This is a genomic window from Streptomyces sp. NWU339 (assembly GCF_003143855.1).
Taxonomy (GTDB): Bacteria; Actinomycetota; Actinomycetes; order Streptomycetales; family Streptomycetaceae; genus Streptomyces.
The window spans coordinates 57,082-106,660 of sequence record NZ_QFRK01000030.1; the positions used below are offsets into that span (position 1 = coordinate 57,082).

The 49,579-nt window shown below is 71.3% G+C and carries 43 protein-coding genes and 2 pseudogenes (1 of these 45 cut by a window edge); 26 read left to right on the forward strand and 19 right to left on the reverse strand.

Annotated features, from left to right (window positions below; genetic code table 11):
• The 4 genes from DIZ27_RS28845 to DIZ27_RS28865 all read right to left on the reverse strand — a co-directional run.
• Positions 1–1,673, reverse strand: partial view of a hypothetical protein gene (locus tag DIZ27_RS28845; RefSeq protein ID WP_109381388.1) — the 5' portion only. 1,282 nt of this gene lie to the left of the window's left edge; only the first 1,673 of its 2,955 coding nucleotides appear in the window; the start codon lies at positions 1,671–1,673; the stop codon falls past the left edge of the window.
• 2 nt (positions 1,674–1,675) lie between these two features.
• The gene (locus DIZ27_RS28850) at positions 1,676–3,523 is read right to left on the reverse strand and encodes an HSP90 family protein (RefSeq protein ID WP_109381389.1); all 1,848 of its coding nucleotides are present in this window, start codon (positions 3,521–3,523) and stop codon (positions 1,676–1,678) included.
• 43 nt (positions 3,524–3,566) lie between these two features.
• Entirely contained in the window at positions 3,567–4,550 is a 984-nt protein-coding gene (locus DIZ27_RS28855; RefSeq protein ID WP_109381390.1) for a hypothetical protein, read from the reverse strand.
• A 433-nt stretch (positions 4,551–4,983) separates the two neighbouring features.
• Positions 4,984–5,463: a MerR family transcriptional regulator gene (locus tag DIZ27_RS28865; protein ID WP_109381431.1), complete on the reverse strand. Its 480-nt coding sequence runs from the start codon at positions 5,461–5,463 to the stop codon at positions 4,984–4,986.
• A 96-nt stretch (positions 5,464–5,559) separates the two neighbouring features.
• Between DIZ27_RS28865 and DIZ27_RS28870 the strand changes: the two genes are divergently transcribed.
• Together DIZ27_RS28870 and DIZ27_RS28875 are read left to right on the forward strand one after the other, a co-directional pair.
• Positions 5,560–6,027, forward strand: a complete 468-nt coding sequence (locus DIZ27_RS28870; RefSeq protein ID WP_109381430.1) for a GNAT family N-acetyltransferase — start codon at positions 5,560–5,562, stop codon at positions 6,025–6,027.
• A gap of 18 nt (positions 6,028–6,045) precedes the next feature.
• The gene (locus DIZ27_RS28875) at positions 6,046–6,867 is read left to right on the forward strand and encodes a serine hydrolase (protein ID WP_109381392.1); all 822 of its coding nucleotides are present in this window, start codon (positions 6,046–6,048) and stop codon (positions 6,865–6,867) included.
• 18 nt (positions 6,868–6,885) lie between these two features.
• Here the strand turns inward: DIZ27_RS28875 and DIZ27_RS28880 are convergent, their stop codons facing one another.
• The 3 genes and pseudogenes from DIZ27_RS28880 to DIZ27_RS47485 all read right to left on the reverse strand — a co-directional run.
• Positions 6,886–7,275, reverse strand: a complete 390-nt coding sequence (locus tag DIZ27_RS28880; RefSeq protein ID WP_109381393.1) for a hypothetical protein — start codon at positions 7,273–7,275, stop codon at positions 6,886–6,888.
• Positions 7,276–7,376: 101 nt separating this feature from the next.
• Complete coding sequence (locus tag DIZ27_RS47480) at positions 7,377–7,880, reverse strand: hypothetical protein (protein WP_258308586.1); 504 nt, start codon at positions 7,878–7,880, stop codon at positions 7,377–7,379.
• Positions 7,881–8,278: 398 nt separating this feature from the next.
• Positions 8,279–8,561 (reverse strand): annotated as a pseudogene (locus DIZ27_RS47485) (monooxygenase); the annotation flags it as partial.
• 800 nt (positions 8,562–9,361) lie between these two features.
• On the opposite strand from DIZ27_RS47485, the gene DIZ27_RS28895 reads away from it, so the two are divergent.
• The gene (locus DIZ27_RS28895; RefSeq protein ID WP_109381394.1) at positions 9,362–10,933 is read left to right on the forward strand and encodes a S8 family peptidase; all 1,572 of its coding nucleotides are present in this window, start codon (positions 9,362–9,364) and stop codon (positions 10,931–10,933) included.
• Positions 10,934–11,018: 85 nt separating this feature from the next.
• On the opposite strand, the gene DIZ27_RS28900 is transcribed toward DIZ27_RS28895, so the two are convergent.
• Positions 11,019–11,372 carry an ATP-binding protein gene (locus DIZ27_RS28900; protein ID WP_109381395.1) on the reverse strand — a complete coding sequence of 118 codons (354 nt, stop codon included), beginning with the start codon at positions 11,370–11,372 and terminating at the stop codon, positions 11,019–11,021.
• Here DIZ27_RS28900 and DIZ27_RS28905 point away from each other — a divergent pair.
• Both DIZ27_RS28905 and DIZ27_RS28910 read left to right on the forward strand, forming a co-directional pair.
• Positions 11,335–11,628, forward strand: a pseudogene (locus DIZ27_RS28905) (Scr1 family TA system antitoxin-like transcriptional regulator); the annotation flags it as partial. The gene DIZ27_RS28900 and the pseudogene DIZ27_RS28905 overlap by 38 nt on opposite strands.
• Positions 11,629–11,644: 16 nt before the next feature.
• Complete coding sequence (locus tag DIZ27_RS28910; protein ID WP_109381396.1) at positions 11,645–11,896, forward strand: DUF397 domain-containing protein; 252 nt, start codon at positions 11,645–11,647, stop codon at positions 11,894–11,896.
• Between the two features lie 154 nt (positions 11,897–12,050).
• On the opposite strand, the gene DIZ27_RS28915 is transcribed toward DIZ27_RS28910, so the two are convergent.
• The gene (locus DIZ27_RS28915; RefSeq protein WP_109381397.1) at positions 12,051–12,707 is read right to left on the reverse strand and encodes a pirin family protein; all 657 of its coding nucleotides are present in this window, start codon (positions 12,705–12,707) and stop codon (positions 12,051–12,053) included.
• 74 nt (positions 12,708–12,781) lie between these two features.
• On the opposite strand from DIZ27_RS28915, the gene fasR reads away from it, so the two are divergent.
• The 5 genes from fasR to DIZ27_RS28940 all read left to right on the forward strand — a co-directional run bounded on the left by fasR (position 12,782) and on the right by DIZ27_RS28940 (position 17,757).
• Entirely contained in the window at positions 12,782–13,987 is a 1,206-nt protein-coding gene (gene fasR, locus DIZ27_RS28920; protein WP_109381398.1) for a fatty acid biosynthesis transcriptional regulator FasR, read from the forward strand.
• An 89-nt stretch (positions 13,988–14,076) separates the two neighbouring features.
• The gene (locus tag DIZ27_RS28925; protein ID WP_109381399.1) at positions 14,077–14,997 is read left to right on the forward strand and encodes an ACP S-malonyltransferase; all 921 of its coding nucleotides are present in this window, start codon (positions 14,077–14,079) and stop codon (positions 14,995–14,997) included.
• Between the two features lie 22 nt (positions 14,998–15,019).
• Positions 15,020–16,021 carry a ketoacyl-ACP synthase III gene (locus DIZ27_RS28930; protein ID WP_109381400.1) on the forward strand — a complete coding sequence of 334 codons (1,002 nt, stop codon included), beginning with the start codon at positions 15,020–15,022 and terminating at the stop codon, positions 16,019–16,021.
• Positions 16,022–16,123: 102 nt separating this feature from the next.
• Entirely contained in the window at positions 16,124–16,372 is a 249-nt protein-coding gene (locus DIZ27_RS28935; RefSeq protein WP_004988657.1) for an acyl carrier protein, read from the forward strand.
• Between the two features lie 113 nt (positions 16,373–16,485).
• Positions 16,486–17,757 (forward strand): beta-ketoacyl synthase, encoded by a 1,272-nt coding sequence (locus DIZ27_RS28940; RefSeq protein ID WP_109381401.1) that lies wholly within the window; start codon positions 16,486–16,488, stop codon positions 17,755–17,757.
• 95 nt (positions 17,758–17,852) lie between these two features.
• Here DIZ27_RS28940 and DIZ27_RS28945 read toward each other — a convergent pair whose 3' ends face one another.
• The gene (locus tag DIZ27_RS28945) at positions 17,853–18,347 is read right to left on the reverse strand and encodes a DUF3145 domain-containing protein (protein WP_109381402.1); all 495 of its coding nucleotides are present in this window, start codon (positions 18,345–18,347) and stop codon (positions 17,853–17,855) included.
• A gap of 293 nt (positions 18,348–18,640) precedes the next feature.
• Between DIZ27_RS28945 and DIZ27_RS28950 the strand changes: the two genes are divergently transcribed.
• Positions 18,641–19,573 carry an SGNH/GDSL hydrolase family protein gene (locus DIZ27_RS28950; RefSeq protein ID WP_109381403.1) on the forward strand — a complete coding sequence of 311 codons (933 nt, stop codon included), beginning with the start codon at positions 18,641–18,643 and terminating at the stop codon, positions 19,571–19,573.
• A 15-nt stretch (positions 19,574–19,588) separates the two neighbouring features.
• Complete coding sequence (locus tag DIZ27_RS28955; protein WP_109381404.1) at positions 19,589–20,572, forward strand: aldose epimerase family protein; 984 nt, start codon at positions 19,589–19,591, stop codon at positions 20,570–20,572.
• Between the two features lie 262 nt (positions 20,573–20,834).
• Here the strand turns inward: DIZ27_RS28955 and DIZ27_RS28960 are convergent, their stop codons facing one another.
• Together DIZ27_RS28960 and DIZ27_RS28965 are read right to left on the reverse strand one after the other, a co-directional pair.
• A complete protein-coding gene (locus tag DIZ27_RS28960) occupies positions 20,835–21,623 on the reverse strand; it encodes an EI24 domain-containing protein (protein ID WP_109381405.1) in 789 nt (262 codons plus the stop codon).
• A gap of 48 nt (positions 21,624–21,671) precedes the next feature.
• Positions 21,672–22,694: an NADP-dependent oxidoreductase gene (locus DIZ27_RS28965; RefSeq protein WP_109381406.1), complete on the reverse strand. Its 1,023-nt coding sequence runs from the start codon at positions 22,692–22,694 to the stop codon at positions 21,672–21,674.
• Positions 22,695–22,784: 90 nt separating this feature from the next.
• On the opposite strand from DIZ27_RS28965, the gene DIZ27_RS28970 reads away from it, so the two are divergent.
• Positions 22,785–23,252, forward strand: coding sequence for a MarR family winged helix-turn-helix transcriptional regulator (locus DIZ27_RS28970; RefSeq protein ID WP_109381407.1), 468 nt, complete (start codon positions 22,785–22,787; stop codon positions 23,250–23,252).
• Positions 23,253–23,552: 300 nt separating this feature from the next.
• On the opposite strand, the gene DIZ27_RS28975 is transcribed toward DIZ27_RS28970, so the two are convergent.
• Complete coding sequence (locus DIZ27_RS28975) at positions 23,553–24,353, reverse strand: hypothetical protein (protein ID WP_181383734.1); 801 nt, start codon at positions 24,351–24,353, stop codon at positions 23,553–23,555.
• A 248-nt stretch (positions 24,354–24,601) separates the two neighbouring features.
• Between DIZ27_RS28975 and DIZ27_RS28985 the strand changes: the two genes are divergently transcribed.
• The 8 genes from DIZ27_RS28985 to DIZ27_RS29020 all read left to right on the forward strand — a co-directional run bounded on the left by DIZ27_RS28985 (position 24,602) and on the right by DIZ27_RS29020 (position 35,274).
• Positions 24,602–25,765 carry a mandelate racemase/muconate lactonizing enzyme family protein gene (locus DIZ27_RS28985; RefSeq protein WP_109381410.1) on the forward strand — a complete coding sequence of 388 codons (1,164 nt, stop codon included), beginning with the start codon at positions 24,602–24,604 and terminating at the stop codon, positions 25,763–25,765.
• A complete protein-coding gene (locus DIZ27_RS28990) occupies positions 25,762–26,814 on the forward strand; it encodes a zinc-binding dehydrogenase (protein WP_109381411.1) in 1,053 nt (350 codons plus the stop codon). The genes DIZ27_RS28985 and DIZ27_RS28990 overlap by 4 nt, the downstream gene beginning before the upstream one ends.
• Before the next feature lie 208 nt (positions 26,815–27,022).
• Positions 27,023–27,991 (forward strand): hypothetical protein, encoded by a 969-nt coding sequence (locus DIZ27_RS28995; protein WP_109381412.1) that lies wholly within the window; start codon positions 27,023–27,025, stop codon positions 27,989–27,991.
• 159 nt (positions 27,992–28,150) lie between these two features.
• Positions 28,151–29,263 carry a multiple monosaccharide ABC transporter substrate-binding protein gene (gene chvE / locus DIZ27_RS29000; protein WP_181383735.1) on the forward strand — a complete coding sequence of 371 codons (1,113 nt, stop codon included), beginning with the start codon at positions 28,151–28,153 and terminating at the stop codon, positions 29,261–29,263.
• Positions 29,264–29,306: 43 nt separating this feature from the next.
• Positions 29,307–30,875: a multiple monosaccharide ABC transporter ATP-binding protein gene (gene mmsA, locus DIZ27_RS29005; RefSeq protein WP_109381414.1), complete on the forward strand. Its 1,569-nt coding sequence runs from the start codon at positions 29,307–29,309 to the stop codon at positions 30,873–30,875.
• Entirely contained in the window at positions 30,872–32,116 is a 1,245-nt protein-coding gene (gene mmsB, locus DIZ27_RS29010) for a multiple monosaccharide ABC transporter permease (RefSeq protein ID WP_109381415.1), read from the forward strand. Before mmsA ends, mmsB begins: the two co-directional genes overlap by 4 nt.
• A 55-nt stretch (positions 32,117–32,171) precedes the next feature.
• Complete coding sequence (locus DIZ27_RS29015; protein ID WP_109381416.1) at positions 32,172–33,359, forward strand: aldose epimerase family protein; 1,188 nt, start codon at positions 32,172–32,174, stop codon at positions 33,357–33,359.
• A gap of 184 nt (positions 33,360–33,543) precedes the next feature.
• Positions 33,544–35,274, forward strand: a complete 1,731-nt coding sequence (locus tag DIZ27_RS29020) for a histidinol-phosphate transaminase (protein ID WP_109381417.1) — start codon at positions 33,544–33,546, stop codon at positions 35,272–35,274.
• Between the two features lie 251 nt (positions 35,275–35,525).
• Here DIZ27_RS29020 and DIZ27_RS29025 read toward each other — a convergent pair whose 3' ends face one another.
• Positions 35,526–36,107: a hypothetical protein gene (locus tag DIZ27_RS29025; RefSeq protein WP_146229008.1), complete on the reverse strand. Its 582-nt coding sequence runs from the start codon at positions 36,105–36,107 to the stop codon at positions 35,526–35,528.
• 661 nt (positions 36,108–36,768) lie between these two features.
• Here DIZ27_RS29025 and DIZ27_RS29030 point away from each other — a divergent pair.
• The gene (locus tag DIZ27_RS29030) at positions 36,769–39,612 is read left to right on the forward strand and encodes a beta-galactosidase (RefSeq protein ID WP_109381419.1); all 2,844 of its coding nucleotides are present in this window, start codon (positions 36,769–36,771) and stop codon (positions 39,610–39,612) included.
• 53 nt (positions 39,613–39,665) lie between these two features.
• On the opposite strand, the gene DIZ27_RS29035 is transcribed toward DIZ27_RS29030, so the two are convergent.
• On the reverse strand, positions 39,666–41,180 hold the full coding sequence (locus DIZ27_RS29035; RefSeq protein ID WP_109381420.1) for an alpha-N-arabinofuranosidase: 1,515 nt from the start codon (positions 41,178–41,180) through the stop codon (positions 39,666–39,668).
• Positions 41,181–41,792: 612 nt separating this feature from the next.
• On the opposite strand from DIZ27_RS29035, the gene DIZ27_RS29040 reads away from it, so the two are divergent.
• Genes DIZ27_RS29040 through DIZ27_RS29050 form a run of 3 tightly spaced genes read left to right on the forward strand, consistent with a single transcriptional unit; the run spans position 41,793 to position 44,938 of the window.
• The gene (locus DIZ27_RS29040) at positions 41,793–42,311 is read left to right on the forward strand and encodes a toxin-antitoxin system, toxin component (protein WP_109381433.1); all 519 of its coding nucleotides are present in this window, start codon (positions 41,793–41,795) and stop codon (positions 42,309–42,311) included.
• Between the two features lie 3 nt (positions 42,312–42,314).
• Positions 42,315–43,508, forward strand: a complete 1,194-nt coding sequence (locus tag DIZ27_RS29045) for an MAB_1171c family putative transporter (protein WP_109381421.1) — start codon at positions 42,315–42,317, stop codon at positions 43,506–43,508.
• Entirely contained in the window at positions 43,505–44,938 is a 1,434-nt protein-coding gene (locus DIZ27_RS29050; protein ID WP_109381422.1) for an FAD-dependent monooxygenase, read from the forward strand. The genes DIZ27_RS29045 and DIZ27_RS29050 overlap by 4 nt, the downstream gene beginning before the upstream one ends.
• Before the next feature lie 91 nt (positions 44,939–45,029).
• Here DIZ27_RS29050 and DIZ27_RS29055 read toward each other — a convergent pair whose 3' ends face one another.
• The 4 genes from DIZ27_RS29055 to DIZ27_RS45945 form a co-directional block, all read right to left on the reverse strand.
• Positions 45,030–45,890: an SMP-30/gluconolactonase/LRE family protein gene (locus DIZ27_RS29055; RefSeq protein ID WP_109381423.1), complete on the reverse strand. Its 861-nt coding sequence runs from the start codon at positions 45,888–45,890 to the stop codon at positions 45,030–45,032.
• Positions 45,887–46,660 (reverse strand): IclR family transcriptional regulator, encoded by a 774-nt coding sequence (locus tag DIZ27_RS29060; RefSeq protein WP_109381424.1) that lies wholly within the window; start codon positions 46,658–46,660, stop codon positions 45,887–45,889. Before DIZ27_RS29060 ends, DIZ27_RS29055 begins: the two co-directional genes overlap by 4 nt.
• 163 nt (positions 46,661–46,823) lie before the next feature.
• Positions 46,824–48,071 (reverse strand): helix-turn-helix domain-containing protein, encoded by a 1,248-nt coding sequence (locus DIZ27_RS29065; protein ID WP_109381425.1) that lies wholly within the window; start codon positions 48,069–48,071, stop codon positions 46,824–46,826.
• A gap of 3 nt (positions 48,072–48,074) precedes the next feature.
• The gene (locus tag DIZ27_RS45945) at positions 48,075–48,227 is read right to left on the reverse strand and encodes a hypothetical protein (protein ID WP_181383736.1); all 153 of its coding nucleotides are present in this window, start codon (positions 48,225–48,227) and stop codon (positions 48,075–48,077) included.
• A gap of 253 nt (positions 48,228–48,480) precedes the next feature.
• Here DIZ27_RS45945 and DIZ27_RS29070 point away from each other — a divergent pair, with 253 nt between their 5' ends.
• Positions 48,481–49,452: a DUF3068 domain-containing protein gene (locus DIZ27_RS29070; RefSeq protein WP_109381426.1), complete on the forward strand. Its 972-nt coding sequence runs from the start codon at positions 48,481–48,483 to the stop codon at positions 49,450–49,452.
• The last annotated feature ends 127 nt before the right edge of the window (positions 49,453–49,579 follow it).

The following is a 49,579-nucleotide window of genomic DNA, read 5'->3' on the forward strand; positions in this document are numbered from 1 at the left end:
AGGCGCAGGCCGAGCGCGGTTGCCCGCAGACGCAGCAGGCGGGCCTCCTGGTGCGGGGCGAGACCGGAGGTCTCCTCGTGCAGGCGGACCAGGGACGTGTGGGCGGTGGTCAGCGCTGCGGCCTTCGCCTCGGGGCCGTCGGCGTCCTCCGTGGGGATCTCGGCGGCGGCGAGCAGGGCGCAGGCGCGGGCGAGTGCCGCGTGACCCGGCAGTCCGGCGTCGTCGTACAGACCCGCGGCCTCCTCATAGAGGGCGGTGGCGTCGGCGAACTCGTCCTTGTCGCCCGCCCAGTTCGCCTCGTCGGCCAGCAGGTCCGCGCGCAGCCGCAGGAGCGGACCCACGGCCGGGTCGTCGGGGTGGGTGTAGTCGCGGGCGGCGACGAGCGTGCGCAGCCGCGCCCAGCAGGCTTGTGCGTCCGGGTGCGCCTCCTCTTCCAACGACCTCGCCTGACGAATGAGTTCGGTCAGCGATTCGGGCACGGCGGCGGTCGTACGGGCGGTGGACGCCTTCGCGACGACCGGGGCGGCCGGTGCGACCGGGGCCACGTCGTCGAGGCTGCGGGTACGCAGGGTCAGTTCCAGCGCGTCGAGGAGCGGGGCCCGGTCGAGGCGGGCGCCCCGGCGGTCGGTGTGGGCGGTGGTTCCGTTGCGGTCGTCGAAGCGGGCGGCGAGGTCGGCGGCGCGGCCGCGCACCTCGGCGCGCAGGCCGGTCACGGTCCAGGTGCGGCCCGGGAACCCGGCGGCGGGCAGCTCGCCGTGGCCGAGGGTCTCGACGCGCTGGAGGAGGACCTCCACGCCGGTGAGGAAGTCGAGCTGGTCCTGCGGCGAGTCCACCTCGTCGAACAGGTTCCGGTTCTCGGCGAGCAGTTCCAGGCCGCGTGCCTCGTTGCCGGTCAGCGCGCAGAACTCCAGGTGCCGGCCGACCTCCCCGGACATCGAGGGGTTGCGGCGGCAGCCGCGGTAGCCGGCGAGGTGCAGTTCGCGTGCCTGGTCGGTGCGGCCGGTGCGCAGCAGGGGCAGCAGTGCGTAGGAGGCGGAGCGGGCCGGCTCCTCCTGGCAGGACTCCTTGCCCGCCAGGACAGGCTCCCAGGCGCGCAGCGCCCGCTCGTCGTCGCCCGCCGCCAGGTGGTACAGGGCACGGTCGCAGGTCTCGCAGGCCTCGCAGTCGCTGAGCCGGGAGCGGGAGCGGCCCGCCCACAACTCGTAGGCGAGGGCGGTGTCCTCACCGAGGTGGGCGGCCAGCCGGTAGGCCTGCCCGTAGTAGGGCTGGAGGTCCAGGCCGGCCTTCTCGTACCGGTCGCGCATCTCCGTCAGCCACTGGCGCAGGCTGGCCAGCGGTATCTCGGGCAGCGCGCGCAGGGCGCCCGCGACCCACTTGAACCGCCAGAACAGCTGGTGGCGCAGGCGTTCGTCGAAGACGTCCGGCTGCTCGTCGAAGAGGGTGAGCAGGCGGGCGAAGACGACGGGCGACTTGCGGGGTTCGGAGCCGTAGGTGTACGCCTCCTGGAGTTCGAGCAGCGCGTCGATCAGCGGGACGGGCTCCGCGAACTGCTCGGCGGCGTCGACGAGTTCCTCGGCGGTGACGGTGCGGGTGCGACCGTAGGGGCGCCGGTCGTTCTCCCGGAGCGCCTGGTACAGCTCGTCTGTGTTCTGGGGACGGGGTGCGGTCGGCATCGTCAGCTGTCCTTGCGGAGGGCGTGGGCGAGAAGGTCGAGGAAGGAGCGGTTGATGAGGCTCGATTCGGCGGGCCTGAGCGGACGCCGGGACAGCAGCGCGGCTTGCCCGTAGAGGGCTTCGGCGCTGGTGCGGGCCAGTTCGGGCTCGTCGATGGCGACGGCGGTGCGCACCAGCGGGTTGAGCTGGTTGAGGATCAGCTGGGCCCGCGGTGCCTCCTGGCGCAGGGCGCCGAGGATGTCGCCCCACAGGCCGCCCTCCTGCTCACGGGCGAGCTGGGAGCGGGTGCGCTCGTGCCGGGCCTCGCGGCTGTCGACGAGGAGGGCGGGGGCGGAGGCGGGCTGGAAGGTGCGCAGCGCGACGTCGCAGTCGAAGACGGCGAGGGCGTCGCGGGCCAGGGCGAGGTAGGCCGCGGCGGCCAGTTCCGTCTCCCGGTCGACGGGGTCGAGGTGCGCGGTGAGGGTCGCCGGGTCGAGGTCGGCGACGGTGACCTCGGCCCTGATCTCGGGCAGCCGGTGCACCAGTTCACGGTCGTAGGTGTAGCCGCCGTTGACGACGCCGAGCCCGGCCGCCGAGGCGATCGCCGCGACCTGCCGGAACTCCTCCACGCTCGACGTCACCAGCACGGTGCGGTGGGTGCGCGCGAACTCGTCGAGGGTGGTGTGCCCGTCGGTGGTCTCGAACGGCAGCCAGGGCAGCAGCATCCGCAGGATCTCGTCGTCGTGCACCGCGAGCGACTTCACGGCCAGGTGATGGGTCTGGAGGAACCGGCCGAGCAGGTCCGGGTCGCTGGCGGCGGCCCGGGCGATCCACGCGCGCAGCCGCTCGGCGAGGGCGTCGCGGACCGCGGTGAGGGTGTCGTCCTCGTACAGGGACTCGCGGGAAGCGGTCGGGCGCAGGCTCTCGGCGTCGACGACGCAGCGGACGAAGAACGCCCACTCGGGCAGGATCTCCTCGGCCTGCTCGGACAGCAGCATGCCCTTGACGTGCACGCGGTGGCCGTGGCGGCGCCCGGCCGGCACCGCCTCGGGCAGCACGCACGCGATGCCCTTCAGGCCCACGGCCGGCAGGTCCAGCTCGATGGTGTCCAGCGGGGTGAACCCGAAGACCTCCTCGCCGTACGCGGCCAGCGCGCGGGAACGGGCGCCCGGCGTCGGGTACGTACGCGCCCAGGGCGCCGCCTCGGAGTTGACCGGCGCGCCCGGACCGTCCGTGCCGTCGGAGAAGGTCACCGGGTGACGCAGCAGGGAGCCGAAGTGCCGGGCGAGGGCCTGCACTTGGGCCGGACGGGTCCACTCGCCCGCGTCGGCGCGCGGAGTGAGGGTGACGGTGGTGCCCGGCCGGGGCCGGGCGGAGGCGGGCAGGGCACGGACGGTGTAGCTGCCGTCGCCGCGCCCCCGCCACTCCACGGCGGGCGCGTCGGGGGTGCGGGCGGACCGGCTCAGCACGTGGATCTCGTCCGCGACCAGGAAGCAGGAGAGCAGGCCGATGCCGAACTGGCCGATGAAGTCGCCGCGTTGCTCGACGAGCTGCTCGGCGCGCTTGCTGCTGCGGCCGATCGTGGCGAGGAAGGTGTGCACGTCGGCTTCGGTGAGGCCGACGCCGTCGTCCTCGACGCGTACCACCGAACCGTCGGCGTGCAGGCGGATGCCGAAGGCGTCGGCGGGGGCGGCCGGTTCGAGGCCGTGCCGGGCGGTCAGCGCGTCCACCGCGTTCTGCATCAGTTCGCGCAGGTAGACGCGGGGGCTGGAGTAGAGGTGGTGGGAGAGGAGATCGACGAGGCCGCGCAGATCCACCTGGAAGGTGCGGTCGGCGCCGGACGGGTTCGGGGCGGTTTCGGGCAGAGTCATCGGGCAGTCCGGGGTGAGGAGTTCGAGAGGGGCGGGTGCGGGCTCAGGCGTGGCGCTGACGGCGGGCGAACTGCTTCTCGGGCTCCGCGAAGTAGGTCCAGGGCCAGGTGGTGTGGGCGCCGTCCAGCTCGTGGAACACGCGCCGGCAGACGATGCTCTCGGAGGCGAGCGACAGGGCCATGGCGAACATGTTGAAGTCGTGCTGCCAGCCCGGGCGCCGCTCGTAGTCGGGGTGCAGGATGCTGCGCCGGGCGGCCTCCGCCAACTCCTCATGGATCTCGGGCGTGTCGAGGCACTCGGACTCGTCCGACTCCACCCAGTCCTCGATGTGGGCCATGGCGACCGCACAGCCGAGAGGATGGCCGTCGGGCGCGCCGGCGAACGCCTCACGGGCGAACGCCAGGGCCTGCCCCTGCTCGCCGCCCCAGCGGGGCTGCAACTGCGACACCCACTCGAGGTGGCTCGACAGGTCCAGCGGGTCGCGGCGCAGGGCGGCGTCCAGCCGGGTCTCGTTGACGGCGCGGCCCAGAGACATGCCACGCCCGGAGGTGAGGAGATGGCGCCACGGCGTGACCCACTCCGGCCTCAGCTCGGCGGCCTCGAGCAGGTGCTCCTCGGCGGTGCGCAGCCGCTCGTGGAAGATCCGCCACTGCTCCTGCGTGACGTTCACGGCCCGCGCGCTGGTGCGTGCCTCCCAGCCCCAACTGACGTGGCGCGCCCCGGATATCAGCAGGGCCGTCGCCCGGTGCTCCTTGTCCTCCTCGACGGCGCGGCCGATCCACTCCTCCACACCGTCCAGCACGGCCAGTTCACCGAGGACGTGGTGGTCGCGGCCGAGGTCGAAGGGGGCCAGCGCCTCCTTCACCGCCTCCCACTCACCCGCGTCGGCCGCCTCCACCAGCGCGAGCACCCGCACGTCCCCGAGCGCGCGCAGCGTGTACATCCCGTTCTTCTTGCGCGGGACGGGAAGGGCGTACGGATCCGCCCCCGGTCTCTCCCCGCCCCTGCCGAACAGCTTGCCGAACATGCCGCGCCCTCCCTGGCCCCGCGTGATCAATCGGTGCAGCATAAGCGGCCCCACCGACATCGCTTCCACAGGGTTTTCACACCGGTGCTTCACCGTGCCGGCAGAGCGCGGCGGTGCAACAGGCTTTTTCCTTGCACCGGTTCAGCCGCGGACCGGACTGCCGGGCCGCAGAAGCACCGCGTCCGTACCGGGCGGCGGCCCGCGTACGACGGACCGGGGGGCCGCCGCCCGGGAGAGTTGCTCCTGTCCGGCGGACGTCTGCGCCCTGTGCGCGCAGCGGGTACCCGCCGCTTCGGCCGCGACCGGGTCCAGTCGGGCCGGTTCCGCGTCTGCGGGGCCGCAGGCGAAACTCATGCCCATGCAGTCCAGGCCCGGTACGCCCCCCTCGGCCCGCCGGCGCCCGGTGCCGCCGTCGCGATCCTGCTGCCGGTCGTCACGGCCCGGACCTCTCGGACGCCGGGGCGCGCCCGGCGTCCGCGTAGAAGCTGATCTTCCGGTCGAGTACGGCGAGGGTGCCCTGGAGTTCCGCGATCCGGGCGAGCACGTCCTCGCGGGTCGCCGTCAGCAGTTCGAGGCGGTCACCGTAGGTGTGGTCGCCCTCCCGCACCAGTTCCGCGTACCGCACCATGTCCGCGACCGGCATACCCGTGAGGCGGAGCTTGCCGACGAGGGCCAGCCAGTCGAGGTCGCGGTTGCTGTAGCGGCGCTGACCGGTGTGCGACCGGTCGATGTGCGGCATCAGGCCGATGCGCTCGTACCAGCGCAGGGTGTGGGCCGACAGCCCGGTCAGGGCGACGACCTCGCTGATCGTGTACGTGTCCCGGCCGTCCGGCCGCCGCTCGCCCTGCGGCGGGCCGACGCAGATGTCGGCCCTGGCCCCCGTACTCTCACCCATGGTCTCCGTCACCGTCATGCACTCCACGCTAGATCCCTGGAGTGCACTCCAGGCAACCGTCACCGGTGGGAAACGGCGGGACGGCGGGCGCACCGGCTGAATAGCATGGCGGGCATGACTCTCGTACGCCGCGCGGCGCCCGGGGACGCGGAGGAAGTACTGCGGCTGCGCCAGGTGATGATCGACTCGATGCCCCGCTCCTCCCCCTCCACGGACTGGCACGCCGACTCCCTGCCCGTACTGCGCGCCAGGCTGGCCGAGACGGACGGCACCTTCGCGGCGTTCGTGGTGGACCACCCGGACCGGCGCGGGCTGGCGGCGCTGGTGGCCGGCACGATCGACTACCGCATCGGCGGCGCGCACAACCCGCACGGCATCGACGGCTACGTGTTCAGCGTCGCCACCGACCCGGACGCCCGCCGTCAGGGGCACGCGCGCGCCTGCATGGAGGCGCTGCTGGAGTGGTTCCGCGAGCGGGGCGCCCGCCGCGTCCGTCTCATCGCGTCCGCGCAGGCCGAGCCGCTGTACGCCTCGCTGGGCTTCACGCGGAGGCCGGACCCCTTGCTGGAGCTGCGGCTGTGAGCGCTTAGGCTCGACGGCATGTCGTTGAAGAGCCTCGCGTTGATCGAGAACTGGCCGGTTCCCACCGCCGCGGCGGGTGTCGTCCGGGCGGACGGCACCGTCCTGGGCACCCACGGACCGGCCGGACACCGCTTCCCGCTCGCCTCGGTCACCAAGCCGCTCGCCGCCTACGCGGTGCTCGTGGCGTACGAGGAGGGCGCGATCGAGCTGGACGAGCCGGCCGGCCCCTCCGGCGCCACCGTCCGCCACCTCCTCGCCCACACCTCGGGCCTCGCCTTCGACGAGCACCGGGTGACCTCCGCGCCCGGCGAGCGCCGCCTGTACTCGAACGCCGGGTTCGAGCAGCTGGGCGACCATGTCACGAAGGCGACGGAGATCCCGTTCGCCGAGTACCTGCGGCAGGCGGTGCTGGAGCCGCTGGGGATGATGTCGACGTCACTGGAGGGCTCTCCGGCGAAGGACGGCGTCTCCACGGTGGACGACCTCCTGCGCTTCGCCGCCGAGATCCAGACCCCGCGCCTCCTCGACCCGCGCACCGTCGCCGAGGCGATGACGGTCCAGTACCCGGGCACCAAGGGCGTCCTGCCGGGCTACGGCCACCAGAACCCCAACGACTGGGGCCTCGGCTTCGAGATCCGCGACTCCAAGTCCCCCCACTGGACGGGGTCTTCGTCCTCACCGGGCACCTTCGGCCACTTCGGCCAGTCGGGCACGTTCCTGTGGATCGACCCGACCGCGGGGGTGGCCTGCGCCACCCTCACCGACCGCGCCTTCGGCCCCTGGGCGGTCGAGGCCTGGCCGCCGTTCACGGACGCGGTGCTGTCGGAGCTGCGCGGGTGACGGAGCGGCGCGGCTGAACTATCCGTCGTGGTCCGCCGCGAGCTCCGCGATCAGGTCCGCGTCGCGCATCCCGGGCAGGGAGTATCCCTCGGCCTCGTCCCACGGGACGTCGAGGTCGTCCATGTGCACGCGCCACTCGGCGTCCGGCACTGCCCGGCGCAACTCCGTCACGGAGTCCAGCACATGGGCGATCACCGGCATCAGACGACCGGGGTTGAGCGGCATCTTGGTGGACCCGGCGACAATCTCCTCCGGCCCGTCCCCACACCGGTCGTACAGGTACAGGCATTCCTCGTCGCCGTAGGGGAAGGACGCCATGTGCGCGGCGACCACACGCGCGACGGAGGCCGACTCGGTCTCGCTCAGCGGTGTCGTGCGGTGCGCGCTGTAGTAAAGGGAGACGCTCATGGCGGAAGCGTAGGACGAGGGTCCGACAACACGGACCGAACGCCGGAAGCGACCACGACCCACAGCCTGCCACAGGCACCGCTCTGGGCCGCCACCAGGTTTCACCCGGCGGGTTCAGGTATGTAGGACGTGACGGAGTCGATGTGGATTTTCGGGTCGTCCGGCAGGACACCCTCGAAGGACGCACCCATGACGGTTGTTTCCGAGGCTGTCTGGCCTGTGGCCACGTCCTGGAACTCGAAGTTGTTGGTCGTCACCCAGTCCGTCCCGTTGCCGACACTGACAGTGACATTTATGTTGCGGGTCCTGTCAATGGTGTTGGTGGTGCTACAGGTGACCTTGACACCGGTCTCATCGACGGTGGCGCGGACCTCCGTGTTGCCGAGCGTGACGATCTTCGTCTTCCCCTGATAGCTGATGACCGGTGACGGTTCCGGGCTGGCTCTGGGGGGCGCCGGAGCATTTGAGGCGCTGCTCTGCACGGCAGGAGAATCAGGCCTTGCATCAGGAGGGGAACTCTCACTGTTCGAGCATCCGGTGAGCAGTATCGCAACAAGGAGCACCGCGCCCCATGACGCGGGGCGCAGCGTGTTGAGGGAGAACATTGCAGGAGCCTACGGTGAGGTAGTCGTCGAAGACGACCTTGCTTTCGGCCTTCTCGGCATCATGGTGCGCCGACTGGCCCGCCCGTGCCCGAGTGGGAGCGCAAACAGGAGGAGCCCTGGGGAGGTGCCGTCCCCGGAGGTGACACACCCATGTGAAAGCGTGAGCACTTCGGCCATCATTGTCCACACGTCGACCATTTGAGCGCCTATGTGACATTTACCTGCTGACTGCTCACGCTTTCCCGCAAGGCATTCAGCCCGGACCGGCAGTGGGGCGGGACCGTGAGCTCCAGGACGATGCTGCGCACAGAACTAAAAATTTCTTTGAGTCGCGCGACCCTCAGGAGCCCGGCTGCCGGCGCGGGAATCCGCGCCGGGCGCCTCTCACCGGAGTCGGCCTACCGGTCCCGAGCCGGTGTCCTCGGCTGGAGGACCTCGCTCATCGAGTCTTCGCGCCAGCGCTTCAGAAGTTGGTGGAAGGCAAAGGCGCCGTGGGGGTAGGCGGTGGGGCCGTTGGGGCGGCCGCGGCCTTCGCGGTTGAGTAGCCGGGGGTGCACTCGGCGTGGAACCACTCGTGGCCGGGGCGTCCTTCGCCAGGGCGGCGAGCCAGGCATCCTCGGCCTCGCGCGACGGTTCGCCGAGGGCGCCCTCGGCCTCGGCGGCCGCGACAAGGGCGGCGGCCAGGCTTCACGTCGCACTCGAACCACACGGTCTTGCCACCACCGGTGGGAGACGGCGTCACGCCCCATCGATCGGTCACCGCCTCGACGAGCAGCAGCCCGCGCCCGCCCTCGACGGGGCTCTCGGCGGACGAGGTCGGGACGGCCCGAGAGGCCGACGTGAGCTCGGAAGCGGTAGCCGCAGCAGGGGAGACGAGCCGTCCGGTCGGCGCATGGCCGAAAATCGCCGGTCCGGACCGTAACGCGTGGAGGCCGGACGCGAACGTGCCCCGCGGGTCGTATCACCGGCCTGGGCAGATGGGCCCCGGGGGTCACGGTCCATGTGAACACCCTGTGCAACGAGACGGCGCCAGTTCCACGCACGGGCTCCAGGTGAACCGGAATGGCTCAAATGCAGCTTGGCCCTCCCCCACATGGCGCCGAACAGCAGGTCTCCAGGGTGTGAGGGTGAACGGCGGGCACTCTCGGAGAGGCCGCCGGAAGACACCGGCACGATTCCGCGAGGCCCGCTGTGACAGTGATCTCGTTTACCCAACGTGTCTGGGGCGTTTGGTGGCCTTGTGTCACTTCTCGTTTGTGGCACGGAAGTTAAGGGACGACGGAACCTCTTGTGCAATCCGCGTAGACCGTTCAATCTTTCGGCTGGCGACAGGGAAAAGCAGACACGGCCACAGCGTCCATGTTTGGCATGCACCTGACTCGTTCCTGTCCGGAGGAAGAGCCGGTACAGGTGTTCGCTTCGTGCGCCCCCTGGCGCACCTCCCCCCACCCCACTCCCCACCTGTCGAGAAGGAACCCCAGATGGCAGTGATGCGAAACACCAAGCGGAGAACGCTCGTAGGAATCTGCTCCGTCGCCGCGGCCGCTCTCACCGGCGGTCTCTTCACCGCTCTCCCCGCGAACGCCGCCGAGCCCGTCGGGACGATCGCCTACGCGGACGCGCCGAACGCGGTCGAGGACAGCTACATCGTCACCCTCAAGCCCGCCACCAAGGCCGGTTCCGCCAAGGGCAAGGGCGTCGCGAAGAAGTACGGCGCCGAGGTCGAGCACACCTTCCGCGAGGCCGTCAACGGCTACACCGTCGAGGCCACCGAGGCCGAGGCCGCCAAGCTGGCCGCCGACCCGTCGGTCGCACTGGTCGAGCAGAACCGCACCGTCACCACCCAGGCGACGCAGACCAACCCGCCGTCCTGGGGCCTGGACCGCATCGACCAGACCGCGCTGCCGCTGAACAGCTCGTACACGTACGACGACACGGCCGGCCAGGGCGTCACCGCGTACATCATCGACACCGGTGTGCGCATCTCCCACAGCGACTTCGGCGGCCGGGCCCGCAACGGCTACGACGCCGTCGACAACGACAACGTCGCCCAGGACGGCAACGGCCACGGCACCCACGTCGCCGGCACCGTCGCGGGCAGCGCCTACGGCGTCGCCAAGAAGGCCTCCATCGTCGGCGTCCGGGTCCTCGACAACAACGGCTCCGGCACCACCGCCGGTGTGATCAAGGGCGTCGACTGGGTCGCCGCCAACGCGGTCCTCCCGGCCGTCGCCAACATGTCGCTCGGCGGCGGCGCCAGCACCACGCTGGACAACGCGGTGCGCAACGCCATCTCCGCCGGCGTCACCTTCGCCGTCGCCGCGGGCAACGAGTCCACCACCGCGACCGGCTCGCCGGCCCGGGTGGCCGAGGCGATCACCGTCGGCGCCACCACCAACACGGACGCCCGCGCCAGCTACTCGAACTACGGCTCGAACCTGGACATCTTCGCCCCGGGCTCGTCCATCACCTCCGCCTGGCACACCGGCGACAGCGCCACCAACTCCATCTCCGGCACCTCGATGGCCACCCCGCACGTCGCGGGCGCCGCGGCGCTGTACCTCGCGGACAACCGGTCCGCCACCCCCGCGCAGGTCGCCTCAGCGCTGGTCGCCAACTCCGTCTCCGGCGCCGTCGGCAACCCGGGCACCGGCTCCCCGAACCGCCTGCTGTACGTCGGCAGCGGCGGCACCACCCCTCCGCCGTCCGGCACGGCCTTCACCAACTCCTCGAACTACACGATCAGCGACAGGACGACCGTCGAGTCCCCGATCACCGTCTCCGGTGTCTCCGGCAACGCCCCGTCGGCCCTGCAGGTGCCGGTGAACATCGTCCACACCTACATAGGTGACCTGACGGTCCAGCTGGTCGCGCCCGACGGCTCGGTCTACACCCTCAAGTCGTTGGGCACCGGCGGCTCCGCGGACAACATCAACACCACCTACACCGTGAACGCCTCCTCGGAGACGGCCAACGGCACGTGGAAGCTGCGGGTCACGGACAGCTACTACGGCGACACCGGCTACATCGACAGCTGGGGCCTGACGTTCTGACCTCCCAGCCCTCCCGCCCCGTCCCCGGCACGGTCCACCGTGCCGGGGACGGGGTCTCTGTTCGCCCGGGATGACGCCGTACGCCTCAGCCATCGACCAGGCACTCGAACCACACCGTCTTGCCCCGCCCGTCGGGGCGAGGGGCGACACCCCACCGGTCGGTGACGGCCGCCACGATCACCAGCCCGCGCCCGCCCTCGGCAAGCGTGTCCCCCGCCGTCGGAACGGGCAGTCGTGGACACCTGTCGGAGACCTCCACCCGCACACCGCCGGGCAGCAGGAAGCAGATGCCGCAACGGCGGCCGGGTACGTGCCGGATGACGTTGGCGAGGAGTTCCGACACCGCGAGTTCGGCTGCGTCGGCCACCTCCAGCAGGCCCGAACCCTTGAGGTGGAGCCGCAGGATGCGGCGCCAACTGGCCCATCTGTTGGAGTTCACAGGTCACCGGTGGGTGCATGTGCAGGTGCTGCCGAACAAGGTTGGTGAACACGCCGGCCTCGCTGGTTCGTTCAATTTCCTTCGTTTCGAAGACGACCCTGATGTGGTCTACACGGAAGACCTCATCTCCGGCCACATGACGGCCAATCCCGACACCGTCAGGGAAGCAGCCCTCCGATACGCTCGCGTGCAGGCCGCCGCCCTCTCCCTGGAGGATTCGGCGGAACTGATCGCCCGCCTGATGGAGGAACGCTAGGGACACCGCTCCCAGCCTGAGGAACAGCCAGTGGCGTAAGTCCAGTTACAGCGGCAACACCGGTGGCGACTGTGTCGAGTGCATTGTCGCCGACGGCGCCGCCTGGCGTACGTCTTCGTACAGCGGAAGCACCGGCGGCGAATGCATCGAGGTCGCCGACGGCTGCCCGGCTGGCGCCGTTCCGGTGCGCGACAGCAAGAACCCGGCCGGCCCGGTCGTCACGGTCGGTGCCCCTGCCTGGCAGAGGTTCGTCGACGGCCTGCGCTAGCCACACGCACCCCAAAAAGCGTGAGCCCTTCGGCCGCAGCTACCCCCATTCCGCTCATTTGAGCGCTCAAGTGACAGTTGCCCACTGACTGCTCACGCTTTTCAGCTGCACCACCCCGCGCCCGGACCGGCTCCGGGCCGGTCGGTATCCCGCGTCAGGCGCCCCGCATCTCCCACAGCAGAAGCTCCGACGCCGTCTCCGCGACCGCTTCGATGTCCTCGGCGTCCGTGATGCGGGCCGCGTCGCCCGGGCCCAGTTCCTCGCCGTCCAAGCGGATGTCGCCGCGTACCACGTGGGCGTACACGTACGCGGCGTCCGGGATCGCCGTCCGCTCCCCCGCCGCGAGCCGGCGGACGTGGAGCATGGCGCCGGCCTCCGGGAGGGCGTACGGGGTGGAGTCGGCGATGCCGTGGACGATCTCGTAGAAGGGGTCGCCGCCCGGCTGCAGCGGGGCCAGCCACATCTGGAGGAAGGTCAGGGGCTCGGGGCCGGCGTTGCGTTCCATGTGGCGGACGCCGGAGGCGGCGCTCAGGCGTTGCAGGTCGCCGGGGCGGACCACGCTCTCGCGGCCGGTGGAGTCGCGGTGGGTCAGCTCGCCGGACACGACCCAGGTGACGATCTCGGTGTGGCTGTGCGGATGCTCGTCGAAGCCGGCGCCGGGGGCCAGGTGCTCCTCGTTGCAGGCGATGACCTGGCCGAAGCGGAGGTGGTCGGGGTCGTAGTGGGGGCCGAAGGAGAAGGCGTGCCGGGTCTCGATCCCGGCCGCCGGATCACCGCCCTGGTAGCGCTCGTGCGCGCGCCGTACGTGCATCACCAGGCCACCGTAAACCCGCCCCGCGGACCCGGCGGTCCGTTCACCCGTCCGGATAAGGCAGTCTTGTCCACGTGCCCGAACCCGAAACCAGCACCCACGATGCCGCAGCACGCCCCGTCCACGCGCATGCCGCGACGCTGAGGAGGCTGGAGAAGTCGTCCGGCAGCCTGGCGGCGCAGGCGATCACGCGGATGGACGAGACGCTGCCCTGGTACCGGGCCATGCCCCCGGAGAACCGTTCCTGGATCGGGCTGGTCGCGCAGGCGGGCATCGCCGCCTTCACCGAGTGGTTCCGGCGCCCCGACGCCCCGCAGGCCATCTCCACCGACGTCTTCGGCACCGCGCCGCGCGAGCTGACCCGGGCCATCACGCTGCGGCAGACCGTGGAGATGGTGCGCACCACCATCGAGGTCATGGAGAGCGCCATCGACGAGGTGGCGGCGCCGGGCGACGAGGCGGTGCTGCGCGAGGCGCTCCTCGTGTACGCGCGGGAGATCGCCTTCGCCACCGCCCAGGTGTACGCGCAGGCCGCCGAGGCACGGGGTGCCTGGGACGCGCGGCTGGAGTCGCTGGTGGTGAACGCGGTGCTCAGCGGCGAGGCCGACCAGGGTGCCGTGTCGCGGGCCGCCGCCCTCGGGTGGAACTCGCCGGAGCATGTGTGCGTGGTGCTGGGCACCGCGCCCGACGGTGACTCCGAGCTGACCGTGGAGGCGATCCGGCGGGCCGCCCGGCACGCCAAGCTGCAGGTGCTGACGGGGGTGCTCGGGGACCGGCTGGTGGTGATCGCGGGCGGCAGCGACAACCCGCTGGGCGTGGCCAAGTCGCTGATCGGCCCGTACGCGCAGGGGCCGGTGGTCGCGGGGCCGGTGGTGCCGGACCTGCTGACGGCGACCCGGTCCGCGCAGGCCGCCGCGGCGGGCCTCAAGGCGTGTACGGCCTGGCAGGACGCACCGCGCCCGGTACTGGCCGACGATCTGCTGCCGGAGCGGGCGATCGCCGGTGATCCCGCGGCCCGCGAACAGTTGGTGGAGGAGATCTACAGACCGCTGGAGGAGGCCGGGGCCGCGCTGCTGGAGACGCTCAGCGTCTATCTGGAGCAGGCGAGCAGTCTGGAGGGGGCCGCTCGGATGCTGTTCGTTCACCCGAATACGGTTCGTTACCGGCTCCGACGTGTGACGGACGTCACCGGTTGGTCACCCTCCGATGTACGCTCTGCCTTCACGCTGAGGATCGCGCTGATCCTGGGGCGTCTGGTCGACGGTGATCCTCAGCTCTAGTCTCTTGTCGGGGTCCCACAAAACCCCCTCGTGTTCTTCGTCCTTGTCCCCACGGGCGGCTTCGGCCGTCGTCAAGAGAGAGTGTGAGAGTGCTCGTACTCGTCGCTCCCGGCCAGGGCGCTCAGACGCCCGGATTCCTGACCGAATGGCTCGACCTGCCCGGCGCCGCGGACCGCGTCGCCGCCTGGTCCGAGGCCATCGGACTCGACCTCGTCCACTACGGCACCGAGGCCGACGCGGACGCCATCCGTGACACGGCCGTCGCCCAGCCGCTGCTGGTCGCGGCCGGGCTGCTGTCCGCCTCGGCGCTCGGCGAGACGGCGGACATCGCGCCCGGCGCGGTGGCCGGCCACAGTGTCGGTGAGATCACCGCCGCCGCGTTCGCGGGTGTCCTCGACGACTCCGCCGCGCTGAGCCTGGTCCGCAAGCGGGGTCTGGCCATGGCCGACGCCGCCGCGATCACCGAGACCGGTATGGCGGCGCTGCTCGGCGGCGACCCGGACGTCACCGTGGCGCACCTGGAGAAGCTGGGGCTGACCCCGGCAAACATCAACGGCGCGGGCCAGATCGTGGCGGCCGGCACCAAGGAGCAGCTGGCCGCGCTGGAGGCGGACAAGCCCGAGGGTGTGCGCCGGGTCGTCCCGCTCAAGGTCGCCGGTGCCTTCCACACTCACCACATGGGCCCTGCGGTCGACACGCTGGCCAAGGCCGCCGAGGGCCTCGCCCCGGGCGACCCGAAGGTCACCTACGTGTCGAACAAGGACGGCGCGACGGTCGCGACCGGCGCCGAGGTGCTTCAGCGCCTGGTCGGCCAGGTCGCGAACCCGGTCCGCTGGGACCTGTGCATGGAGACGTTCAAGGAGCTCGGGGTGACCGCGCTGATCGAGGTGTGCCCCGGGGGGACCCTGACCGGTCTCGCCAAGCGTTCGCTGCCCGGCGTCAAGACGCTGGCGCTGAAGACCCCCGCAGACCTCGACGCCGCCCGCGAGCTCGTCGCAGAGCACGCCTGACGCCCTTAGGAGCAGATTCCGCATGGCGAAGATCAAGCCCAGTAAGGGCGCCCCGTACGCGCGCATCCTGGGTGTGGGCGGCTACCGGCCCACCCGGGTCGTGCCGAACGAGGTGATCCTCGAGACGATCGACTCGTCCGACGAGTGGATCCGCTCGCGTTCCGGCATCGAGACGCGGCACTGGGCGTCGCCGGAGGAGACGGTCGCGGCGATGTCGGTCGAGGCGTCGGGCAAGGCGATCGCCGACGCGGGCATCGACGCCGGGCAGATCGGCGCCGTGGTCGTGGCGACCGTGTCGCACTTCAGTCAGACCCCGGCCATCGCCACCGAGATCGCCGACCGGCTGGGCACGGACAAGGCCGCCGCCTTCGACGTCTCGGCGGGCTGCGCGGGCTTCGGTTACGGCCTGACGCTGGCCAAGGGCATGGTCGTGGAGGGCTCGGCCGAGTACGTGCTGGTCATCGGCGTGGAGCGGCTGAGCGACCTGACCGATCTGGAGGACCGGGCCACCGCCTTCCTGTTCGGTGACGGCGCGGGCGCGGTCGTCGTCGGCCCGTCCCAGGAGCCCGCGATCGGCCCGACGGTCTGGGGCTCGGAGGGCGACAAGTCCGAGGTCATCAAGCAGACCGTGCCGTGGACGGACTACCGCGACGGCGAGGTCGAGAAGTTCCCCGCGATCACGCAGGAAGGCCAGGCGGTGTTCCGCTGGGCCGTGTTCGAGATGGCGAAGGTCGCCAAGGAGGCGCTGGAAGCCGCCGGGCTTTCGCCGGACGACCTGGACGTCTTCATCCCGCACCAGGCCAATGTGCGGATCATCGACTCGATGGTGAAGACCCTGAAACTGCCGGAGCACGTCACGGTCGCCCGTGACATCCGCACCACCGGCAACACCTCGGCCGCCTCGATTCCGCTCGCGATGGAGCGGCTTCTGGCGACCGGCGAGGCGAAGAGCGGCGACACCGCGCTCGTCATCGGCTTCGGGGCGGGTCTCGTCTACGCCGCTACGGTCGTTACCCTCCCCTAGGCACTCCGTGCCGGATCCTCGGATCCGGCACGGGAACCGCAGTACCCGCCGTTGACGCGGCGGGCGCCACACCCTCTGGAATCACAGCGAAGGAGCGCCATCATGGCCGCCACTCAGGAAGAGATCGTCGCCGGTCTCGCGGAGATCGTGAACGAGATCGCCGGCATCCCGGTTGAGGACGTCCAGCTGGACAAGTCCTTCACCGACGACCTGGACGTCGACTCGCTGTCCATGGTCGAGGTCGTCGTCGCCGCCGAAGAGCGCTTCGACGTCAAGATCCCGGACGACGACGTCAAGAACCTCAAGACCGTCGGCGACGCGACCGAGTACATCCTCAAGCACCAGGCCTGAGCACTGCCGGGCCTTCCTGATCCCGAGGGGAGGCCCGGGGGCCGGGGGCACCGGCCCCGCCACCCGGCGGTGGCGCCGTACGAATCCTCGTATCCGTTGGAGAAAGAATTCCGATGAGCTCGACCAATCGCACCGTGGTCGTCACCGGTATCGGCGCAACCACACCGCTGGGTGGCGACGCGGCCTCTACCTGGGAGGGCCTGATCGCCGGCCGTTCCGGGGTCAAGGCCCTGGACCAGGACTGGGCCGCCGACCAGGCGGTCCGCATCGCGGCCCCCGTGGCCGTGGAGCCCACCGAGACCATTCCCCGTCCGCAGGCCCGCCGCCTGGACCGCTCGGCGCAGTTCGCGCTGGTGGCGGCCAAGGAGGCGTGGGCCGACGCCGGTTTCGAAGGCAAGGCGGGTGAAGACCCGAACGTCGCCCCGGAGCGGCTCGGCACGGTCATCGCCTCCGGCATCGGCGGCGTGACGACCCTGCTGGACCAGTACGACGTGCTGAAGGAGAAGGGCGTCCGCCGCGTCTCCCCGCACACCGTCCCCATGCTGATGCCGAACGGCCCGTCGGCCAACGTGGGCCTGCTCGTGGGCGCCCAGGCGGGCGTGCACACCCCCGTCTCGGCGTGCGCCTCGGGCGCGGAGGCCATCGGCTACGCCATCGAGATGATCCGCTCCGGCCGCGCCGACGTCGTCGTCGCGGGGGGCACCGAGGCGGCGATCCACCCGCTGCCCATCGCCGCGTTCGGCAACATGATGGCGATGTCCAAGAACAACGACGACCCCGAGGGCGCCTCGCGTCCCTACGACGTCGCCCGGGACGGTTTCGTCCTCGGCGAGGGTGCGGGCGTCGTCGTCCTGGAGTCCGCCGAGCACGCCGCCGCGCGCGGCGCCCGCGTCTACGCGGAGGCGGTCGGCCAGGGCATCTCGGCCGACGGCCACGACATCGTGCAGCCGGAGCCGGAGGGCCGCGGCATCTCGCACGCCCTGCAGAACCTGCTGGACAACACCGACCTGGACCCGGCCGAGATCGTGCACGTCAACGCGCACGCCACCTCGACCCCGGCCGGTGACGTCGCCGAGCTGAAGGCGCTGCGCAAGGTCTTCGGCGACGACGTCGACCACATGGCGGTCTCCGCGACCAAGTCGATGACCGGGCACCTGCTCGGTGGCGCCGGCGGCGTGGAGTCGGTGGCGGCGGTGCTCGCGCTGTACCACCGGGTGGCTCCGCCGACCATCAACGTCGACACCATCGACCCGGAGGCCGAGGCGACCGCGGACATCGTCCGGGGCGAGGCGCGCAAGCTGCCCGCCGAGGGTCGTATCGCCGCGCTGAACGACTCGTTCGGGTTCGGCGGGCACAACGTGGTGCTGGCGTTCCGGTCGGTCTGACCGGCGCCGGTACGCCGAGGCGTACGTGCGAAGGGCCCCACCTTTCGAGGTGGGGCCCTTCGGCGTGTGTGAGGGGGGCCGGTCTCGGCGAGCGGTCAGACCACCTGGTGGAGCCAGCGGACCGGGGCGCCCTCGCCCGCGTAGCGGAAGGGTTCCAGTTCGTCGTCCCAGGGCTTGCCGAGGAGCTTGGCGATCTCCGCCTCCAGGTCGGTCTCGCCCTGCTGGGAGCGGACCAGGGCGGCGCGCAGCCGGTCCTCGGGGATCATGATGTCGCCGTGCATGCCGGTGACGGCGTGGAAGATGCCGAGGTCGGGGGTGCAGCTGTAGCGCTCGCCCTCGGCGGTGGGGCAGGGCTCCGAGGTGACCTCGAAGCGCAGCAACTGCCAGCCGCGCAGCGCGGAGGCGAGTTTGGAGGCGGTGCCGGCCTGGCCCTTCCAGGAGAACTCCGAGCGCCAGGTGCCCGGCGCGGCGGGCTGGCGGGTCCAGTCCAGGCTGACGCGCACGCCGAGCACCCCCGCGACGGCCCACTCGACGTGTGGGCACAGCGCACGCGGCGCGGAGTGCACGTACAGGACTCCACGTGTCGTCACCGGAACCTCCGGGCAGAGCGGGACAGGACGGAACGGGCCGATCAGCGGGTGGCCGGGCGAGCCACGTTGATGGCGAGGCTACCGTGTGGCGGGGGAAGGAGTGTGACGTACCGTCCGTCCTGGTACCCGGAAACTTCCGTCATTCACCCGGCAGGACGACAGTTTCCCGGGTGGTCTGCCCCGGATGGCCGTAGGCCCCAAGTGGTGTGAGCCGGTCCGTCCGAGCGGGCGGGAACTCCCGCGCGTTGTTATGCATGGGGGACGGTGACCACGATGCGCGGGGAGGCGGCGGGATGGAGCAGGGGACACTGCGGGCACGGATCGGGCGGGGCGGCCGCTCGCGGGCCGTGCTCGCCGTGGCGGCCGTCGCGTTGGGGGGCGTGCTGGGTGTCGCCGGCTGCGACGCCGTCGGCGGTGACGCGTCAGCTCCGTCCGCCGGCCCGGCGGAGAAGGCGGCGCCGTCCCCGTCGTCCGCACCCCTGTGGGACACCAGCCCCACCTCCGTGGCCGCCGTGGGCGATTCCATCACCCGCGGCTTCGACGCGTGCGCGGTGCTGACGGACTGTCCCGAGGTGTCGTGGGCCACGGGCAGCAGTGAGCAGGTCGACAGTCTCGCGGTGCGGCTGCTGGGGTCGGCCGGGGCGGCCGAGCGGAGCTGGAACTACGCGGTCACCGGGGCGCGGATGGCGGATCTGCCCGGTCAGATGGCCCGGGCGGTGCGGCACGACCCGCAGCTGGTGGCGGTGATGGCCGGGGCCAACGACGCCTGCAGGGCCACGACGTCGGCGATGACGCCGGTGGCCGACTTCCGCGCGGACTTCGAGGACGCCATGCACACCCTGCGCAAGGCGCTGCCCAAGGCCCAGGTGTATGTGGCGAGTGTGCCGGACCTCAAGCGGCTGTGGTCGCAGGGCCGGACCGACGAGCTGGGCAAGCAGGTGTGGAAGCTCGGCATCTGCCCGTCGATGCTGGCCGACCCGGATGTGCTGGACGCGGCGGCGACGGAGCGGCGCGAGACGGTGCGGAGCCGGGTGGAGGACTACAACAAGGTGCTGGAGGAGGTCTGCGCCGAGGACCTCCGGTGCCGCTTCGACGGCGGCGCGGTGTACGAGTACGAGTTCGGCACCGCGCAGTTGAGCCGCTGGGACTGGTTCCACCCGAGCATCGACGGTCAGGCCAGACTGGCGGAGATCGCCTACCGCACGGTCACAGCGAAGCAGCCGTGACCTATCGTTCCGCACATGAACGAACTCTTCGGCACACTTTCCGACGGCACCCCGGTGCACCGCTGGACCCTGGAACGGGCCGGCACGCGGGTGCGGATGCTGTCGTACGGCGGGATCGTGCAGACCGTGGAGGTACCGGACCGGGAGGGGCGGCCCGGGAACGTGGTGCTGGGCTTCTCCGACCTGGAGGGCTATGTCGCCCGTCCGGAGCCCTACCTGGGCGCCCTGATCGGGCGCTACGCCAACCGGATCGCGGGTGCCCGCTTCCCGCTGGACGGGCGCGTCCACACGCTCGCCCGGAACAACGGGCCGAACTCGCTGCACGGCGGTGAGCGGGGCTTCGACAAGCGGGTGTGGGACGCGACGCCCGTACCGCACGGGCTGCGCCTCAGCCGGGTCTCCGCGGACGGCGAGGAGGGCTTCCCGGGCCGCCTGGAGATGTCGGTGACGTACACGCTGGACGAGCGGGGCGCGCTGGGGATCGTGTACGAGGCGGTGACGGACGCGCCGACGGTCCTCAACCCGACGAACCACTCGTACTGGAACCTGACCGGTGCCGGTGCCGGTGCCGGCAGCGCGGCCGGGCACGAACTGCGGTGCGCCGCCTCCCGGTTCACCCCGGTCGACGCGGACCTGATCCCGACCGGCGGACTCCGGGACGTCACCGGCACCCGCTTCGACTTCCGCGAGGGGCGCAGGACGGGCACCGGGTACGACCACAATCTCGTGCTCGACAAGGGGGTGACGCCGACGCCGGTGGAGGTCGCCGAGCTGTACGACCCGTCGTCCGGGCGGGTGCTGACGGTGGCGACCACCGAGCCCGGGATGCAGCTCTACACCGCCGACCTCATCGGGGAGCCCTTCGCTCCCGGGGCCGGCGTCGCACTGGAGACCCAGCACTTCCCCGACTCCCCGAACCGGCCCGACTCCCCGAGCACGGTCCTGCGGCCGGGCGAGGTGTTCCGCTCGGAGACGGTGTACGGCTTCTCCGTGCGGTAGGTCCGGATCCGGGGCGGCGTGCGTGAGCCCCGGTCCGGGGTCAGGGTCCCGGACCGGGGCTGCTCATACGAGGACTACCCCCGGCCGGCGGGTGATACCCCGCATCAGACGTTAATCGCCGCGATGACCCCGCGGTCCGTGATCGAGCACTCGGTCTGGAATTCGTACGAACCCTTCACAAAGGGACACCGTGTGGTCACTTCGTGCCGGATCCCGACAGCGCGCCGGTGCGGTTCGTCGACGGCCTCGGTGGGCGTCGGTCTCAGTGCGCCGGCGCCACGGGCTCCTCGGCGCCGCCCTCGGTGGTTTCCTCGCCGAGCAGGTCCCGTGCCATGAGGGTGGCACCGGCGACCGCGCCCGGCATCAGGAACACCGCGACGAACGGGACGAGGAAGGCCAGCCCGAGCGGCGTCCCGAAGCCCCAGACCAGGGTCTTGCGGGCCCTCAGCAGGGCGAGCCGCTCCCGCAGTTCGACCTCGCGTCGCTGGAGGGCCACCGCCGTCAGCTCCTCGGTGAGGAAGAACCCGGTGACCATGAAGCCGATCACCGGTACGACGGTCTGCCCGAGGAAGGGGATGAACCCGAGGGCGAAGAGCAGCACCGCCCAGACAAGGGCGCGTACGACGATACGGAGGCTGTCCCGGCCGGATATCCACAGCTCCCGCCCCAGCGTCAGCCCGGACTCGGGGGCGGTGCCGTCGGGCGAGACGTCCCGGTCGACCTTCTCGGAGAGGCTCTCGTAGAAGGGCTGGCCGATGAGCAGCGTCACCGCGGTGAAGGTGATGACGGACAGCAGCAGTCCGAGCGCGAACAGGACGACGGTGAGGAACCCGCGGAACAGGCCGAGCCAGGGGCTGGACCAGTCGTCGGCGAACGGTGTCGCCCAGCCGACGAAATCGGCTCCCCACAGGGCCAGCGCGACCAGCGCCGCCGCGTACAGCACCAGTGTGATCAGTCCCGGCACCAGGCCGAAGCCGTACTGCTTGCCGTGCCGGGCCACCCAGCGCTGGCCCTTCAGGAGATATCGGAATCCCACCCCAAGATCGCGCATGAGGGCACTATAGGGGCCCCTCTGCGGCGCGTCGTGGGCCGGTCGCCGTCAGAGCTTGACGATCATCTTCCCGGTGTTGTCGCCGCGCAGCACCCCGAGGAACGCCTCGAGGTTGTTCTCGATGCCCTCGACGACGGTCTCCCGGTACTTGAGCTCGCCGGAGCGCACCCAGGCCCCGACCTCCTGGACGAACTGCGGCTGGAGGTCGTGGTGGTCGTTGACCAGGAAACCCTCGATGCGGCCGCGGGTCTGGATGAGCCGGGCCAGGTTCCTCGGGCCGGGCGCGGGCTCGGTGTTGTTGTAGACGGAGATCATCCCGCAGACGGTGATCCGGCCGCCCCGGTTGAGCGACCCGATCGCCGCCTCCAGGTGGTCGCCGCCCACGTTGTCGAAGTAGACGTCGATCCCGTCCGGGGCGGCGGCGCGCAGCTGCTCGCCCACGGGGCCGTTCTTGTAGTTGAAGGCGGCGTCGAAGCCGTACTCCTCGACGAGGAGCTTGACCTTCTCGTCGGATCCGGCGGAGCCGACGACCCGAGAAGCGCCCTTGAGCTTCGCGATCTGCCCGACCTGGCTGCCGACGGCGCCCGCGGCACCGGACACGAAGACGCAGTCGCCCTCCTTGAAGGCGGCGGTGCGCAGCAGGCCCGCGTAGGCGGTGAGCCCGGTCATCCCCAGCACGCCCAGGTACGCCGACAGCGGCGCGGCGTCGGGGTCCACCTTGACGGCGTTCTCCGCGGCCACGACGGCGTACTCGCGCCAGCCGAAGAAGTGCAGGACGTGGTCGCCGACGGCGATCCCCTCGGCCTCCGAGGCGACGACCTCGCCGACGGCACCGCCCTGCATGACCTTGCCCAGCTCGTACGGCGCCACATAGGACTTGGCGGCCGACATCCTTCCCCTCATGTACGGATCGACGGAGAGGTACTTGTTCCGCACCAGCACCCGGCCCGCACCGGGTGCCGGGACCTCGGCCTCGACCAGGGCGAAGTCCTCGGGCTTCGGCCATCCGACGGGCCGGCTGAGCAGCTGCCACTCGCGGCCGGTGGTGGGGAGCGTGGGGGTGTCGGACATGGGGTGGGGCCTCCTCGAGGTGTTTCAGAACCTGAAACAACCATGCCGCTGAATATTTCAGGATGTCAAGCATGTGGGTACCCTGGGGGTATGGCCGCCGCATCCAGTTCCCCCAGCCGCCCCGACGCCCTGACCCTGGAGGTCGTCGAACTCATCGGCTCGGTCGTGGCCCGCTACCACGAGGAGTACGAGGAGGCGGCGGCCGGCCACGCGCTCACCGGCGCGCAGGCCCGGCTGCTGAGCCTGCTCTCCCTGGAGCCCCTGCCGATGCGGAAGCTCGCCCACCGTCTGAAGTGCGAGCCGTCGAACGTCACCGGCATCGTCGACCGTCTGGAGTCGCGCGGACTGGCGGAGCGCCGCCCGGACCCGGCCGACCGCCGGGTGAAGCTGGCGGCGGCGACGGCGGAGGGGCGCAGGGTGGCCCGCAGCATGCGGGAGTCACTGCGCTTCGCCCGCGAGCCCCTGGCCGCCCTCACGGAACAGGAACGCCTGGCCCTGCGGGACACGCTGCGGACGATGCTGGAAGCCGACCGGGACACCGGCACACACGAGGCGTAGGGCCTGTCCGGCGGATCAGAAAGCGACGGCGCCTCATCGGCGCGGGTGAGCGGGGGCGATGGGGCCTCTCCCGCTCGTGGGGGTCCCTCCCGCTCAGGGGGTCCCTCCCGCTCGAGCGAAGTCGAGAGTGGGGGGAAGTCGAGAGTGGAGGAGAGTGACGACAACGCCGCTGGGGTCCCTGCTCGAAGAGCTTGGGGGAGGGCGTGCCGGCCCGCGCGTCTGCGGCATGGTCCGCCGGACGGGCCCTGGGGCCTGGTCGACAGCTCCACCTGCCCCCGGTCCGAGTCCGGGCCGGGGCCGTCAGGTGCACCACCACAGGAAGCGGTCGCACGTCTTCGAGGGTTCGGGCTCCGGTTCCGGTTCGGGTTCCGTGGTGGTCGGGGCGGGCTCCGGGACGTCCGGCTGCGGCGGGGACTGCTGCGGCGGCGCCGTGGTCGGGTCGGCCGGTGACGTGCCCTCGGGCGCCGGCGGCCGGACGGCCTCCTCGGCCTCCCCCTCCGCCCCCGCCTCCGTCTCCTCTTCTTCCTCCGCCTCCGCCGACTCCCCGTCCGTCGGCGGCCCCGAGGCCGACGGTGAGCCGGAGCCGCTGGGGGACGGGGAGTTCACGGACGCGCCCGTACCCGGGGCGCCGCCGGGCGGTGGCGCCGACTCGGCCTCCGCCGATCCGCCGGCCGGCGTCTCGTCCCCGGCCGCCGCCGGCTCGGGCTTCGATCCCGGTGCGTCCATCCCCAGCTCCGCGAGGCTCAACGCGCCTGCGGCCAGGAGGAATCCCGCCGCGATCAGCAGCGACCTGCGCCGTCGCCTGCGGTGTGCCGCGGCCTTGCGGTCCCGGCGGCTCGCCCCTGCCATGGGCCCCTCGTCGTCCGCCTCCGGACTCGCGGGGTCGTCGGCCTCGACGGCCGTCCGCCGCGTGCCTTCGGCGGGTTCCGGCTCCGCGTGCGGCGTCGGCTCCGGTTCCGGCTCCGGTACGTCCTCCTCGTACGCCGCCTGCGGGGTGGCGGAGGCCTCCGGGCGGGCGCGGAGGGTCTCGACAGGGGTGCCGCACCCCGGGCAGGCGAGGGCGCCGTTGAGGTGCCGTCGGCACGGGTGGCAATAGTCCATGACGGGGGAAGACTAGGTTCCGCTCGCGTTCGGTCGATAGGGCGAGGTGTGAAGGTTTGGTAGGGACCTTTGCCCAATGGTTTCGAAAGCGCAGAAACCGTTGTGCGCGCGACCCATTGACACCCCCGCCACCCCGTCCTTACTGTCACGCCAACATTTCGAACGTGTGTCGAAATATCGAACACCCATCAACGAAACCGACGACACTGGCGAGAACAGGGTCCACAACGCAGCGAGGGGCAACCGCCGTGCGTATCACCGGAATCAGCACACACGTGGTCGGGACTCCGTGGCGCAACCTGACGTACGTCCAGGTGCACACCGACGAGGGGCTCACGGGGATCGGCGAGACCCGGATGCTGGGTCACACCGACGCCCTGCTGGGCTACTTGAGGGAGGCGGAGGCCAACCACATCCTCGGCAGCGACCCCTTCGCCGTGGAGGACCTGGTCCGCCGCATGAAGTACGGCGACTTCGGCCGCGCTGGCGAGATCGTGATGTCCGGCATCGCCGTCGTCGAGATGGCCTGCTGGGACATCAAGGGCAAGGCCCTCGGCGTGCCCGTGTGGCAGCTGCTCGGCGGAAAGGTGACCGACAGGGTCAAGGCCTACGCCAACGGCTGGTACACCACCGAGCGCACCCCGGAGGCGTACCACAAGGCGGCGCAGGCGGTGGTGGAGCGCGGCTACCGGGCCCTGAAGATCGACCCGTTCGGCACCGGTCACTTCGAACTCGACCACCGGCAGAGCCTGTACGCGGTCTCCCTCATCGAGGCGGTCCGCGACGCCGTCGGTCCCGAGACCGAGCTGATGCTGGAGATGCACGGCCGCTTCTCCCCCGCCACCGCCGTCCGTCTCGCCAGGGAACTCGCGCCGTTCGACCCGGCCTGGCTGGAGGAGCCGGTGCCGCCGGAGAACCTCAAGGCGCTGGAGAAGGTCGCCGCCAAGGTCGACATCCCGCTCGCCACGGGTGAACGCATCCACGACCGCATCGAGTTCCGTGAGCTGTTCGAGAGCCAGGCCGTCGACATCCTCCAGCCGGACGTCGGCCACATCGGCGGCATCTGGGAGACGCGCAAGCTCGCGGCGACCGCCGAGACGCACTACATGCTGGTCGCGCCGCACAACGTCGGCGGTCCGGTGCTCACCGCCGCCTCCCTCCAGGTCGGTTTCACCTCGCCGAACTTCAAGGTCCTGGAGCACTTCAACGACTTCGCGGACGCGGAGATCAAGAAGGTCGTCAAGGGCGCCCCGCAGGTGGACCCCCAGGACGGCTGCTTCCACCTCTCCGACACCCCCGGGCTCGGGGTGGAGCTGGACGTCGACGCGGCGGCCGAATTCCCGCAGCAGCAGGCCCGGTTCGACCTGTGGGCCGAGGGCTGGGAGCAGCGCAGGCCCAAGGGCACGAAGTGACCGCGCACCCGGGCGGGCCCGCCGCGGCCGCCCCCGTCGCCGCCGACTCGCTCGCCGTCGTCGTCGAGGGCCCCGGCGCGCACCGCCTCGTCGCGCACGAGCCGCGCGAACCCGGCCCCGGCGAGGCGCTGGTCGGCGTGCACGCGACCGGCATCTGCGGCAGCGACCGCGAGGTGTACCAGGGCAACCGGCCCGAGGGGTACGTGCGTTACCCGCTCACCCCGGGCCACGAGTGGTCCGGGACCGTGCTGAGGGTGGGCGCGGGAGTGCCGGTCTCGCTCACCGGTCGCAAGGTCGTCGGTGAGGGCTTCCGCAACTGCCAGGTGTGCGACCGCTGTCACGCCGGTGAGACGACGCTGTGCTCGGCGGGGTACGAGGAGACCGGGTTCACCCGGCCGGGGGCGATGGCCGCCACGCTGACCCTCCCGGCCCGCCTGCTGCACGTCCTGCCGGACGACGCCGACCTCACCGCGGCGGCACTGCTGGAGCCGGCGGCCTGCATCGCCGCCGCCGTGCTCAAGGCGAACGCCGTGCCCGGCGAGCGGGTCGCCGTGGTCGGTACGGGCACCCTCGGTATGTTCGCGGTGCAGTTCCTGCGCGCGAACTCCCCGGCCGAACTGCTCGTCGTCGGCAGCCGGGGCGACCGCGAGGCGCTGTCCCGGCGGTACGGCGCCACCGACTTCCGTACGAAGGACCGGCAACTCCCGGACGACTTCGACGTGGTGATCGAGACCGCCGGGTCCGCCGACGCGGCCCGCACGGCGGCCGCGCTGCTCCGGCGCGGCGGCCGGCTCGTCCTGACGGGCATCCCGGCGCCGGGTGCGGACGGGCTGGACCCGACGGATCTGGTGGTACGGCAGTTGGAGGTGCACACCGTCTTCGGGGCGGCGCCTGACGCCTGGGCGCACACGGTGCGGGTGTTCGCCGCCGGGCTGCTCGATCCGCTGCCCCTGGTCACCCACGAACTGCCGCTGGCCGAGTTCTCCCGGGCCATCGAGCTGGTGGGGTCGAGCGATCCCGCAGTGGGCAAGGTCCTGCTGCGCCCGTGAGCCCGACAGCCGCCGGGGACGGGCCGGGCGAGGGGGCGACCTGACGGCCCCACACCCGGCCCGCCCCTCCTCCGCCCCTCTCGTCCCTCCCTCCCCTCCCTTCCCTCCCACCCTTGTCGTCCTTCTCGTCCCTCCCCTCGTCACCGCAGAAACCCGCCTCACCCCGGGCCGCGAACCTCGTCCGGCCCACCGAACAAAAGGACATCTTGTGACCGACGCTTCCGCCAAGGCACCCCGCAGGCCGGGTGAGCAGGCGCTCGCCGCGCTCGGCCTCGGCGCTCCCGCCCCCGACCCCGCCGACGCCTCGCCGCACTCCTTCCCCGGCGGGGGCCGCTGGCGCACCGAGGTCCCCTCCTGCGAGGGGCCCGAGGCGCTGGCGGTGGTCCTGAAGGAGGCCTCCCGGCTGGACGTGCCGATCCACCGGATCAGCCAGGGCAGCGGCGTGTGGATGCTGACCGACGCCGAACTCACCGAGATGGTCGACGCCACGGCCGAACGGGACATCGAGCTCTGCCTGTTCACCGGCCCGCGCGGCACCTGGGACATCGGCGGCTCCACCCGCACCGACTCGCACGGCGCCGGACTGCGCGCCCGGGGCCACGACGCGGTCGCCGGGTGCGTCGAGGACGCCGTGCGGGCAACGGAGTCGGGCGTGAAGTGCCTGCTCGTCGCCGACGAGGGCGTGCTGTGGACGCTGCACCGGGCGCGGACGGCCGGCCTCATCCCGGCCGACACCACACTGAAGGTCTCGGCACTCGTCGGACCGGTGAACCCGGCCTCGTACGCGGTGTACGAGCGGCTCGGCGCCGACTCGATCAACGTGCCGAGCGACCTGACGCTCGATCACCTCACCGAGATACGGCGGGTTTCGGCCACTCCGATGGACATGTACATCGAGGCCCCCGACGACCTCGGCGGCTACGTGCGGATGTACGAGGTCGCGGAGCTGATCCGGCGCGGCGCGCCGCTGTACCTGAAGTTCGGCCTGGCCAAGGCCCCCGGGATCTATCCGTACGGGCACCACATGCGGGAACTCACCCTGGCCACCGCGAAGGAGCGGGTGCGGCGCGGCCGGCTCGCCCTGGACCTGCTCGCCCGCCACGGCGCGGACGGCGACATGGCGCCCCTCGGTTCGCGGCTTCCGGGCGCTCTGCGCCGGTTTGACGCCCCGTCATAACGTTCCGGAAACTCGACTTCACAGAAGTAGACACAGTCGCGCACAATCCCACACACCCCTTTCTCGGTTCTCGTCAGACACCCTGCCCCGGAAGCGACGTCGCACCTCTGTACCGGCCCGCACGTCACCGCCCCGGCACACACCTCAAGGATGATGATCATGCGTAACCGCAGAGCCGCCCTCGCCGCCGTGGCCACCGCCGCCTCGCTCGCCCTCACCCTGTCCGCCTGCGGCCAGAACAGCGAGGGCGGCAGCGAGGAGGACAAGGGAGGATCCGAGGGGGCGACCATCGGCATCGCGATGCCGACCAAGTCCTCCGAGCGCTGGATCGCCGACGGCAAAAACGTCGAGAAGGACCTGCAGTCCAAGGGCTACAAGACCAAGCTGGTCTACGGCGAGGACGACCCGGACCAGCAGGTCGCGCAGGTCGAGAACCTGATCACGCAGGGCGTGAAGGCGCTGATCGTCGCGGCCATCGACAACAAGTCGCTGAACAACGTGCTGCAGCAGGCCAAGGACGCCGACATCCCGGTGATCTCCTACGACCGCCTGATCCTCGGCACCGAGAACGTCGGCTACTACGCCTCGTTCGACAACGAGAAGGTGGGCGAGCTCCAGGGCACCTACATCCTGGACAAGCTCGGCCTGAAGGACGGCAGCGAGAAGGGGCCGTTCAACATCGAGCTGTTCGCCGGCTCCAACGACGACAACAACACCCGCTACTTCTTCCAGGGCGCGATGAACGTCCTGAAGCCGTACATCGACAAGAAGCAGCTCGTCGTCCGCTCCGGCCAGACCGAACTCAACCAGGTCACCACCCTGCGCTGGGACGGCGGCACCGCCCAGAAGCGCATGGACGACATCCTGACCTCGTCCTACAAGAGCGGGCGGGTCGACGCGGTCCTCTCCCCCTACGACGGCATCTCCATCGGCATCCTGTCCGCCCTGAAGTCGGACGACTACGGCTCCAAGAGCAAGCCGCTGCCGATCGTCACCGGCCAGGACGCCGAGGTCGCCTCGGTGAAGTCGATCATCGCCGACCAGCAGTCGATGACCGTCTACAAGGACACCCGGGAGCTTGCCAAGGTCGCCACGAACATGGTCGACGCGCTGCTCGACGACAAGGAGCCCGAGGTCAACGACACCAAGACCTACGACAACGGGGCGAAGGTCGTGCCGGCCTACCTGCTGGAGCCGGTCGCCGTGGACAAGGAGAACTACCGGGAGGTCGTCGTCGACTCCGGCTACATCAAGGAGAGCGACCTCAAGTAACCGCCGCCACCGACCGATCCACCACTGACTGGAAGGCACGACCATGGCGGGACCCGTCCTGGAAATGCGCTCGATCGTCAAGACCTTTCCCGGCGTCAAGGCGCTGTCGGACGTCACACTGACCGTCCGGCGGGGCGAGGTCCACGCCATCTGCGGCGAGAACGGCGCCGGCAAGTCGACCCTGATGAAGGTCCTCTCCGGCGTCCACCCGCACGGCAGTTACGAAGGGGAGATCCTCTTCGAGGAGGAGACCTGCCGGTTCAAGGACATCAGGGCCAGCGAGCAGCGCGGCATCGTCATCATCCACCAGGAACTGGCCCTGGTGCCCTACCTCTCCCTCGCGGAGAACATCTTCCTCGGCAACGAGCACGCCCGGCACGGCCGCATCGACTGGCACGAGACGCTGCGGCACGCCACCGAACTGCTGCGCCGGGTCGGGCTCGAGGACCACCCCGAGACCCGGGTCGCCGACATCGGCGTGGGCAAGCAGCAGTTGGTGGAGATCGCCAAGGCGTTGTCGAAGAAGGTGAAGCTGCTCATCCTCGACGAGCCGACCGCGGCGCTCAACGACGAGGACAGCGGCAAACTGCTCGCCCTGATCCTCCAGTTGAAGGAACAGGGCATCACCTCGATCATCATCTCCCACAAGCTGAACGAGATCCGCAGGGTCGCCGACTCGGTGACGATCCTGCGGGACGGGCAGACCATCGAGACGCTCGACGTGAAGGCGGCCGGGACCACCGAGGACCGGATCATCAGCGGCATGGTCGGCCGCGACCTGGAACACCGCTTCCCCGAGCGGACCCCGCACCACCCGGAGGAGGGCACGGCCCCGGCGCTCGAGATCCGCAACTGGACCGTGCACCACCCCATCGACCAGCAGCGCAAGGTCGTCGACGACGTCTCCCTGGAGGTCCGGCGCGGCGAGATCGTCGGCATCGCCGGTCTGATGGGCGCCGGCCGCACCGAGCTGGCGATGAGCGTCTTCGGCCGCACCTACGGCCGACACGCGGCCGGCACGGTCCTCCGGGACGGCCGGGAGGTCCGTACGAAGACCGTCCCCGAGGCGGTACGCCACGGCATCGCGTACGTCACCGAGGACCGCAAGCACTACGGCCTGAACCTCATCGACACCATCAACCGCAACATCTCGCTCAGCGCGCTGGGCAAGGTCGCCCGGCGGGGCGTCGTGGACGAGCACGAGGAACGCCAGGTGGCCGAGGGTTTCCGCACGTCCATGAACATCAAGGCGCCGACCGTCTTCGAACCGGTGGGCAAGCTGTCCGGCGGCAACCAGCAGAAGGTCGTCCTCAGCAAGTGGATCTTCGCGGGTCCCGAGGTGCTGATCCTGGACGAACCGACCCGCGGCATCGACGTCGGCGCCAAGTACGAGATCTACACGGTCATCGACCGGCTGGCCGCCCAGGGCAAGGCGGTCGTCTTCATCTCCTCCGAGCTGCCCGAACTGCTCGGCATGTGCGACCGCATCTACACGATGGCCGCGGGGCGGCTGACCGGGGAGTTCTCGCGGGCCGAGGCCTCCCAGGAATCGCTGATGCGTCGAATGACGAAGGACAGGCAGAACGAGAAGGGCAAAGAGGTAACCCGATGAGCACGGATGTCACCGACAAGACCCCGGCCGCCGCGCCGCCGGGCAAGAACGGGGCGGGCACCGGTGACGGCCTGCTCCGGCTGATGCTGGACGGCATGCGCCGCAACATGCGCCAGTACGGCATGCTGTTCGCCCTCGGCCTGATCGTGGCGCTGTTCGCGGTGTGGACCGACGGTGACCTGATCCTGCCGCGCAACGTGTCCAACCTGGTGCTGCAGAACAGCTACATCCTGATCCTCGCGATCGGCATGATGCTGGTCATCATCTCGGGCCACATCGACCTGTCGGTCGGCTCGCTGACGGCGTTCGTCGGGTCGATGGCCGCGGTGTTCATGGTCCGCAACGACATCCCCTGGCCGATGGCGGTGGTGCTGTGCCTGGCCGTGGGCGCCATCGCGGGCGCCGTGCAGGGGTGGTTCATCGCGTACGGCGGCATACCGTCGTTCATCGTGACCCTGGCGGGCATGCTCACCTTCCGCGGTCTGACCGAGATCTTCCTGGAGGGCCAGACCCTCGGCCCGTTCCCGCGCGGACTGCAGAAGGTCGCCAACGGCTTCCTGCCCGAGGTCGGCCCGGAGACGAACTACCACAACCTCACCCTGCTGCTCGGCCTCGGACTGATCGCGCTCGTGGTGCTCCAGGAGGTCCGTGACCGGCGCCGCCAGCAGGAGTTCGCCCTCGACGTCCTGCCCGCCAAGCTGTTCCTGCTGAAGCTGGTGGCGCTCACCGCCGCCATCCTCACCGTCACGCTGCTGCTCGCCAGCTACAAGGGCGCCCCGATCGTGCTGCTGATCCTCGGCGCGCTGCTCGTCGGCTTCGGCTACGTGATGCGCAACGCCGTCATCGGCCGCCACATCTACGCCATCGGCGGCAACCTGCCGGCGGCCAAGCTGTCCGGCGTGCGGCACAAGAAGGTCACCTTCCTGGTCTTCCTGAACATGGGCATGCTCGCGGCCCTGGCGGGCCTGGTCTTCGCCGCCCGCTTCAACGCGGCCTCTCCCAAGGCCGGCCTCAACTTCGAACTCGAGGCGATCGCGGCCGCGTTCATCGGCGGCGCGTCGATGAGCGGCGGTGTCGGCACCGTGCTCGGCGCGATCATCGGCGGTCTGGTCCTGGGCGTGCTGAACAACGGTATGAACCTCGTCGGCATCGGCACCGACTGGCAGCAGGTCATCAAGGGCCTGGTGCTCCTGGCGGCGGTCGGCTTCGACGTGTGGAACAAGCGCAAGGTCGGTTCGTAGGTCGGCTCGGGCCCCGCCGGAGGGCGGGGCCCTCTCCATGAGGGAGCTGCAACGTATGGAACTGAACAGACGCACGGTCATGGCGGGTGCGGCGGCCGCGGCCGCCGGGGTCGCCGCCACCGCGGTCGGCGGCGGCACGGCACACGCCTCGCCGGCCGGGGGCGGGGGCGGTGGCGGTGGCGGCCGGGGGAAGCCGGTGCGGGCGCTCTTCGGCACGCTCGCGGACGGCACCAGGGTCCACAGCTGGTCGCTGGAGAACGGCGGGACCCGGATGGCGGTCCTGTCCTACGGCGGCATCGTCCGGTCGCTGGAGATCCCCGACCGCCGGGGCCGCTACGCGAACGTCTCCCTCGGCTTTCGCACCCTCGAGGAGTACGTCGCCTCCAGCCCCTACTTCGGCGCCCTGATCGGCCGCTACGGCAACCGGATCGGCAAGGGCCGCTTCACCCTCGACGGCAAGGAGCACCAGCTCTCCGTCAACGACGGCGCCAACAGCCTGCACGGCGGCGCGCAGGGCTTCGACAAGCGGGTCTGGGACGTCGAGCCGTTCACCGAGGGGTCCGACGTCGGGCTGCGCCTGTACCACGTCAGCGTCGACGGCGAGATGGGCTACCCGGGCACGCTGCGGGTGAGGGTGACGTACACCCTCACCCGGCACGGCGACTGGCGCGTCGACTACGCGGCCACCACCGACCGGGCCACCGTCGTCAACCTCACCAGCCACGTCTACTGGAACCTCGCCGGCGAGAGCGGCGGCTCGATCCAGGACCACGACCTGTCCATCGCCGCCGTCCGCTACACACCGGTCGACGCGGGACTGATCCCCACCGGCGAACTCGCCCGGGTCGGCGGCACCCCGTTCGACTTCCGCCGCGCCAAGCCGGTCGGCCGGGACCTGCGCGTCGCCCACCGGCAGATGCTGTACGGGCAGGGCTTCGACCACAACTGGGTGCTCGACAAGGGCGTCACCGCCCGCCCCGGGCCCGCCGCCACGCTCCGCGATCCCGCCTCCGGCCGCACCCTGCGGATCTCCACCACCGAGCCGGGGCTGCAGTTCTACTCCGGCAACTTCCTCGACGGCACCCTCGTCGGCACCGGCGGACGGGTCTACCGCCAGGGGGACGGGCTGTGCCTGGAGACCCAGCACTTCCCCGACTCGCCGAACCAGCCGTCGTTCCCCTCGACCGTCCTGCGGCCGGGTGAGACGTACCGGACGACGACGGTCCACTCGTTCGGCGTCTGATCCCGGCGCGGGGTGCGACGCACCTCACGTGCCCCGGGTTCATTCCCTCACAGTTTTTTCACACCGGTTGAACAGCGCCACAATCCCCTCCGTATGTACGGGTGGTCCGTGCTCCCTCGCGCGGGCCACCCACGCATGACGGGCCCACAACGTCCCCGGCGGGCCCGCCGTCCCCGGAGGTTCCATGGCCGACGTCACCTCGCTGTTCCGCAGCAACGCGGCGCACAGCCCGTCGATGGCTGCGCTGGCGCGCGAGAGCGACGGGGCCGGCCTGGTGGACTTCTGCATCCCGTGCAACCCGTACTTCCCCACTCCCGCCATGTTCGAGGAGATGGCGGTCCGGCTGCGCGACATCATCACGTACTACCCGAGCAGCGCCGACACCATCACGGCCGAGCTGTGCAGCCTGCTCCAACTCCCGCCGCAGTGCGTGGCCATGGGCAACGGATCCACCGAACTCATCACCTGGATCGACCACCTGCTGGTCCGCGAGTCCCTCGCCGTCCCCGTCCCCACCTTCGGCCGCTGGACCGACCAGCCCATGGAGACCGGCAAGCGGGTCGACATGTTCCCGCTCCAGGAGTCCGGCGGCTTCGCCCTCGACCTCGCCCAGTACGCCGAGTTCATCCGGGCCCGGGGCACGAAGGTCGCGGTGATCTGCAACCCCAACAACCCCGACGGCGGCTTCCTGCACAAGCACGCGATCGTGCAGTTCATGGACGCGATGGCCGACCTGGACCTGGTGGTGATCGACGAGTCGTTCCTGGAGTTCGCCGACGCCGAGGTGGAACCGTCGGTGGTGCAGGAGGCGATGCTGCGCCCCAACGTCATCGTCCTGCGCAGCCTCGGCAAGAACTTCGGCCTGCACGGCATCCGCTTCGGCTACCTCGTCGCCAACCCCTCGCTCGCGGGCCGCATCCGCTCGATGCTGCCGAAGTGGAACCTCAACTCCTTCGCCGAGCACGTGGTGTTCATGTTGAAGGAGCACGGCGCCGAGTACCAGCAGAGCCTCCACCAGGTGCGCCGCGACCGGATGGACATGTCCGGCCAACTCTCCTCACTGCCCGGTCTGACGGTCTACCCGTCCCAGGGCAACTTCCTCTTCGTGCGCCTCCCCGTGGGCGCCGAAGGCACCGTGGTCCGGGACCGCATGCTCACCGAGCACCGGCTCCTGGTCCGCGAGTGCGGCAACAAGATCGGCTCGTCCAGCCGCTTCCTGCGTCTCGTGGTACGTCCCCAGGTGGACGTACTTCGCCTGGTGTCCGGCCTGGAACAGGTGCTCTACGGGACCTCCAGGAGGGGAGCCGCCGTGCCCGAGCAGGCCACAGGGACCGGCTACAGCTCGGGCACGGCGACGGTGGACCGGCTGGTCAGCGAGACCAACGGCGCCGGCACCCAGGGCCTCGCCGCTCAGGCCATCGGCGCCGGTGCGCACGCCCCGGGCCTCCCCGCCGCTCCGGCCGCCGGCATCGGCATGCCGCTCCCCGCCGCCCCGTCCCCCGCTGCGGTGGGCGCGGACGGTGGGATGCCGATGCCGGCGGCAGCCTCACCGGGAGTGCAGCAGATGCCCCCACCGGGGCCGCAGCAGATGCCGCAACCCGTGCAGCAGCCCGCTGTGCCGCAGCAGATGCCGCAGCAGCCCGTCCCGCAGCAGATGCCGCACCCCCTGGCGGCCCCGGCTCCCCTGCCCGCCGCGGCGTCCTTCCCACCCCCGCAGGCACCTGCCCCGGCTCCGGTACCGGCCCAGCGGCCGATGCCCACCGGACCCACCCCGCCCGGCGTCCCCGCCCGCGGCGGCCTCACGGCGGCCCAGGTCAGAGGCACCGACGGCCTCTCCCAGGCCCCCGCGGTCGGCTGGTCCGGAGCGCAGGCGCAGAACTGGCCGGAGGCGGCGGGCATGGGCCAGGTGGGCTGAGCGGGCCCCGTCGGTCGGGCCGGGCCCAGCCGCCACTGCCGGCAGGCGTCGTCCAGCCGGGTCCACCGCGGCGCATACGGATTCTCCTTGCGGTGGGGGTCAGGCTGGTTCGCGGTGCGGACCGCCCCAGCGCCCTTCACGTCCGCGGTGGGCCGGTGCACCACCCGTCGTACTGAAAGAACTCAGTGTGCGGCCCACTTCGGGGGGCCGCACACCGAGCCGTTGCTGGTGTCGTGTCAGTTCGTGTCTCCCTAGCGGTAGTAGCCGCCACCGAAGTGGTCGTAGAAGTCACCACGACCGAAGTGGTCGTTGAAATCGCCGCGACCGAAGTGGTCGTTGAAGTGACCACGACCGAAGTGGTCGTAGAAGTCACCACGACCGTAGTGGTCGTAGAAGTCACCACGACCGTAGTGGTCGTTGAAGTAACCACTGCCGTAGTCGCCACGGCCATAGTCGCCACGGCCATAGTCGCCACGGCCATAGTCGCCACGGCCATAGTCGCCACGGCCATAGTCGCCACGGCCATAGTCGCCACGGCCATGATCGCCACGGCCATAGTCGCCACGGCCATAGTCGCCACGGCCATGATCGCCACGGCCATAGTCGCCACGGCCATGATCGCCACGGCCATAGTCGCCACGGCCATGATCGCCACGGCCATAGTCGCCACGGCCATGATCGCCGCCACGGCCGTGGTCGTACCCGCTCTGGCTGTGGCTGTAGGACGGGGCGGACGCCGAAGCAGTACCTGCTGTGCCCATCGCGACGCCACCGGCCACCACCAGTCCGGCGGCGGACACCGCAGCCAGACGCTTCGCGCGTTGTGCTCGCATGAGAATACCTTTCGCTCCATCGTCTCCCGCGTCTCCGGAAGGAAGCACGGGAACGGACGGCCGCAGCCGCAAGTCGAAATTGCGGCAGGGTCTTCTGATGTCACCGCATGTCGTCTCAAGCACGGGCTCGACCGCCGACGCCTCCAGGTCGCCCGTCGCGGGCGGTCGCTGTGGCCTTGGTCCGCTTTACCGGGAACCGGTCGGCCGGGCGTGCCGTGCGTGCCGTTCGTGCGGCATTCCGCCATCGAGCCTAGTACCGCAACAGCAGCCTGGCATCTCGGGCGACACACTACTCACGCCCGTTACCGGAGGAGCCGGACCACACCCTCCTGAGATCACCGGGACGACGAGTCGGCCTCCCCCGGTGTCCATACGGACCTGGCAGGTCAGGAGGCCGGGCGCTCCCTCCAGGCCATGTGGTGGGTGGTGCTGATGCCCCCGTCGGTGGAATCCGTCGTCATGGACTCCGGCCCTTCACCCCCGTACGAACCGGCGGGGCGTTCACAGGGGAAACGGAAAGGGAATGGCCGGCCCGAGCCCCCCTGGCCTCACCCGTACCAGGCGAAACGGACGTACCGGGAACCTCGCGTGAACACCGGCGGGCCGATCCGTAGACAATGTCCCACCAGGAGCACAAGCAGCACACCAGGAGGCGGCTCCCTTGGAGCTCAGCAGGCGTACCTTCACCGCGCTGGCCGGAACGGCGGCGCTCGGCCTCGCGCTGGCCGGCAGCAAGGCGGCGACCGGCACGCGCCCGGCGCAGGCCGTGCCGACGGGCCCGCCGCCCGCTCCGCCGCGCGCGGACGGCAAGCGGCACGAGGTCGGCTTCGACCGGTACTCGCTGCTGGTCGACGGCCGGCGGCTGGTGCTGTGGTCGGGCGAGATGCACCCCTTCCGGCTGCCGAGCCCGTCGCTGTGGCGGGACGTGCTGCAGAAGCTGCGCGCCCACGGGCACAACGCGGTCAGTGTCCCCGTCCCCTGGAACCTCCACTCCCCCGCGCCCGGCAGGCACGACTTCACCGGTGTGCGGGACCTGGACCTGTTCCTCACCATGGCCGCCGAGGAGCGGCTGTACGTCGTCCTGCGCCCGGGGCCGTACCTCGGGTCCGCCGACCTGGACGCCGGCGGCCTCCCCGGCTGGCTGACGGCCGCCGGAGGGGTGGCCGCCCGGACCGCGGACCCGGCGTATCTGCGGCACGTGGACGAATGGCTGGGCGCGGTCGACGCCATCGCTGTCCGGCATCTGCTCACCGGCGGCGGTGGCACGGTGCTGCTGTACCAGTTCGAGGACCGGTCCGACGGAGCGGACGGCGACGCCCTCATGTCCCGCCTCCGCAGGAAGGTGCGCGCCGACGGGATCGACGTACCGCTGTTCCATGACGACGGCCGCGCGGACGGACCGCGGGCGCCCGGGTTCGCCGCCGGGGTGGCGGTCGGCGCGTCCGACCCCTGGGGCGGGGCCTCCTCCGGCGGCAGGGGGTACGTCGGGGTGCGCGAGAAGTGGGACCCGGCGTACGAGCGGAGCAGCCTTCTCACCGGCCTCGCCAACGGGATCACCGCGCACACCGTGCGCATGGCGGCCGGCGGGACGTCCTGGGGATGGCTCTCCTCGCCGGACGTGTACACCTCGTACGACTACGGGGCCCCGATCGACCAGGCCCGCCGTCCCACCCCCAAGCTGGCCCCGCTGCAGCAGCTCGGGCACCTGCTGCGGACCGTGCCGGACCTCGCCCGGCTGGAGCCGGCCGACGAGGTGCGGGCGAAGGACGACCGGCTGGAGGTCCACCACCTGGCCAACCCCGACACCGGCGCCCAGGTGTACGTCCTGCGCAACGACTCCGCCGAGCAGGTCACCTCCGCGCTACCGGGCACCGGGATCGAGGTGCCCGTGGCGGTCGGGGCGCGGGACGCCAAACTGCTCGTCACCGGGCTGGAGCTGGGTCGGCGGAAGCTGGCGTTCTCCACCGCGCAGCCGATGTTCCGGCTGGCCGTCGGGCGGCAGGACATCGCCGCGTTCGTGGGCCGGGCCGGTGAGACGGCGCAGGTCTCCCTCGACTGCGACGTCCAGCCGCTCACCAACCGGCTGGACAACGAGCCCGCCTGGTCCTACGCCCAGGGCCGGCTGAACGTGGTGACGCCGCTGGGGGTGGGCGGGCTGAGCCGGGTGCTGGTCGAGAACGGCGACTCGAAGACGCCCATGCTGCTGCTGTTCGCCGACGACGCGACCGCGCTGCGGCTGTGGCCCTACGAGACCCCGTCCGGCTCGCTGCTGGTCTACGGTCCGGCGCTGCTGCGCTCGGCCACGCTGCGGGGCGCCACCGTCCACCTCACCGGCGACGTCGCCGGCGAGACCGGCCTGGAGGTGTGGGCGCCGCGCGGGGTCACCGCCGTGACCTGGAACGGGCAGCCGGTGCGCACCACGGTCAGCCGGGCCGGGAGCCTGGTGATGGAGGGGTTGATGCCGGGCACGCCCGCGCCGTCCCTGCCCGCGCTCGACGGCTGGCGGCGGCGGACGGAGAACCCGGAGACCGAGCCGGACTTCGACGACGCTCGGTGGACGGTGGCCGACCGCACCGCCTCCCGCGGCGGCGCTCCCGTCCCCGAGGGACAGCCCGTGCTGTTCGCGGACGACTACGGCTTCCACTACGGCGACGTCTGGTACCGGGGACGCTTCGAGGACGCGCGCGGCATCAGATCGGTGTCCCTGTCGTACCGCACGGGGACGCAGGGGCTGCTGATGGCCTGGCTGGACGGGCAGCCGCTGGGCACGCACCGCATGCCGGTGCCGGACGAGGACACGGTGGGCCGGGGCACCTGGACCGCCACGGCCGCCTTCGCCGTGCCCGAGCGGCTGCGCGAGCGGGGCGGGCGGGTGCTGTCCGTGCTGGTACGGCCGATGCAGCGTGCCGGGGAGGAAAAGGACGGGTCCGGGGACGGAGGCGGGGAGGCGGGCGGCGCGTTCGGGGCCGTGCGCGGGCTGACCTCCGTCGGCTTCAAGGGCACCTCCCGGAAGGTCGATTGGCGGATCCAGGGGGCGGGGGCGCCGGACCGGGTGCGGGGGGCGCTGAACAACGGCGGGCTGTACGGGGAGCGCGAGGGCTGGCATCTTCCGGGCCACGACGACCGGGACTGGAAGACCGTGGACCTTCCGCGCGAGGACCGGCGGCAGGGGGTGGCCTGGTACCGGACGGACTTCCGGCTGGACGTCGATCCGGACGTGGACGGATCGATCGGTCTCGTCCTCGAGGACGAGCCGGAGCGCGCCTACCGCGTCCAGATCTTCCTGAACGGCTGGAACATGGGCCAGTACGTCAACGATGTGGGCCCGCAACACACCTTTGTGCTGCCGAACGGGATTCTCCGCACACGTGGGTCCAACACACTGGCCCTGGCGGTGCTGTCCGACGGGACCACACCCGCCGGTCCGGGCGAGGTGCGGCTGACGCTGATGGGCGCGGCGCGCGGCGGGGTGCCGGCGGAGGCGGTGGAGTCCCCGGGGCGGTGACTCCACCGCCCCGGCGGCTCCCTTCGTCACGCTGCTTCGTCACGCTGTCGGGCTCAGGCCAGTCGGATCACGTTCCAGGACAGCGGCTCCAGTACGGCGGTGAGCCGCCCGTCCGCCAGGGCCGTGCCCTCGACCGGGTGCGGGGTGACCCGCTCGGGTTCGTCGAGGGTGTTGCGGGCGTCGGGGTCGGCGTCCGCGAGGACGGTGTGTTCCACGACCGTGGTGAGGCCGAGGCCGCCGAGGGCGATCTCCAGCGGCAGCGCCCCGGTACGGCTCCGGTTGACGGCGAACACGGTGACCGTGTCGTCGTCGGCGCGTACGGCGGTGGCGTGCAGCAGGTCGGCGGTGCCGTACCGGGCCGTCTCGTACGTCGGTGAGTCCACCCGGACGTCGAGGACCTCGCCCCTGCCGTACCGGGAGGCCTGCGCGAACGGGTGGAACGTCGTCTGGCGCCAGGCGGGGCCGCCCGGCTCGGTCATGATCGGCGCGATGACGTTGACGAGCTGGGCGAGGCAGGCGATCTTGACCCGGTCGGCGTGCCGGAGCAGGGCGATGAGGAGCGAGCCGAGGACGACGGCGTCGGTGACGCTGTAGCCGTCCTCCAGCAGGCGCGGCGCCTCGGGCCAGTCGTCCTGCGCGAAGGTCGTCGCCTGCTCCTGCCAGCGGGACATGTACCAGACGTTCCACTCGTCGAAGGAGAGGTTGATCTTCTTCGTGGACTTGAGCTTCGCGCCGACGTGGTCGCAGGTGGCGACGGTGTCCTCGATGAAGGACTCCATGTCGACGGCGGAGGCGAGGAAGGAGTCGAGGTCGCCGTCGTGCGGCTCGTAGTAGGCGTGCAGGGAGATGTGGTCGACCAGGTCGTAGGTCTCGGTGAGGACCGTCGCCTCCCAGGCGGCGAAGGTGGGCATGGACCGGCCCGAGGAGCCGCAGGCGACCAGTTCGACGCCGGGGTCCTGCTGACGCATGGCGCGGGCGGTCTCGGCGGCGAGGCGGCCGTACTCCTCGGCGGTCTTGTGGCCGGTCTGCCAGGGGCCGTCCATCTCGTTGCCCAGGCACCACAGCCGGATGCCGAAGGGGTCCTTGTCGCCGTGCGCGACGCGCAGGTCGGACAGGGCGGTGCCGGCGGGGTGGTTGGCGTACTCCTGGAGTTCGAGTGCCTCGGTGACGCCCCGGGTGCCGAGGTTGACGGCCATCACGGGCTCGGCCCGCGGGCCGATCTTCCGCAGGAAGGAGATGTACTCGGACAGGCCGAAGCGGTTGGTCTCGGTGGAGTGCCAGGCGAGGTCGAGGCGGCGCGGGCGGTCCTCGGCGGGGCCGACGGAGTCCTCCCACCTGTAGCCGGAGACGAAGTTGCCACCGGGGTAGCGGATCGCGGTGACGCCGAGTTCGCGGACCAGGTCCAGGACGTCGGTGCGCAGGCCGTCGGCGTCGGCGGTGGGATGGCCGGGTTCGTGGATGCCGGTGTAGACGCAGCGGCCGAGGTGTTCGACGAAGGAGCCGAAGAGGCGGGGGTCGACCGGGCCGACGGTGAAGGCGGGGTCGAGGGTGAAGCGGGCGGTACGCATCTTTTCCTTTCGGGGGTTCGCCGGTGCCCGCACGGCCGGTGCGGGCACGGGTGCCGGTACGGGTGCGGGCGCGGCGGAGGACGTCACCGGCCGGCGAGGCCGGTGTGCGCGACACCCGCTACGGTCTGGCGCTGGAAGAAGCCGAAGCTGCCCGCGACCGTCAGGCCGCCCGTCGCGGCCGGTAAGTGCCTGCGATTCAGGCCAGGTCGTCCCATGCCCTGCCCCATCTGTCGGGATGTCGTGGTCGGAGGAGTCACGTCCGTACGGGCCGCACCTCACACTGATTGTTCGATATACCGAATGCCGCCCGTGAATTCGAACGGACCGTATGGGTCGAGCGGGGGCACGTCAATGGTTCGGACGAGAACTCGAGCCGGAAGGGCAGCAGCTTCCTGCATCACCCGGCCAAAGAGCGCTGTACGCCCCTAAGGTGAGGGGGGCTCGTACAATTCAGCGATTCACGCGGCACAGGGGTTGACGCGTGTGGAGCACCGGTGCCGGCGGCGAGAGGGTGAAGTACGCCGCCGGCTGCGTCGCAGCGCGCATCGTCCCGCTGCCGACCAGTCCGACGTCACCAGCCACCCGGGGAGAGAAGTGAGCACCAAGGGCGCCATGCGGAAGCTCCGCAACGATCTGGTGGAGGCTCTCGAGGATCTGGCCAGGCCGTCGACCCCCGTGGAGTTGTTCGACACCCTGTGCGCTCGGCTCACGAGGCGTCGCGGCAGACCGGTGGAGTACCGCTTGGTGACGTTCCCGCCGGGCACGGCCAGCGGACTGTACCTGGACATGGCGGACCGGGACTTGATCTGCGTGCAGGAGAACACCAGTCCCTGGCACCAGGTGGTCATCTTCGGGCACGAGGCCTGGCACATGGTCGCCGGTCACGTCGGTCGGCACGAGCCCGGTCCCGCGGTCGCCGCGCGCCTGCTGGCGGATGACGCCGACCTGACAGCCGCTCTCCAGGTGGCGGCCCGGACCGACTTCGACCGGAACGAGGAATCCGACGCCGAGTTGTTCGGCCTGGCCCTCGCGGGTCGCCTGCGCGGTTGGCTGGAGGGCGCGGAAACGGCGACACCACGCAGCGAGCTGGCGCGGCGCATCCAGGCATCGCTCGGACACCGCCGGGGCTGATGCGTGCGGAACTCCGACTACTACCTTCCCGCCGTCGCCCTCGGTGTCGCCTTCGTCGTCAAACTCCCCGCCCTGCGGCGGGGATGGCGTGATCCGCTGGTACGTTCCGTCCACTTCCTGATCTTCACCGCGGGCAGCTGCTTCTTCTTCGCCGCTCCGCCCACCATCAGCACGGTCAACGACCTCACGGGCATCCCGAACTTCTCGGGCCCACTGGTCTACTCCGTCATGTGCGCCTTCAGCTGCGCCTGCCTGGTTCTGATCGTCAACTGGCGCGGCGGTCCGCCGGAGACGATCCGGCGCCACTCACGGAGGTGGATCGCCTGTTACACGGCGGTCATCATCGCCCTGCCCGTGTTCTTCGCGCTGGGGGACGCTCCCGTCGAGCGGCTCCGTGACCTGGACACCCACTACGCGACCACGCCCTTCATCCGCGAGATGATCGTCACCTACCTCGTCGCCCACATCACCTCCGCCGCCGTCACGACGGCGCTGTGCCTGAGCTGGGCGCGGCAGGTGCAGCGGTGGCTGCGCGTGGGCCTGGTCGTCCTCGTCATCGGGTTCGTACTCAACCTGGTTTTCGGCATCGCCAAGCTCTCCGCGGTCGTCGGCCGGTGGAGCGGCCGTGACTGGGACGCCCTCAGCACGACGGTGGCACCGCCGATCGTCGCGGCGGGCGGTCTGATCGTGACCTTCGGGTTCCTGCTGCCGCTGCTGGGCCCACAGATCAGTGGCCTTGTCCGGTGCTGGGTCAACTACGCGCGCCTGGGTGCGCTGTGGAGGCTCCTGCGTACGCCGGGGAAACGGCGCGTGCTTCCGCGCGTCCCGTGGTGGTCCGATCCCGACATGCGCCTGGCCGTGCGGGAGACCGCCATCCACGACGAACTGCTCGATCTCCAGCCGTACTTCGACGACCTCGTCCGGCAACGCGCCTACGACAGAGCGATCGAGAGTCACCTGTCGAAGGAAGACGCGGATGTCGTGGGCGCGGCCGCCATGGTGGTCGCCGCGGTGGACGCGCGATCCAGAAGTCCACTGCGGGGGCCCGAAAGCGCCAGTGCTGCCGGAGCCTTCGCGCTGACATCGGTCCTCAGCTCAGAACGTGAGCGGCTCGTGCACTTGTCGCGTGCCGTGGAGTCCCCCGTAGTCGCCGCTGTGCGCCACCTCGCAGCCCCTCCAGAGAGCAGTTCGCCATGACACCCCCTGTCCAGACCGCCCGCAGTGCCGCACCCCGCCGTGCCGTGGTCATCGGCGGCGGAATGGCCGGCATGCTCGCGGCCGCTGCCCTGGCCGACGCCGCGGACGAGGTCACCGTCATCGAGCGCGACGTCCTGCCCGCGGGGCCCGAGCCACGCAAGTCGCTTCCCCAGGCACGCCACGTGCATGTGCTGTGGTCCGGCGGCGCCCGGGCGTTCGAGCGGATCATGCCCGGCATCACGGACCGCTGGCTGGCAGCCGGGGCCCGGCGCATCCCGCTGCCGACCGGCCTGGTGTCGATGACCGCCCAGGGTTGGCTCAGGCGCTGGCCCGAGATGCAGTACATGATCGCGTGCACCCGCGACCTGCTGGACTGGGTGGTGCGCGAGCAGGTGCTGAGCATGCCGACGGTGAAACTGCTGCAGGGGCACGAAATGCAGGCCTTGGAGGGCACGGCCACCCGGGTGACCGGCGCGCGCGTACGGACACCGGAGGGGCAGGACCTGACCCTCGACGCCGATCTCGTCGTGGACGCCAGCGGCCGCGGGTCACGCGCCACGGAGTGGCTGCGGACCCTGGGCATAGGCGGCATCAGGGAAGCCGAAGTCGATTCCGGGCTGGTGTACGCCAGTCGCTTCTACCGGGCGCCCGCGGGCAGCGACGACTTCCCCATCGTCAACGTGCAGTCCGACCCCGGCGAGCCGGTGCCGGGCCGGACGGCGACGATCGTCCCCGTCGAGCGGGGGCGCTGGCTGGTGACCCTCTCGGGTACCAGGGGAGGGGAGCCGTCCCGCGAGCCCGACCGGTTCGAGCCCTTCGCCCGCTCGATCCGGCACCCCGTCGTGGGCGAGCTGATCTCGTTGACCACACCGCTCACGGAAGAGGTCGCCGTCTCCCGCAGCACGGTCAACCGGCGCCGCTATTTCGAGCAGGCGTCCGCATGGCCGGACGGGTTCATCGTGGTGGGCGACTCGGTGGCCACGTACAACCCGCTCTACGGCCAGGGGATGACGGTGGCCGCGCAGGGTCTCGTCGAGCTCGGCGCCGCGGTGGGCCGAAGCGGGCTCCGTACCCGCGGGCTCGCACGCGACGTCCAGCACGCCATCGCCCGCCCCGCGAACCTCGCCTGGGAACTGGCCACTTCCCAGGACATCCTCTATCCCGGTGCGGTGGGCCGACAGCCCCGGTCCGGGACCGCGCTCATGAACCGCTACGTCAACCGGCTGGTCCACGCCGCGACGGGCCGTGCGCAGATCACCCGGGCCTTCCTCGACGTCATCACGTTGTCCGGATCCCCCACGTCGTGGGTGCACCCGGACATCGTGGTGGGAGCTCTGCGCGGCCCGGGCAGGAGGCCCCTGACCTCGCCGCCGCTGACCGCGGAAGAACTGAGGACGGCGGCCGGCGGCCGGCGTGGCGCGTCCGGGTGACCCGCTTCCACCCGGTGACGGGCCGACGGGGCACGACAGCACGGCCTGCGCAACGGCACCCGCAGGACACCACCGCGGTCGGGGTGCGTCGTCAGCCCGCGAACGCGGGTGGGGCGAGTCCCTCGCCCGCGTCCGGGATCACCAGGAGGGAGCCGGAGAGCGGGGGCGGGGAGGGCAGGCCCACGCGGGCCGTGGTGACGTACAGGTCGCTCAGGCCGGGGCCGCCGAAGGCACAGGCCGTGACGCGGGGGACCGGGAGTTCCACCACCCGGTCCAGGGCGCCGGACGGGGTGTAGCGGCGGACCGCGGCGCCGTCCCACAGCGCCACCCACACACAGCCCTCGGCGTCCACGGTGAGGCCGTCGGGGAAGCCCGCGCCGTCCTCGATCGCGGCCAGCGGGCGGCGGCCGGTGACCGATCCGGAGGCGGCGTCGACGTCGAGGACGTCGATACGGCGGGTGGGGGTGTCGATGTAGTACATCAGGCGGCCGTCGGGGCTCCAGCCGGTGCCGTTGCTCACCGTCACGTCGTCGAGGACGACCTCGGCCGTGCCGTCGCCGGTGACACGGGAGAGGGTGCCGCCGCCGGTGGCCTCGTCGTAGCGCATGGTGCCGGCCCACAGCGTGCCGTCGGGGGCGACGGCGGCGTCGTTGCCGCGGCGGCCGGGGACGGGCTCGCGGTGCAGCCAGCGGAAGGTGTCGTCGGGGTCGAGCAGGCCGACCCCGTCGCGCAGGTTGAGGACCAGGCCGCCGCCCGCGCGGGGCTTGACGGCGCCCACGTGCTGTTCGGTCCGGCGCAGGGTGCGCCGGCCGGTGGCCGGATCGTAGGTGTGGATCCGGGAGTTCAGGATGTCGATCCACAGCAGCCGGCCGGTCGCCGGATCCCAGGTGGGGCCCTCGCCCAGGACGGACTCCGCGCGGACCGCGACCTCGTAGGAGGTGCCGCCGGTCATGGCGTCCCCCGGTGGCCGAGCCGCTCGGACAGGTCGTCGGCGCCCTTGACGGCGAGCTGCTCCAGTTCGGTGAGGCGCTCCTCGCTCCAGCGGATCATCGGCACTGAGATGGACAGCGCGGCGACCACCTGCCCGGTGCGGTCGCGGACCGGTGCGGCCACGCAGCTGACGTCCGGGTTGGACTCGCGGCTCTCCACGGCGACGCCCCGGGCGCGGATCTGCGCGAGGGCCTCGCGCAGGGCGGCCGGGTCGGTGATGCTGTTGGGGGTCATCGCGGCCAGCTCGGCGTCGGCGGGCAGGCGCGCGGCGAGCTCCCGCTCGGGGAGGGAGGCCAGCAGCATCTTGCCGACGGAGGTGCAGTGGGCGGGCAGCCGGCGGCCGGCCGCCGACACCATCCGCACCGCGTGGGTGGAGTCCACCTTGGCGATGTAGATGACGTCGGTGTCCTCCAGGATCGCCACGTGCACCGTCTCGTCGCAGGTCTCGGCGACGGACCGGGCCACCTGCTGGCCCTCGGCGGCGAGGTCGAGGTGCTCGGCGTAGCGGGCGCCGAGCTGGTACGGCCGTACGCCGAGCCGGTAGCGGCCGGGCCGGCCGGTCACCGGGACGATGTACTTCCGCGCGGCGAGCGTGGTCACCAGTTCGTGCACGGTGGTGCGCGGCAGTTGGAGCCTGCGCACGATGTCGGGGGCGGAGAGCGTCCCGTCCCCGTCGAGGAAGAGCTCGAGGATGTCGAGAGCCCGGGTCACGGCTGGTACGAGGCGTCCCACGACCGGCCTCCTCCCTGTCTGTCTCGGCCTGTTCGAGATTTCAACAGGCGACCGGAATGACGAACACAGGCTAGCCATCCGGGCCACCCCGGGCAATGGCCCGCGGTGCCCGGCGGGGTCGTGGCCCTACCAGGCCCCACCAGGCCCCAACGGGCACCGCCGGTCACCTCCGGGAGCGGGGCTCGCCCAGTTCGCCGCGGAGCCGCTGGGCGCGGAGGACCAGTTCCAGTTCGAAGCGGCGGTCCGGGTCGTCGATCTCGTCGCCCCACAGTTCGCGGATCTGCCGCAGCCGGTAGCGGACGGTCTGCGGGTGCACGCCGAGCCGCGCCGCCACCTCGGGCGCGCCGCCCCGGGTCTCCAGCCACGCCAGCAACGTCTCCGCGAGCCGCCGCCCGTTCGTGGGGGCGCAGTGGGCCAGCGGGGCGAGGCACTTGAGCGCGAGGTCGTCGATGAGTTCCTCGGGCTGGAGCAGCACCAGCGCCTGGGTGTGCCGGGTGCAGTGCAGCACCTCGTCGGCCGGCAGCAGCCCGCGCTCCATCAGGAGCAGGGCGGCCTCGGCCCAGCGCAGCGACTTCGCCGCGTCGGCCGGCGGCACCGGCGGTCCGATCGCGCCGGACCAGCCGGTGAGCGCGCGGTGCAGCAGTTCGGGGCGGCCGGCGGCGTCCGGTTCGGGGACGACCATGCGGGGCTGCTCGTACTCCATGTCGAGCAGCACCTCCGGTCCCACGGCGGGCGCCACCGCCTCCCGGGCGGGGCGCCTGAGGACGCCCACCGCGACCTTCCCGGGCAGCGGCCAGCCGACGCGGGCGGCCCGCTCGGCGAGCGCTTCGGCCGGATCGCCCCGGTGGTGCTCGGTGAGCAGGAGTTCCATCAGCCGGCGCTGCAGCCGCAGCCGTTCACCCGCCTGCCGGGCGGCGGCCTCGGCGTAGCCGCGGACGGACTGGTCGACCAGTCCGTCCAGATACGCGTAGCCCGCGTCGGCGAGTTCGTACATCGCGGGCGGCGGGATGTCGATGCGCTGGCCGATCTCGGCGAGCCGCCGCCAGGCCATGCGGACACCGAGCCGGTAGATCGCCTGGAGCGAGTCCAGCGACCGTCCGTGCAGGCCCTCGCCTCGCCCGAAGTCGTGGAACAGGCCGGGCGGTGCCGTGGGGCGGCCCGCCGAGTAGTCGGCGCGCTCCAGATGCTGCACGAACACCTCGATGGCGCGGCGGATGCCGATGAGGGCCATCGGCTCGCCGGAGTCGTCGGGCACGACGGGGAGTTCGGGGTACTCGCGCTGGATCTCGCTCATGATCTCTTCGGCGAGTGCCGGCGCCTCGGCCATGGCGATCTCGGCGAACCGGTGCACCTGGGAGCGCGGGACGTCGCGCCAGGCGGAGCGGACCGGGAGGGTGGTGGCCGCCCTCACCCGTCAGCTCCCCTGACCGGCGTGCTCATAGGTGATCAACGGTGTGTTCGGCTGGTCGGGGGTGGCATCGAGCAGCGCGACCACGCCCAGGGCCGCGCCCACGGCGAGGGCCGAGGCGAGCACGACCGTCAGCGCGGCGGCGAGCAGTCTGGACATCTCAGGGTCAGCCTCTCTGGTCGGAGGATTTCCCCACCCCCCGAAAGCGCGTTCCGCCACCCTTGTCCGTGGTTCCCCAGTGTCGAGTGCGCATTGACACTCCGTCAAGGGGCGTTTACGGTTCCCGGCCCAGAGGGAGTTCGGTCCCGGGCCGCAGGGGGTGCCGGATGGCTCCGCCCCTCTCGCACGCGCGTTTTCCTCCACGGATCCGGCCTGTCAGCGCCGATCCGTCCCAAGCCTCTGGAGTGCCCGGATGCGCCGTACAGCCTCCCCCCTTTCCCTGGTCGTACTCGGTTTCGGAACGTTTCTGCTGGTGCTGGCCCCCCTGTTGGCCTGGTACGTGCAGCCACGTGCCGCGGTGAACCCGGTCGACATCGACACCACCGCCGTCTACACCGGCTCGGGCAGTGTGTTCGACCTCGACCGGGTCGAGACCGTGCCGGGTCAGGCGATCACCGTCACCCAGCGGGTGCGCGGGAACGTCGAGGCGAGCGTGGACAGCGGGAACGCCGTGTGGGACGTGATCACCACGGTGGACACCGACGCGTCGCTGCCGGCCGCCGACCCGCACGACGCGCTGGACTTCTCCCCGCACCGCTGGGTGCTGGACCGCAGGACCACGAAGCCGGTCCATTGCTGCGAGGAGAAGCCCCGCATCGAGGGCGAGGCGTACCTCAAGTTCCCCTTCGACGTGCAGAAGCGCTCCTACCAGTGGTGGGACAACACCCTCGGCGACACGGTCGTGATGCGCTACCGGGGCACCGAGAAGGTCCAGGGGTACACGGGTTACCGGTTCACCGCCTCGGTGCCGGCGACGAAGACCGGTACCCGGCTGGTGCCGGGCACCCTCGTGGACCAGCCGGACCGCCCGCAGGTGCTGGCCGAGGAGTGGTACTCCAACCACGGCCTCGAGCTGGTCGTGGACCAGGCCACCGGCCGGGTGATCTACGCGCAGACCGGTCCGAGGCGCACGCTGCGGGCACCGGGTGGGGACGAGGACGCGGCGGTCCTGCTGGACGCGGAGAAGCTCGCGTTCACGACCGCGACGCAGAAGGAGGCCGTACGGCAGGCGGAGCGCGACAGCGGACAGCTGCGCATGGTGGGAGAGACCCTTCCGGTCGGCGCGGCCGTGGCGGGATTCGTGCTCGCGGTGGTCGGCGGGATTCTGGTGGCACGTGGCCGGAAGGAGGAAGAGCGTCCCGGTTTGCCCGGTACCGCTCGGTGAACACTCACGGACTGGAGTGACTTCCGAGTCGACAGGACCCGAAATTGTCACCCCGGTGAGTAGCCCTGGGGGACGTCTGGGCGAAAACTGTCCATCCCCACCCTGCCCACCCGCATTCCTCCCACCC

Excerpts from the sequence above, each read along its gene's own strand:
- DIZ27_RS28850 (WP_109381389.1), bottom strand. The coding sequence starts at position 3,523 with ATGACTCTGCCCGAAACCGCCCCGAACCCGTCCGGCGCCGACCGCACC.
- DIZ27_RS28855 (WP_109381390.1), bottom strand. The coding sequence starts at position 4,550 with ATGTTCGGCAAGCTGTTCGGCAGGGGCGGGGAGAGACCGGGGGCGGAT.
- DIZ27_RS28865 (WP_109381431.1), bottom strand. The coding sequence starts at position 5,463 with ATGACGGTGACGGAGACCATGGGTGAGAGTACGGGGGCCAGGGCCGAC.
- DIZ27_RS28870 (WP_109381430.1), top strand. The coding sequence starts at position 5,560 with ATGACTCTCGTACGCCGCGCGGCGCCCGGGGACGCGGAGGAAGTACTG.
- DIZ27_RS28875 (WP_109381392.1), top strand. The coding sequence starts at position 6,046 with ATGTCGTTGAAGAGCCTCGCGTTGATCGAGAACTGGCCGGTTCCCACC.
- DIZ27_RS28880 (WP_109381393.1), bottom strand. The coding sequence starts at position 7,275 with ATGAGCGTCTCCCTTTACTACAGCGCGCACCGCACGACACCGCTGAGC.
- DIZ27_RS47480 (WP_258308586.1), bottom strand. The coding sequence starts at position 7,880 with ATGTTCTCCCTCAACACGCTGCGCCCCGCGTCATGGGGCGCGGTGCTC.
- DIZ27_RS28895 (WP_109381394.1), top strand. The coding sequence starts at position 9,362 with ATGGCAGTGATGCGAAACACCAAGCGGAGAACGCTCGTAGGAATCTGC.
- DIZ27_RS28915 (WP_109381397.1), bottom strand. The coding sequence starts at position 12,707 with ATGCACGTACGGCGCGCGCACGAGCGCTACCAGGGCGGTGATCCGGCG.
- DIZ27_RS28930 (WP_109381400.1), top strand. The coding sequence starts at position 15,020 with ATGGCGAAGATCAAGCCCAGTAAGGGCGCCCCGTACGCGCGCATCCTG.
- DIZ27_RS28935 (WP_004988657.1), top strand. The coding sequence starts at position 16,124 with ATGGCCGCCACTCAGGAAGAGATCGTCGCCGGTCTCGCGGAGATCGTG.
- DIZ27_RS28940 (WP_109381401.1), top strand. The coding sequence starts at position 16,486 with ATGAGCTCGACCAATCGCACCGTGGTCGTCACCGGTATCGGCGCAACC.
- DIZ27_RS28950 (WP_109381403.1), top strand. The coding sequence starts at position 18,641 with ATGGAGCAGGGGACACTGCGGGCACGGATCGGGCGGGGCGGCCGCTCG.
- DIZ27_RS28955 (WP_109381404.1), top strand. The coding sequence starts at position 19,589 with ATGAACGAACTCTTCGGCACACTTTCCGACGGCACCCCGGTGCACCGC.
- DIZ27_RS28960 (WP_109381405.1), bottom strand. The coding sequence starts at position 21,623 with ATGCGCGATCTTGGGGTGGGATTCCGATATCTCCTGAAGGGCCAGCGC.
- DIZ27_RS28965 (WP_109381406.1), bottom strand. The coding sequence starts at position 22,694 with ATGTCCGACACCCCCACGCTCCCCACCACCGGCCGCGAGTGGCAGCTG.
- DIZ27_RS28970 (WP_109381407.1), top strand. The coding sequence starts at position 22,785 with ATGGCCGCCGCATCCAGTTCCCCCAGCCGCCCCGACGCCCTGACCCTG.
- DIZ27_RS28975 (WP_181383734.1), bottom strand. The coding sequence starts at position 24,353 with ATGGACTATTGCCACCCGTGCCGACGGCACCTCAACGGCGCCCTCGCC.
- chvE (WP_181383735.1), top strand. The coding sequence starts at position 28,151 with ATGCGTAACCGCAGAGCCGCCCTCGCCGCCGTGGCCACCGCCGCCTCG.
- mmsA (WP_109381414.1), top strand. The coding sequence starts at position 29,307 with ATGGCGGGACCCGTCCTGGAAATGCGCTCGATCGTCAAGACCTTTCCC.
- mmsB (WP_109381415.1), top strand. The coding sequence starts at position 30,872 with ATGAGCACGGATGTCACCGACAAGACCCCGGCCGCCGCGCCGCCGGGC.
- DIZ27_RS29015 (WP_109381416.1), top strand. The coding sequence starts at position 32,172 with ATGGAACTGAACAGACGCACGGTCATGGCGGGTGCGGCGGCCGCGGCC.
- DIZ27_RS29020 (WP_109381417.1), top strand. The coding sequence starts at position 33,544 with ATGGCCGACGTCACCTCGCTGTTCCGCAGCAACGCGGCGCACAGCCCG.
- DIZ27_RS29025 (WP_146229008.1), bottom strand. The coding sequence starts at position 36,107 with ATGCGAGCACAACGCGCGAAGCGTCTGGCTGCGGTGTCCGCCGCCGGA.
- DIZ27_RS29035 (WP_109381420.1), bottom strand. The coding sequence starts at position 41,180 with ATGCGTACCGCCCGCTTCACCCTCGACCCCGCCTTCACCGTCGGCCCG.
- DIZ27_RS29040 (WP_109381433.1), top strand. The coding sequence starts at position 41,793 with ATGCGGAAGCTCCGCAACGATCTGGTGGAGGCTCTCGAGGATCTGGCC.
- DIZ27_RS29050 (WP_109381422.1), top strand. The coding sequence starts at position 43,505 with ATGACACCCCCTGTCCAGACCGCCCGCAGTGCCGCACCCCGCCGTGCC.
- DIZ27_RS29055 (WP_109381423.1), bottom strand. The coding sequence starts at position 45,890 with ATGACCGGCGGCACCTCCTACGAGGTCGCGGTCCGCGCGGAGTCCGTC.
- DIZ27_RS45945 (WP_181383736.1), bottom strand. The coding sequence starts at position 48,227 with ATGTCCAGACTGCTCGCCGCCGCGCTGACGGTCGTGCTCGCCTCGGCC.
- DIZ27_RS29070 (WP_109381426.1), top strand. The coding sequence starts at position 48,481 with ATGCGCCGTACAGCCTCCCCCCTTTCCCTGGTCGTACTCGGTTTCGGA.